Genomic DNA, 57,671 nt, shown 5'->3' on the forward strand with positions numbered 1-57,671 from the left:
ACAGAGCTAGAGCTGGTCGAAGCTGAACGGAAAGAGGCATTGAGCGGTGGTTTAGGAAACGAAGTTAAAGAGCTTTACCAATCTCTTTACTCTACGTCTCGGGAAGGCTCTCATATGGGTCTTTCCATGCCAGAAATTTCTAGGCCAGAAGGTAAACAATTAGAGAAAAATGGTAAGAAAAACTGGGAAAAAGCAGAAGTGAGTAAGATCGTAAAAGCGGTCAGTGAACACATTCTTGGTAAGGGTGTGGAGCATCAACTTGAATATTTAAAATGGGCCATTCTTCAGCTAGAAATTCGAGAGGAGAGCTTGGCGCGGCTTTACTGGGTTAAACAAAAACAATACGTCGAACGAGTAGTGCCAGATCTCTATTCTTCCGAAGAGGTGGTGGCCGCAGAATTTTTGGCTTTACCTTATCAGCGGGAATTGTCTACAGCGTACATAAGGGTGTTTAGTCAGGTCCTCAAGAAATGGAAAAGTATCTGGAAGGATCGTCCCCCAGCGGACTCTGTAGAACTCTACTAGCAATCAATTTGAATTGGGGCCCTCGATAGGGGGGTTCCATAAGATTGTATTATAAATTGTAGCAATTTATATTTCTGGCCCAAAGGCCTTGACACTGTTACTAAATGATCCAGCTAAGGGGTTGGATTCACCAATATCAAAGGGGGCATTGGTGAAAAATAAAAATGAGGGGCATGAGAGCGTCACTGTTTATGCAAACAGTTATGTTTAGGGGTCTAGGCAAAAAATGCCCAGGCCCCTTTTTTTTTACTTCTGTAAGTCACTAACTTCTATCGGGGGATAGCCGCACATTTTGAGTTGAGCCCGTTGGTGCTACCAACAAGAGAGAAGCCAGAGGGGATTGGTTTACCTGCGGCGCGAGGGATCTGGGTGATTTCAAATGTATGGTGCTATTGACAGGGGTTTCTCAATCAGTCGGTGATTTACAGAAGCAAAAAGCTGGTGGTCGAGGGGGGAGCTCAAACTTTGGGCGAAAGGCATCCACTTTTTGTTTGTGAGTCCCGGTTTCAGCCGCCGGGGCTCACGTTATTTTTTACAGTCCCACTTATGTCCAGTCGAGTTTCTCGGGCGACACAAAATCGGATGAAATGCCAGGCTAAATCGAATTGTTACGAACGTATCTCTTTGCGAAATTTTCTAAGGTGGTTAAACCCCGAGAGTGCCTTTGCCGATAAGACTTTGTGAACTTTCTAGGTGTATTCATATTAACATTCCTAGTTTTTTTCAGCCCCTTGGGTTGGGGTGGTGTTTCTTGTCCAAATCCGGCTCCAATGAGAGTTTCATTGGATTCAGAGGCATTGGAAGAACTAATCAGTACATCCATGAAGGCCAATTTAGAAAAAGCCGGCGAGGCGATGAAAAAGGCGCCACCGTGGTGTGAGAAAAAGGGTTCAGACCCAGAGGCCTGTTCTGCCAAACAAATTGCCCAACTCAAGTCAAAATTGCGAAATTTAGAAAGGCAAAAAAAAGAGTACTTCCAGTCGCTAGTGCCTCGGCGCTTTAAGATAGAGGCAGCGGCAAACACCAAAAAGCGAGAATTGAATAAGGCGATCGCAGGCCTTCCACTGAATTCCCCTGAGACCGAGGCGCGGGTAAAAAAAATAAAAACGCAATTGGCTCAAATTGAGATGGCCGAAAAGAAAGATTTGGACAAAATAGATGAAGAAGAAAAAGCAAAGTTAGAGGACCTCTATAAGCAGATGGATCGCATTTCGCTCTGGGGTCGTTGTCCTGTGGCTTTGCCTCAATTTCTGTCAGATCTGAACTCTGCCGATAGTTCACCTCTAGATCCTATTCCGGGAACCACCGGGATCTGTGCTATGGTAGATGAGTTTAAACCGTCACAGGTAAAAACAAAATGTGACCCGGCCTCCGGGCAATGCAATGTAGAGATCCACTTGCAGGATCTTTCTCTTGTTGGGAAGGCGGGTTTTCAGAGCCTTGATAAGTCCCACTGGCTTGAAGCGCCCCTATCTGTAAGCAACAAAAAACCCATAGTTATTAACATGAGCTTCGCCGTGGATAATGACTCTGGAGATCTGAAGGTGGTGCAGGATAGTTTGCGTGTTAACGTTCCTGAAGGGGACGTCACCGTCTCAGTGGAAGATGGAGAGGGCATTAAGGGTACCCATGTGCGAACAGAAAGTTTTCGTGGGTTTGATCAATTCTTGAGTGCCTATCCGCAAATTCCATATAATATTATTCAAAATCATATAGTGCCGAAATTTTTGCTGCCCCATGTACAAGAGGGGGTGGAAGAAGAAATCTCTCAGCTTTCTTCGAAAAGCGAACAGCAAAATATATACCTACCAAGTCTTCAAGAAATCTATGGTCAATCTAGTACACTCTTAGCTGGGGAGAAAACACTCAAAGACCTTAATTCGTTAGAGGCGGCTCTTGACTCTCAAGGTGATCTGGTTCGACTAGAACATTTTCCTTTCACTCAATGGATTCAGGCCAACGAGAGTGTCATCGAGGAGCTGGCGTTATTTCAAAATCCTGATATTCGTCAATGGTGGCCTTTAAAAGCAATTCATCCTCAGGCTCCAGTGGTCAAAGAGCTCTCCTTTGCCGACGATCCATCGGCGTTGGTATTGGTTCAGCGTATGATGGATAAGGTTTCAGAAATTAGAAAAAAAGTGGATGCGCGAATGAATTCGCCTAAAAGCCAGGGACAGCGTGAGTTAAGGGGTTTTAAGGAACGACTTTTGGCCACAAGTCGTCTGCTTGAGGACGTGAAGAAAAAGGTGCGGTTGAATCAGTCTAAAAGGGTGGATGTGGCCAATACGCTGAATCTTTCATTAAAAAAGCTGGGATATTCTCCAGAGAAAAAGGCCTTTCAGGCTGATCTGTCGATGTGCGGAGATTATCCACAAGTTTCGGGTGGAGGTCGTCAACTGCAACCTCTGCCTGAGTCATGCTTTTCATCGTTCAATGCCGCTTTTCAATTTAGGCGACAAGACTTAAATGATTATTTAAAGCATCTGTATGACTCAGGATACTTTCGTTTGTGTGCCGAAGCCAGCGCCGTCGGAGAGTGTGCCAAGTGGAGGACTCTGTCGGCCCCGCCATTTGTGAATATTGAAGATGGACAGGTGGTGATCGTGGCTGACTCTATTGATGGCAAAGAGGCTGTGTTGGGATCAAGGGCAATTGGCGAGATGGTTGCCGGCACCCGATCCGATTTGCGCTTGAGATTACCCGTGATGCGGCAGATGGCGAAAAGTTATTTGGATGAGAATTCGCTTTTGGCATCGTCAAAAAATGGGATTGAGCCACAGTATCTAGTACTTGGTTTTCTTGGGCCCGTTGGCATTGCGGCGGCGGTAGGCGCCAAAGTGGGGAAAGAGGCTCTGCATCAGCAGGGGCTAGAGCAATCAAAAAGAAGTTTGGTTGCTGAAATAAATGATTTGACGACCAATTCGGGGCTTTTGATCAAAGAAATTCATGGCGGCGAGGATGGCAACACAATCACGGTTTATGCAGACACCGCTGGTGATGAGAGTAAAAAATTTGTTGTGAAAAATAATCTGACTGCGGAACAGCAGAAAAAGTGTTTCCCCAAAACACCAGCAAATCTAAAGAATCAACTTAAAGTGGCGCCTTCGACAGGGACTAGATAAGGGTTCCAGGTCCTAAATCGGGTCACGGAGCGTCAGGGGTGGGCGGCTGTGGGAGAGGGGTGGCCCCAACGGCACGAGTGGCCGCATGTCGTCTTCGGATTGCGTCACTTAGATAAGGGTTCCAGGTCCTAAATCGGGTCACGGAGCGTCAGGGGTGGACGGCTGTGGGAGAGGGGTGGCCCCAACGGCACGAGTGGCCGCATGTCGTCTTCGGATTGCGTCACTTACGTGCCGCAACCCCACGAAAAGGAATGTTCGACCTCTGCTGCTCCGTGCAGTAGGCACGGGGCAGCAGAGGTCGAACTCTGGTTCATTGATTTCCTGTTCGGCAACCTCAGTTGCCTCTGCATCAAATCAATGCGCCATGCACATCGTGATGTTGGGGCCACCCCTCTCCCACAGCCGTCCACCCCTGACGCTCCGTGACCCGATTTAGGACCTGGAACCCTGAATGAATTGCGTATGAAGTTGCAGTTGTACTAATGTGTCGCAACATGACGTCGCAAGTTATAAGAAAACCAGATTTTCAGTACGAGAATTTTCATGGCATCGTAACGGTGTCGCCGGAAATGAAGAAATTTATATCCGTGCTGCAGCGTGTAGCCAGAACGGATGCATCAGTACTTTTGCGAGGTGAAACAGGTACGGGAAAAGAGTTGGTGGCATCGGCTATTCACCTGCTCTCTCGTCGGAGTCGAGCTCGCTTTGAGGCGATTAACTGTGCCACCCTCACACCTGATTTGTTGGCCTCGGAGTTATTTGGACACATGAAGGGCGCATTTACTGGCGCCGTAAGGGATAAAAAGGGTCTGTTTTTGATGGCCGATGGAGGCACCTTGTTTTTAGATGAGGTCGCCGAGATGCCCCTTGAGATTCAAGCTCGGTTTTTACGCGTGCTACAGGATAAGACTTTTACGCCGGTGGGGTCAGTAAACCCAATACAAGTGGATGTGAGAGTGATTGCGGCCACCAACAAATCTCTGCGGCGGATGGTGGAACAAGGTCTTTTTCGAGAAGATCTCATGTATCGAATTCGAGTGGTGCCGCTGTTTCTGCCTCGTTTGGTGGATCGAGAGGGCGATGTGGAGGCCCTCACTTGGTATTTTATTGAGCAAGAAAATCAAAAGGGCTTTCGGCAGATCCGCGCACTGGAAAAGCAAGTGATGGAGGCTTTTAAGAGTTATCCTTGGTTTGGAAATGTCAGAGAACTAAAAAATAATATTGAATATGCCTACGCCATTGGCGAGGGTGATGTCCTGCGATTTTCCGAACTCACACCTGAGCTTCGCGGAGAAGAATCGCCGTCGTCAAAACGAGTGGATCAGAAGACGGAAGTTGATATTGAGCGAGAACGAATTTTAAATACGCTCAATGAAGTGGGCGGCCGTAAAGGGCGCGCGGCCGAAAAATTAGGAATGAGTCGTTCAACACTTTGGCGTAAGTTGCGAGAGCACAGAATTATAAGATAATGCAAAACCACTCAGAACGTTAGAGTTCTGAGTGGTTTCAGTAAGTGGAAATAAATTTTATCCACTCACATTCAATGGCATTTTCAGATAAGCAATTCCGTTGGGACCGGGCTCTGGTAGATGGCCGGCATTTATATTTACTTGCACACTTTGAAAAATCAATCGAGGCGCCGACAATTGCTTGTCGCGATCTGTTCGAAACTTAACAAAGTCTTGTTTCGAGCGGCTGACTGGAAGCTGCACATTTTTTTCTTTTTCCTCACCAATGGTCGACTCCCAAGCATAGCCACGGCCACCTGGCGCGTAGTCATGGCCTACAAAAACCCGCGTGCTATCGGGTAGGGTGTAAAGTTTGTTTGTGATAGAGTTGTACAAGTCCTCAGCACTTCCAGCCGGAAAATCACAACGTCCGGTTCCAAAGTCGGGCATAAAGAGAGCATCGCCAGTGAACACAGCGTCTTCAATCACATAAGATGAACAAGCTGGTGTGTGACCCGGAGTAAACAAAGTCTTTATTTTAATGCTTCCAGCCACCAAATCTTTATCTTCAGTCAGGAGTGTATCAAACTGGCTGCCGTCTGTAGCAAAACCATCACCTAAGTTAAAGATGCCCTTGAAAAGATCTTGAACCTTCGTGATGTTGGCACCGATGCCCACCTTTGCCTTTGGAAATCGCTCCTTTAAAAGCTGAGAACCGGAAAGGTGATCTGCGTGCGCGTGTGTTTCTAAAATGTAATGGAGGTTGAGGCCCTTTGATTTTACAAAGTCGGTCACTTCATCCACCGACTTTGTGCTGGTGGCAGAACCATGCGGGTCGTAATCCATTACGGGGTCTATGATTACAGCATCCTTAGTTGCTGGATCAAAGACGACAAATGTGACAGTAAAAGTGTCTTCGTCAAAAAATGATTTGATTTCCATGCTGTTGCCTCCCAATTAAGTGTTTCACTCTACTACATAGCAACCGCAATGCCAGTGTGAAGTATCAACAATTTTGTTCTCATCTCAAATATCTAAAAAGTGTTGCAACATATTTTACAAATGTTTTGCAACACTATTTTTTCAAAAGCGTCTGGTCTGCAAGTCTGAAGGTTAAAAATCCACCTACCATGGCCACGATAAACGTCAAAGTAGATGCCGCCCCTGTGGGTACAGAAACTAATCCAGGCCCCGGGCAAAAACCACCTAATCCCCAGCCCACTCCAAATATGGCGGCTCCTATAACCAGGCGCCAAGTGATGTCACGCCGGCTGGGAATATTAAAACTGGTAGCAAACAGTGGAGAAGACTTTTTTCTCGCCAATCGGTAGACAAAAAAGTGTACACCCACGGCGCCCACCATAACAAAAATTAAGCTTGGGTCCCAGTCGCCGGCGAGATCTAAGAAGGATTGGATTTTATCCGGTCGAGTCATCCCGGCAATCCCAAGGCCCAAAGCAAATAACAAACCCACAGTAAATGAAGTAATCAACACTCTCATCTTAACCCCCTAAGATATGTCGCATGATGTAGACAGTAATAAAGCCAGAGATCATAAAACTTAAAGTGGCAACAATAGACCGAGGAGACATTCGGCTGACGCCACAGATGCCGTGCCCACTGGTGCAACCGTTGCCCATCAGAGTTCCGAAACCAACCAGAAACCCCGCTACGGCTACGGTAGCTAGATTATACGAGTCATCCCAACTGAATGCAGGTTGATAAAAGAGTAAAAGTATAACTCCGCCAGCAATCAGACCCGCCAAGAAGGTCAGGCGCCAGAGATAGTCACCGGATCGAATGGTCTTTAATGTGATGGCACCGTCAAAGATGCCGCTAATGCCGGTCACACGGCCGTTAAATATAAGCATGATGGATACGGCTAACCCAATTAAGCCTCCACCAATTAATGCCTCGATAATTGTCCCCCACTCCATTTTTGTTCTCCTTCTTGTTGTTCTTAGATTTTAACTATTGATTATTGATGTGCGCCAACTGTTGTTTTGAAAATTCAAGAAGCCACTCACAAGATTCTGGTTCGCAGTCTTCCACCAAAGCGAGTAGAGTGCCATTGTTGACGGCAGCAAGGCTTGGTGTGTCTTGAATACCAAATCGACTGCACAGCTCACAATGATCTTGTAAATGCACCACAAGTTTTTTGAAATGAGCCGGAAACGGGGCCTCGGCAAATTTTTGCATGGCCACTTCGCAACTCGTGACATTTGGACGGACGAATAAAAGCAAATAGGTGTTTTTCTTGTCCTTTAAGATATCTGCGTTGCTTTCAGCATCCATAAGTTTAAGTTTTTGGTTTGATGCCTGCCTCATGGTGGTCCTCCTGGCGTTCGAAATTGATAATTCCAAATTTGTGCCGTTTTGAAATGGGTCAGAAACCGCCCTAATTTTGAATTCATCAGTTAATGCGCAGAGTTATTCTCAATTCGTTTCACACACTGTTGCTTCATTCTAAGACGATCTTGGTCCTGGGGCGGCTAATTCGGATGCAGTCCTGCCATAGAATTTTTTTCAATGCAGTAGTTTGAGGTGCCTTTAGAAATGATCTGGATCCTAAAATAGGGGGCAGATTTTTCAAGGATCTAGGGGACAGCTTCAAATTTTAGATAGGCTGAATTTTTGGGGGCCGGGGTGATAGGACAACATCTATTATTAATCATTATAGCTTTGGGGTTGAGCCACGTTGGTGTAGCAACGGCCGGGGTACCGAAGTCGACGGATTTTCAAAGGCATTCAGAAGTCCACGCACCCTTATTAAAAGTGGTTAAGGAACAAGAGTCGGGTTGTTACAAAGTTCTGCAGCGTCAGTCATGGGCTGTGCATGAAGAATTGTCTTGGGTGGATCGGCAACGGGTCACTGAGTTGGCTGAAGGTTTTATATCGGGACAGAGAATTTTCGATTCAGCACTTAAATCCGTTTATGTCCCACGGGGACGAAAAATGCGGCCAGATCATTACATTGTTTTTGATTATCAAGGCGCGCCCTTGGTCAGTTTTTTTCGATTTGAAAAACCGTTGAGTGGCGCACTCGTACCCGTGACTTTTGCCGCCACTTTTGGAATTGGCGTTGTGACTCTAAAAAAGATGGTGCCATCAGCGCTTGAGGTGCATGGTGTATCTCTGGGCAAGGCGTTGCGGCAGGAGAAGCATTTGTGGAACCTTCTTCAAAAAAAGACAATAGGTGTGGCGACTCATTTAGGTCATATTCGGCAGGGCAATAATGTCTATGTGATTAACACTTACGAACCAGGACCCACTTTCAGTGAACTTAGAACTCTTCATGAATCACATAAGATTTCTGACGAGTATTTTGAAAATGCTGTGGCTCTATACGATGAGTTTAATGACAAAATAGCAGATCTAAGAAAGAGCCAAGAGTACAAAGATCTAGTAGTCCAGGACTTGATCTACAATAACTTGAATATCGGGGATGACGATGCCGTCTTTGTGGACGGAGAGTGGAAAGTTATTCAGTTTTAGTGGGGCTAATTGAGGCGGTCTTAATAACCTCAGCCCAAAAAAATCCACGAAACTCACCCAGCTTAAAACCTCTTCCCTTGTCTTCGGGGTATAATTTCGAAAGCTTCTTATCGACGCCCTCACTGAGGTTGCTTCCGTGGCAAGTCAGACAAAGAGGTTTAATATAAATAGGCTGCAAGTAACCATATTCTCCGTTGTTAAGGGCGACCAGTCGCTCGGACGGAAGATCCCCATTTTTTGTTCCAGCATATTGATCTAAGTAGGGTTTCATCCATGGTTTAGGGGCATTGGCACTTTGTCGCAATTTGTGACTGGTTCGCCCAACAATGACCTCTGGTGTACTTGAGTCGGCTGGAATCTTAGGGGCCTCTTGGTGACAGGCAAGGACCGCGGCTTCAGGACCCCCTGATTGTAAGGCTGTCATTAGCGCCTGCATAAATTTCTTTTTAAAAGGTTCTAGGTGTTTGATGGCTGCTTCTCTGGCCTGAGTCTCAGTGAGGCCCGATGAGTTTTTATTCAAAGACTCACAACTTAACGGCAACAAACCTAAAAAAATAACTAAAAACAAATGAATTTTCACGGCAAGACGTCCTTTCAGCGCGAACACAAACCCAGCGAGCTTGATTCTAATAAAGCTCTCACTTTGAATTAAGTGGATGTAACACATCTGTCAACGCCAACACAGAACGAATCTGGATAAACAGATTGTCTGACCCGTGTGGCCTGTAGTACATGGCAGTCATGACGACTCAGTGGACTTTGTTGATTTTCGTTTTAGTTTCGGGGTGTAGCTCTCTCGTCACACGCTCAAATTTTGAAGAAAAATACCTGGGCCCAATGGTTGGCCAAGTGACGCCATCACAGGCCGTGATCTGGGCTCGAGGGGTAAGATCGGGTGCTCTTCGTGTGAGGGTTTTTGATAAAGGGGCTAAAGTCAAAACATCACAAGAACCGGTTTTTATCGGTGAGTCCATAGTGGCTGAAGAGGGCGACTTTGCGGGGCGAGTCCTTGCGGAGGGTTTGTATCCCAGTACAAGTTACGCCGTCGAGGCCCTTTTCACTGACTCTCAAGGAAAAATAGTGAGTCGAGTATTGGATGGTAACTTTAAAACTCCGCCTGAGCCCTCATCGAAGTCCGTCGTCAATTTTGCCTGGAGTGGGGATGTGGCAGGGCAGAATGTTTGTCGAGATCAAAAAGAAGGTTTCCCCATATTTGAGCCCCTCGGCCACGAGTCGTTGGACTTTTTTGTGGGACTCGGTGATATGATCTATGCCGATGGTTTTTGTCGGCAAAAGGGTCGCTATGGCAACCAACAGCACAAAGTTACCTTGGAACCCTCATTTGATCTTTCTAGTTTTTGGAAACATTGGCGATATTTTTATTCTGAACCGAGGGTACAGAGATTTTTTGGTCAGACACCTTACTATGTGACCTACGATGATCATGAAGTGGTTAACGATTATGGCCCAAAAGACAGCATAAGAAAAGATCCGTCCACAGAACAGCCTGTGGATTTAATGGCGATGGGACAAAAGGCCTTTCGTGATTACAATCCAGTTGTGGTGGGCGAGACCGGTACAGGCCATCGTCTTTATCAGAAGTTTTCTTGGGGATCCCACTTGGATCTCTTTGTTTTGGACACAAGAAGTTACCGCGCTAAAAATTCGGATGTGGATTCAGACTCAACACCTAAGTCGATGTTGGGCGTTCATCAGCGCCAATGGCTACTCAACCAACTGAAAAACTCAAAAAGCACTTGGAAGGCCATTATCAGCAGTGTGCCGCTTTCTATTCCCACAGGTTGGCCACCCACAAATGGTCGGGATGGGTGGGCCAACGATGAGAACAACACGGGTTTTGAAAATGAGCTAAAGCGTATTGTTCAAGAAATGTATAAGCAAAAAGTGAAAAACGTAATTTGGCTGACAGCCGATGTGCACTTTGCGCAGGGTGTGAAATATCAACCCATAGCGAAAGACCCCGATTATATTATGTGGGAATGGGTGGCTGGTCCGTTGAATGCTGATTTTTTTCCGAATCTCACATTGGATGCCACGCTGAAACCCGAGCGTCAGCTGTTTTTTGGCCCACAAAAAATGGGAGAAGTTCAGTCTTTCTCAGAGGCGAAGAAGTGGTTTAACTATGGAAAAATCAACATCGCTGAATCCGGGGAGCTTGAAGTCTCCTATGTCAACGCCTTGGGCCAAACGGTATATTCCCAAAAAATCCTCCCTCAACAATAGCATGGTGACTTCCTTTTAGCGTGATGGAATAAGGGGAACTCAAAAAGGGGTCAGGTTTTGATAGAAATTCTCTCACCAGAAGTTGTGGACCAAATAGCGGCTGGAGAAGTGGTCGAGCGCCCCGCTCATTTGGTAAAAGAGTTAGTCGAAAATAGTATCGATGCGGGTGCCACCCAAATTGAAGTGGAATTTGACCAAGGTGGGCGTCAGGTAAAAATAATCGATGATGGGGCCGGAATGGGCCCCTCGGAGCTCCCTCTGGCTCTGGCTCGCCATGCCACGAGCAAAATCAAGTTGTCCTCTGACCTTTGGGATTTGCATTCCTTTGGATTTCGGGGTGAGGCTTTGGCCAGTATTTCGGCGGTATCGAAGGTGCAGATTCGCTCCCGACAAAAAAACTCAAAAACGGCTTCGCGTATCCTGTCAGAATTTGGCCAGGCTTCGGCGGTGGAATCCATTGGTGGTGAACCCGGCACAACTATTCTTGTAGAAGATTTATTTGCCAATGTGCCGGCACGCCTAAAGTTTTTAAAATCAGAAGCGGCCGAGTCCACGCAAATAAAAAATGTGCTTCGGGCCATGGCATTGGCTCATCCCCAGGTGACATTTCGCGTGCGCCACAAAAATAAGCTGTTATTCTTTTGGCCGGCCATGTCCACCCACCTGCAGCGGGCTAAACAAATATTAGAAGTGGATGAGCTTTTTTGGGGTGAGGGTGAATGTAATGGCATCAAGACAAAGGCGGCGATGTCCAGCCCCAATCGTACAGTTAAAAATTCCAGGCAGATTTGGTTATTTGCACAGAACCGTTGGATACAAGACAGAAGTTTGCAAGCGGCTGTCATTGATGCTTATAGAAGCCTATTGATGCACGGGGAGTTTCCCGTGGCGGCCATTTGGGTCAGCTGTGATCCTGAGGATATTGACGTTAACATTCATCCGACGAAGTCTCAGGTGAAATTCTTGCATCCGTCAGATGCCTTTCGATCTGTGAATCGGGCCATTCGGCATACTCTAGAAACGGCTCCGTGGTTAGACGCGGTACTGGCCGCCGACCCCCAGCGCATTTCGTCCTCGTCTGTGTCAGAGAGTAAAGTGGCCTATGAAACGGCGCCGGGGCCTACGACAAATTTCAAATTCAGCGATAGTGAATTTCAAAGGACCCAGTATTCGCAGAAGTCGATGATGGGAACACTTCAGGAGTTGGGATTAAAAGCGTCCCCGCCCAAGTATGAAGTGACACCTTCCCCATCAGTAGAAATTGCCTCAGCGGGCTCTGAAGAGAATTTTGCACTTAATGAGAGTTCTCCCTTCGAAGTGAATGAAAAAAAGGGCTATTGGTCGCAGCTTCAGGTGATTGGTCAGGCGAATCTCACTTATATTGTGGCGCAGACAGATCGAGCCATACTATTTGTCGATCAGCATGCGGCTCACGAAAGAGTGATGTATGAAACCTTAATGCGGGCCTGGAACTCAGGAAACATTGAAGTTCAGGATTATTTATTGCCATTGACCTTTGACCTTGAACCCGAAGAAGTAGAATCCGTAATTAAGCTGCAGCCTGATTTTGAAAAATTGGGTGTGTACATTGATGAAATGGGTCCGCAGACTATCGGTGTAAGAGCCGCCCCCGCTGTGATTAAAGAAAAATCCATTCAAGCGGCTATTGAACTGGTGGCAACAGAGATGGTGGAAAAGGGAGGTAGCTTTGCACTTGAAAAATCCATCAGTGATATCTGTGCGACTTTGGCGTGCCACTCAGTGATTCGAGCGGGGCAAGCCTTGAGTGTGACTGAAATGACCAGTTTGTTGAAGCAAATGGATGAGTTTCCGCTTTCGAGTTTTTGCCCCCACGGGCGTCCCGTCTATGTAGAGTATCCATTTTCTAAACTTGAGAGAGATTTCGGACGCATCGTATGAGCTCTCCCAAACCCGTCGTGTTTATACTTGGTCCCACCGCCACGGGGAAGTCATCTCTTGCTATGTCAGTAGCCAATGCCACAGGTAGTTGTATTTTAAATGCCGACAGTGTTCAAGTTTACGAAACCATTCAAATCGGCGCGGCAAAACCCAGTCAGGAAGAGTTAAAAGAAGTGGACCACTTCTTAGTGGGTCATGTGCATGAGGGTGACAAATACACGGCCGGTCAATTCAGGCAAGAGGCCTTGGAAGTTCTCAAGTTGCAAACCGCCACTCGCCCCGTATTGGTGGTTGGAGGAAGCGGATTTTACGTACAAGCCTTAGAAAAGGGAATGTTTGAGTTACCACCCACAGATCCCGCTATTTCGATGGAGATCGAACGCTCAATCAAAGAGCAGGGCTCGAGGGTCTTGTGGGATGAAATCAAAAAGTGGGATCCTGAAGCCGCGGCTAAAATTGCCCCTGAGGATACTTACCGGGTGAAAAGAGCCCTCGAAGTGCTGCGTGGACAAGATAAAACGCTCACCCAAATTCGGGAGGAGTTTAAAACACAAACCACAAATTTGAACGACATCTATTCGGTGATCAAGGTTGGACTGCGAGTGGATCGCAAGAAGTTGGCGAGACGAGTGAGAGATCGGGTAGAAAAGATGTTGGAAGAGGGTTTACTTCATGAAGTGGAGTCTTTGTTGGCCAAGGGCCTAACCCTGTGGGCGCCCCTTCAAAGCGTAGGTTACAAAGAGTGCGTTGCGGTCCTTCAGGGAGAGCTGCCAGAACAGGATTTGCCAGAAGCCATTGTTACAAGTACCATGCAACTTGCAAAAAAACAGATGACGTGGTTTCGAAAAGACAACGAGATAATTTGGTTTGATAGTGAGCAAGAAATCAATAAGGCTCATCAGTTTTTGTTAGAAAAATTGACTCTCTCCAAGTGAGGTAAGCCGTGCAAAGCATGACTGGATTTGGCGTATCATCCGTTCGCAAGAAAGATCTAGAGCTGTCTGTCAGCGTGAAGACGGTGAATGGACGATTTCGAGATATCAAAATCCATATTCCACGAGACTATGCCAGTTTTGAAGCCGACCTAAAAGCGCTAGTTTCTGAAGAGATCGCCCGGGGTACAGTGGATGTTTATGTTAGCCGTAAATCTGGGGCGGCCTCATCAAAACTTCAAGTGAGTGTGGATGCAAAAATGGCCGAACAGTGGGTGAAGTCTTACCAAAGTTTGGCTCGTCACTTAAAATTACCGTCGGATGTAACACTTAAAACCATTGGCGGATTGCCGGGCGTATTTCAAGTCAGTGAGTCCAATGACATTACTGACCTAGAGAAAAAAGAAGTCCTTCGACTGACGAAATTAGCCGTGGCTGCCTGTGTGAAAGAGAGAAAGCGCGAAGGTGTTTCTTTAAAAAAGGATTTGTTGGGGCTTTTGGGTGAGTTAAAAGAAAAGACCGATGAAATGCAGAGCTGGCAAACCCAAGTTCGCGCCATTCTTTTAGAGCGAATGAAAAAGCGACTTGAGGGAGTTGAAAAGGACTTAGGCCTAGACCCTCAACGGGTTGCCCAAGAAGCGGCCCTTTTGGCAGATAAGGCCGATATTGCAGAAGAATTATCTCGCCTGGATGAACACATTAAACAATGTCGGGCCCTTGTGTCGGGAAGCGAATCGGTGGGTAAAAAATTGGATTTTTACTGCCAAGAGTTGTTACGAGAAGTGAATACTGTGGGGTCCAAATCCCAAGTGTCGCAGTTGACTCAAATCGTGGTTGATGCCAAAGCTATAGTTGAGCGCTTCAGAGAACAGGTTCAAAACGTCGAGTAGAAAATGACCAGCAAGGTAATGCATCCGATGATTTTAGTCGCCGGGCCCAGTGGTGCCGGCAAATCCAGTTTTGTGGATCAGGCGGTCACGGATTTTTCGGAATTGGTGGACATTGTGACAAACACCACTCGCCCCATGCGAGCCGGTGAAAGTCAGGGGCACCCCTATCATTTTGTTTCAAAAGAGATGTTTCGGCAGCGAATTGATGCGGGCCACTTCGTAGAGTGGGCCGAGGTCCATGGCAACCTATATGGTACCCCTAGGGATCAAATGGAAAAGGCCTGGGCGGAGGGAAAAGTGGTCATTATGGATGTGGATGTCCAGGGGGTGCGCACGTTGAGGGAGCACTTTCCTGATTGCACTACAGTGTTCATTCTTCCGCCCGACATTAATGAGCTGCGTCAAAGAGTGAGAAAGCGAGATGGCGGGGCACCTGCCGATCTGGATGTTCGAATGAAAAATGCTGAAATAGAGATGAAAGAAGCCAGCGACTATGATTTTCAGCTGGTGAACGACGACTTTTCCAAGACTTACACCCAGTTCAAAAAAATCGTTGATGGAGTGATAAAGAGTCGATAGTGTGTGCGCCTTGTGTCTTTAAAAGGAGAATCCTGTGGCTAGAGTCACTGTTGAAGATTGTTTAGACAATGTCCATAACCGCTTTGCGCTAGTCCTTTTGGTTTCTAAGCGCGCCAAGCAGCTGTTAAAGGGTCTCCCTCCCACAGTTAAGACCAAAGGCAATAAGTACGTGGTTTCCGCATTGAGAGAAGTGGCCGCCGGAAAAGTGGCCTTTCGACGCCCCGATGAGTCGATCACTCCCGATCAAGAGGTCGAAGCGGATTTAAACCGTTACTAATACGGCCTTTGGGGCCGCGGTCCCGCCTTTAATACACCTTCATGGCGTAATAATTTCCTAGCGTATACCTAAGTTTTACCGGATATTTTGCCGATAATCGGTATTATGGTATTTTTAGGTCAGGTATGGCTAATGTAGGTTTATTGGATCTAGGTATCCGCGAACAATCCCCAGAAACTATAGATGAGCTGCTGGAGCGGGTGGCATCCTACCAGTCCGCCAAAGGCGTTGAACTCGTCAAAAAAGCCTTCGAATTTTCTGAAAAAGCGCATGAGGGACAGATCCGTCGCAGTGGAGAGCCTTACATCACCCATCCCCTTGGTGTGGCGGCCATTTTAACAGACTTGCAACTGGATATGGCCACGGTGGTGACCGGACTTTTGCACGACACCGTAGAAGATACCGACGTCACCTTAGATGATGTGGAAGATCAGTTTGGTCCTGTGGTGCGAGACCTTGTTGATGGGGTGACTAAAATATCGCAGATGCGGTTTCGCCACACCCATGAAAAGCAAGGCGAGAATATTCGCAAAATGATTGTGTCAATGGGCAAGGACGTGCGGGTGATTTTGGTGAAACTTGCAGACCGTCTTCACAATATGCGAACCCTTAACCACATGCCTTATGAAAAACAAGCTCGCATTGCGCAAGAAACCCTCGACATCTATGCCCCTCTGGCCAGCCGGCTGGGGATCAGTCCGATTAAAATAGAACTGGAAGATTTAAGTTTTAGATATTTGTTTCCAGATGCCTATTATGAGCTTGTTCAAAAAGTGAATACAAAAAAGAAAGAGCGAGAAAGATACATCGAGGATGTAAGAACTCTTTTGACCAACGAGATCAGTGATCGTTCTCAATTTACTTTTGAGGTGTACGGTCGGCCGAAGCATTTTTATTCGATCTTTAGAAAAATGCAGGCTCGTAGTGTGGATTATGATCAGATTTATGATGTGCTTGCATTTAGAGTGATCGTTGGAACAGTGGGCGAGTGCTATGAGGTTTTAGGTATTGTCCACTCCCTTTGGAAGCCGATTCCGGGACGCTTTAAAGACTTTATTGCCATGCCGAAAACAAATAACTACCAAAGTTTACACACTACGGTGGTGGGGCCGGGTGCAGAACGCATTGAAATTCAAATTCGAACAGAAGAAATGCACCAAGTGGCCGAGCTGGGTATTGCGGCCCATTGGAAGTACAAGGAAGACACTGTGGGGAGCGGAGCCAGTGTTAATGAAAAGGCGATTTCCCAGTTCAATTGGCTACGCGAGTTGGTTTCTTTGCACCAGCAAACACACAATGCCGATGAGTTTTTAGAAAATGTTAAGTCTGACTTGGCTGAGTCTGATATCTATGTTTTCACCCCCAACGGTGAGGTTAAGGAGTTTCCAGAAGAGGCGACACCCATAGATTTTGCTTACTCGATTCACACAGATCTTGGGCACCGAATTGTGGCCGCAAGAGTGAACGGCCGGTTGGTGTCGTTGCGCTATCGCCTTCAAAATGGCGATACCGTAGAAGTGATCACTTCTAAAAATCAGACGCCGTCAAAGGACTGGTTAAAATACACGGTCACTTCCAAGGCGAAATCAAAAATTCGCGCCCACATTAAAAGTGAACAAAGGCGCCGCGCCGGTGAGTTGGGAAAAGAGTTACTAGAGAAGACTTTCCGCAAGGAAGGGATGTCATTACAAAAGAATCTCGCCGGAGCGTTGTTTGCCGATTTACTTAAAGAGGTGGGATGTAATTCTGAGGGCGATCTGTTTATTCGTGTGGGGTACGGAAAAGTCACTCCTCAAGAAGTCCTAGAAGCCCTGGCTCCCGACTTGCAGCCTAAAAGCAAAGAGCCCACTCAAGAGAGTTTTCTGCAAAAAGCACTGAAAACGGCTGTTAACAAAAAGAAAAAATCCACCTCCATAATTACGGTGGATGGCATGGATGACATGCTTGTGCGATATGCAAAATGCTGTCATCCCATACCAGGGGATTCCATTGTCGGGTTTATTTCAAGAGGTCGCGGAATTACAGTGCATCGGGCTGATTGTGAAAAAGCTTTTGAGATGGACCAGGATAGAACTGTGGATGTGGAGTGGAGCCAAAACCGAGCGGCGGACACAAGCCGAATGGTGAGAGTGCGCGTGGTGAGCCATGATACCAAGGGTTTGTTGAAAAACATGACCGAGGTGTTTTCAACTCGGGGAGTGAATATTCATAATGCACAGGTTAAGACCACGCGTGACCAAAAAGCCATTTGCCTTTTTGATGTGTCAGTTCACGACACCAGCCAACTGAGTGAAGTGATCGCGGCCTTACAAAAGATAAAAGGTGTTTTGGGAGTAACCCGAATCACGCATACCTAGGTTTTCGTTTTCAAAGGTATCCCTTTCCTTTTTGCGTTGCACAGCGCTACTGCGTAGCTGCTGTGCAACGCAAAAAGGAAAGGGATACCTTTGAAAACGAAAAGGAAAGGGATGCCTTTAAAAAAAAAGGGGTATCGTTACCGTTCGGGCTAAAATGCGTAGGCGATTCCTGCACGAATAGCAATATAGTTGGCTTTGACTTTTTCGCTTGAGGGTAACAGTCCATATTCTAGGTGTACCGGAATCGACATTTTCTCTGACATAATCCAGTCGAAGCCAAGGCCACCGCCAAACACGTTGGTATTTCCGATAGAGCTGTCTTTGATGGCCGTTGAGGATTTAGACATGGGCATCAAAAAAGAAAATCCCAAGCCCAGCCAGGGACGGAAGTTTCCATTCATAATCAAATAGCGGCCCCAGAAGTCAAAGGCCAAATAGTCGATGTTGACATTACATTCAGCGCCACCCGTACATCCCGAGTTATTAACGCCGCCGGCAGAAAAGTTTTCTAGGCCAACCATGCCACGAAACCAAAGGTTGTTCATGATCCCGTAGTCAAACAAGACTTTTGCGCCATAACCATTGCCACCCATATCCACAGTGGCGCTTGTGGTCGCTAGCGTGACTTGCATGTCAGTGATGGTGTAACCGCCCATAAATCCGACCAGCATTTTTTTTGTCATCTTTGAATTCGAAGGACCATCAGAGCCCTTAACAACATCTCGTTTTCCGCGAGATGACGAGATCTTCACCTGATAGCCTTTTTTTGCTTGGCTGTTCGACAAGAGTGTTCCCTTGGCAGTTTTGCTCCCGGCCCAAGTGATTTTGGCTTTTCCAACAATTCGACCCTTTTTATTATAGATTGAGACGGTTTGTCCTTTTTTGATCTTTGTGCGCTGCTTTGAGATCTTCACCGCATTTCCTTGCACGGAGGTGATGACGGCGGCCATAGCTTCTGTAGTCAGGGCAAAACTGATGAGCAAAGCGAGAAGAAGAGTGATTGGCCAGCGGCAGAGGTGGTTCTGTAAAGTCATTTTGCGATCCTTGGTGAAGAAGACTCATGATAATTGTTAAAGAAATCATAGCTGAGAGCAAATGCCGATGCAGAAAGGTTTTGTTCAGCAGTTGGATTTTCAAACCAAAACGTGCAGTGGGCTTGCGGCTGCTCCAGGGATGTTGAGGTGAGCAAAAGTTTTCTAGAGTTGTCAGAAAGGACTTGAGAGTAGGCGGCCACTTGCAGGGGAGGTGGCGGGGGTAAAAGCAGTGGTGCTGGTGAAAGGTCGTCAATGCTCACGGCCGATAATGTGCAAAACTCTTGAGCGTCGAAGGTCTCAAGTGAAGTTATATATTGCTGCAGGCAAGTGCGGGTTTCTACGCACGTTCGTCCCTGCGATTGATAAATGGAACAGCTAGAGAGTGTGACCAGCGAAAAGGTGGCTAAAAAAATAAGGAGCATGTTGTTCATGCTCCTTAGTATAAACACAAAAGGTTTTTGATGCGAGTGTTGTCAGACTTCGCCTTAGGCTTTTGTTGGGGTCACTTTTAAAAAGGAATTTCCTCATTGGTATCAAAAGATGGCTCTGGCCCAAAGCCCTGGAACGCATCGGGTTGGGAGTAATCACTGGAACCTCGCGATTGAGTTTCCATAGCTCCACCAAGAAATTGCACCGTGTTGGCTACGATTTCCGTAGTGTAACGTTTTTGTCCTTGTTGATCTTCCCAAGATCTTGTTTGCAATCGTCCTTCCACATAAACCTGGCGACCTTTGCTGAGGTACTTGCCACAAAGTTCGGCCAGCTTTCCCCAAACCACAATGCGGTGCCATTCCGTCCGCTCTTGTCGTTGTCCGTTTCGGTCAGTCCAGTTTTCACTAGTGGCCACACTGAGACGTGCCACTTGGTTATCAGCACTTACAGTTTTGACTTCAGGGTCTGTTCCTAGTCGACCCACGATAATAACTTTATTAACTCCTGCCATGAAAACCCCTCATAGAGTGTGATTGATAGGGTTTATGTATGGCGTAGAATAGGGGTGGTGTCAAAGTCGGGAGCACTGGGGAAGCGAGTGTTCCCGTAACGGAATGCGTTATTCGACCTGCCGGACGGGAGAACCATTCACATCATCTTGAGATGACGACACATAACACTCAATATCAAAAACCGTCAAACTTACCCATGGTAGCCGGGGCACCCACGCGGGTCCCCGAGACTCGAAGGCGGTAGAGAGTGCCCGTGCTCGTTGGTTTTTTAAATTTGTCGATAAACAAAAGCACACTGAAGTTTTTCTCAAGTTCTTTATGAATATTGAGTTCCAAGTTAAAATCATAGGCCCCGGCCGCCGGTCGAACTCCAAGGCCGCCGCGTTGCAGCTGCAGCCCCAAGCGCCCTTGCAGGCGAGCGTTGATCTTATCAGTGGGTGCTCCCAGAATCATATCTTCAACAATAAAGTCACCATCTAACCAGCGCCCTTTGAGTTTCACATCTTTGAACGAAAGGTTAGGAAGGGGAAAGGGGATCGGGCCCATGGGAGAGCCAATTTGCAAGGTCTGGGCCGGTACTTCTAGGGGAGAGATCAATGCGTTGATAGTAAGATCTGGTTGTTCAGAAAATTGGGGGTCAAGCTTGCCGGCAGCAGAAAGTTGACCCTGTCCCCCAAGGCGAACAGGCAGATCCAGTGCCTCAATCAATTGAGCCAATGAAAAGCCTTGGTAAGTGGTATCAATATTTTGCCAGCGCCTACCCTCATCACCAATCTTTCCCCCGAGAGCCACGGATAGTGAAAGGTCTCCCTGCCAGAGGTCTTCCGCTGATAAACTGGCACCTGGCGCAAAACGTAAAAGGCTGAGCCAGTTGGGGGCCACAACCAGAGAGGCCATTTTTAGTTCAGGAAGCGGGGATCGAGCTAAAGACAAGTTCACCTGGCTCAAGCGCATCCCCAGGCCGGGAAAAACACGAAGATTCATATCTTCAAACTCTAGGTAGGCATTGCCGGCCGAACGTTGCGACACCTGTGCGGTAATAAATCCCGACAAATCTCCATAGGGAAATCGAAGTAGAAAAAAGCCAAGTGCAAATAAAAAAAGACTCAAAATTTTTAACTTATGAAATTTAAAGACACTTCCCAACGCCTCAATGACTTTTTTCAATGCTGGCATTACTTTTGTCCTTTTTCTGTTTCTTCAGGTTCCTCAGGCTCAAGGCGATAGTTCGTGAGCCAGTAGGTGACGTTGAAATAGTGGTCATCTTCTTTACTTGGGGCGACGTCTATTCCTGTGAGTTTAAAACTTTGATTAATGGCTTGAAGATCAAACCCAAGCTCTTTGACCTGATCTAAGTTAAGATCTTTAACCATAACCTTAACCCCTTCTTGGGTCAGGGCCTCGGTCTTGGGGGCCAGAGACGTATTTTCAGCAGTGGGATCGAAGTTTTCAATACCGGTGATTTGTTCGGCGGCTAAGCCCACGCGTTCAGCTGCCGAGCGAATTTGAGGCTGCAACAGGGCGAGTGGTTTTCCAAGAAGGGCTATCGACTGCGACGGTTGCGCTTTTGTTTGCAGCAGGTCTTCAATGATTTCCCTCTTATCGGCAAACTCATCGAGGTACTCATCAGATGTGGACATACATTGTATTGGGCTCCAAAGCAGCACAAATACCAAAAAACCCCAGGCCGCCACACGTACACCCAGTTGGCCTGTCATCGGCAGAGTTTCGTAGCGTTCTCGAAAATTATTCCATGCGGGAGACTCGTTGAGTTGATCTTTAAATGTGGCCCAAAGCTCGGCTATTTGGACTTTGAGGTCATCAAAGTTCATTGTTTGTCTCCTATGTTTCGGTCCACGCTAAACTGGAATGCAAACGGGCTGTAACCTGATCTTGCTTTGATTTCTGAGGAGATCGATTTGACCAAGCCTTTTCTAGCTACACTGGTCAGTCCCTGTTCAAAGTCTTTTATCGCTTTTTGTGGTCGGCCCTCGCCCTCAATAATTACGGTTCTATTATTGACGCTAAATTTTTTGATGTTCATTTGAAACACTTCTTTTGCCGGGGCAGCTGCAGACACCATTTCTAGAATGTCTAAAGCTGAATCCATGCCCTGCAAGTTGCGAATAAGATCGGCGTGCTGAGCCGTTTTTTTCTGCTGACGAATAAACTTTTTGATGTTTCTTGGGGTCGCTTTGGTGGGCTTGATGTTTGCGACGACCTTTGCCTGTTCGGCCATCACGTCGTGAGCTTTATCGGCCATGGACTCAGCCCAAAAACTGCGAGTAATAACAAACATCAAAAATAAAACATAGGCCGTGGCCCCCACATAAACCGAGTGCGACCATTTTTCCCACCAGACTTTGAAAGACTGACTTTGTTTTGCAAACTCGCCCTTTCGTAAATTAATGGCCGGGTTTTTCGGGCGCTTTAATCCTTCGGCCGCCAGTCCAATGGCACAGATGGAACCAATTTCATTGTGTGGGTTATTCTGGAAATCGAGGTGCGAATGTTCAGCTAGCCCACCCAATCGATTGCTGGGCACGTCTAAGTCTTGGGTCAGTATGGCGCCAAGATTTTTCAACCGAGAAAGACCCCCAACCAGGGTGACTCGTTGAAATTCAATGTTGTGCTGGGCTCGAAATTCCAGCATGAGCAAGTTGAGTTGGTGAGTGAGCTTTTTGACTTCTATTTTGATCAAGTTTGAGAATTCAACTTGCTCTCGGGTCGCATCTTCCGTGTTGAGCAGCAAAAAGGCCTTGGTCTGCAGCTGTTTTAGGGCCTCGGTGAAATGCATGCTGTATTGCTTTGCAATGGCTAGAGCGATGTCTTTTCCGCCCCAATCCACATGCCGAGCATCGATGAGTCGACCTTCTCTTAAGACCACAGCCGTGGTTGTGGCGTGACCTAAATCAAGAACCAATTCGCCGTTCAAGGTCTGGGGGGCGGGACTTTCTTCGCCCAAGTCGCTATCCACAGGCGTCAGTTTTGTTGAGTCAGTGGGCGGGGCTTCCACCCAGGGCTCAAATAAATTGGCCTCAGCCATGCCCTTAACGCTAACAATATCGGCTTCAATGCCACCATCACGGGCTTGTTGCAGAACGATCTCCACATGATGTTTCGGGCAGGCCACGGCGAGCACATCCGTCATTGCGCCTATATACTTCAGCACGCGGGCATCATAAATGGCATCGTCTACAGATAGAGGAATGTCCTCTTCAAGTTCGAAGGGAAGGCTTTTTAAAATTTTGTGCCGCTCTCTAAAGGGAAACTCAAGGTGACGAAGGCTGACTTGACCTTGTCCCACGGCCACTACAAATCGGGTCGTGCCGGGCTCGTAACGAGCCGCGATCTGTCGAAGAATTTCGATCACTTCAATCTGTCGGTCTTTATTTGGATCTTGGCTCAATGCAAACTCATCAAGCCTACGAATGCGAAAACCCTTGGCATCCTGCGATGCCTCAGCCATTTTTATGCTAAAACTTCCAATGTCGATGCCGACGCTAATCATTTCACCGTCCATCCTTGTACGGGTTCAATTTCACAAAAAAGCCACCGCTTTTTTATGAGTCTAAATTCTATCAGGTTTCTTTCCAATAGACTACTCTAGGACGCCCAGAAGGCATCTTTATTTTCTTAGTGTCTTTGGCTTTTTTATCATCTTCGTTGTCGGTGTCGTCATTTCCAGTGGTGTTTGTATTGGTATTGGTGCCAGTGTTTGAATTGGTCGTGCCCTTTTCTTTTTCTTCTTGTTTGTCCAAAAGCTCAATGAAGCGGTCTTTTGATGTGTCGAAGTCGTATGTGATTACAGAAATCTCTTTGCTGGATTTTTTTGATTGGCCGATGGCGGTGATACGAAAGTTATACTCAGCGTCAAAGAGCAGGGGAACTCCAGCTTCATTAAAGGTTTCTGAATTGACGCCATACCCAGAGATGAAGCCCAAAAAGTCATCTGCATTGGCAAAAAGTCCGCCAAGGTCGGGGTTATTTCGGCGCTCTATAACTCGCTGCACAACCTCATCTGTCATTTGTCGATCCAGGGCCTGTAAGACTTCTTTTGGAGCATAATTGACGTTGATCCCCTTAGTTCCGTAGACAGTGACTCGCGACTCAAGGAGCTTGAAAAAATCATCTTTCATGCCTTTGATTAAATGCAGTTCACTGATGGTCTTAAAGGGTTGGTTGGGGGGGACGGTGTCACCGGAGAGATCATCCTGGTAGTCGTCTTTTTCAGATCCCCCCTCCACTCGTTCTTGATTTTCATCCACCCAATCCACCATGCGATTGACCAGGGATTGAAAGTCTTCGCCAGAATGTTTGTCTTTGAAATCATCGTTGTTTTCAAGTTCACGGGAAAAAATCTGAACAATCTGTTGTTTGGTGCTTTCGGCCAAAGATTTTACGGGAGACGCAAGATCATTTAAGTCAATTTTGCCACCCTCGCTTTCAATGGTGGCTAAATATTGGGCATCAAGTGTGGATTCGGCCACCGTCTTATTGATTTCATCTTTAGACACGGTGGTCATGTTGTCGGGGAGAATGGGAGGCCAGGCAAAAGGCAATTGCCAAATTGGATCCAGTAAAGACTTTTGAGCCCCCAATTGATCACCATAGGTGGCCATCGCCTGTTTGTAGATAAGAATTCGCAAAAGGCTAAGCTCCACTCCTGACTTTGCCGCATAGTAGGCTTTAAGGCGATCCACCCTGTTGGCTGCAGTGATATACTCAACCTGCGTGTCGTAGGTCACTTCGGTGACGACAAAAGTCAAAAGCATGATGGAAAATATGGCCAGCAGCAAAGCCACACCTTTTCGATTTTTTAAGGGACGAGACGCCGTGATGGTTTTATTCGGAGTCATCTGTGCTGTCCTCGGTGGTCGACGTGGAGTCTGAAGTGGGCAATACATTGGGATTATTGGGGAACCTTATGGGCGCCACCACGGTCATTGAGATGGGATTTTCTTTTGTGTCCTTATCTTGAACTTCAATACTGATCTCTACGGCATCGGGAAATTTATTTTTGGTGATGGCATCGCCTCCTTCTCCAGACATCCAGTCATCTCTCCATTCACCCTCGGTACCTGGTCCCAAATAGCGCAATTTAAATTCAGTGACGTCTTCAAGAAGAGCCATTTCGTTTCCACCAGTGGTTAGATCTTCATCTATGACAGCAGATGTTCGTCGCCACAGGCACTTGCTTTGATGGTCTTTGTTTAATCGCCCGCGGCAGTCTTTTAAAAAATAACTCACTTCAGATTGATTGCTGGTCTGTGCGTTGGCTTGTACGCGAGGCAGGCTCAAGCTTGTAAAGTGAAGATTATCGGCTTGCCCCTGAAACTGAGTGTAAATTTTCTGCTCTTTGGGGACAAAGGGTTTGTTTTCTTCAGTGTTTGTCGCTGCAGTGTCTGGTTTATCCACAGATCCTGTGGAGCCATCGCCGCTAGAGCCCTCACCGCTCGTGCTATCGCCACCTGTTGTTGTGCTAGATGTGGATTTGGTTTTTTTCTCTTTTTTTCGTTTTTCTCTTTCTTTTTGAGCTTCGTTATAGAGTTCCACATTGATGTCGCGGTAGTTGAAGGACAGCTTGATATCGTTTCGCAGAACGCTCAGAGCATCACGCAGTTTTGAGTCCCGATCCACGCGACCTTGAATTTTCTTCTTCGATGACAGAGCGGACTGCATGGATTGAGCTAAAAATATAGAAATAAAGGCCAGGATCGTCATGGTGATGATCACTTCAACCAAAGTAAAACCGGCCGCAATTGTGGAGCGATCGGGGCGTGATTTACCCACCGCCGCCTCCCAGTCCAATGCTCTGGTTGTAGTCAACAAAATAGGTGGTGAGAGAATATTCAAGAGATTTCGATGCGGTTTTGACAATCACGACCACCGTTACTTCTTTAACAGATTTTGAAATAAACTCGCTGGTTTGCCTGACCATGGTCAACAACATGTCACTGGCTCCGTTATCAGAAATCAAAGCCTGTGAGATGTCGGGCATTGTGAAATCTTGAGATTCCAAACGCCATGAGTATTGGGGATACTTTTTGCCGAAATCGCCTTTTTCTTCTTCGGGAATTTCCCCAATGGGTTTGCTGCGGTACTGAGCCTCCACTTCAACCATTTTGCGCTCAAGTAAAGTGGCCACATTATTCATTAGTTGGGATTTGCGCAGGCGTAAACTGTTGGTTGACCAGGCTTGTGCCAGCACAAGAATACTGCCGGCGAGGATCACCATAGACATCATCACTTCAATCAGTGTAAATCCTCGGCTCTTCAACGGATCTCCTCTTTTACGAAAAATCAGTCTTGGTCTTGAATGTCCTTGAGAGACACGTCTTTTGCAATCACTTCACCATGACCTGTCAGAGGGTGAATGGCAATAGTCCAATTTAAATCTCCGCCATGCCGAATGTGAATGGCCGCTTCATCGGCTAAACCCTGCGCTAAAAAATTCAAGTAGGCCTTACCTTCGGTGATTTCTCCCTCTTTGCTGGTTATTTCCACTTTAGAAAATATCATACCGTTTGGAAGAGGAATAGGTTTTCGGGTGAGCTGGGGATCCAGACCAAATCCATCTGGATCTTCGGCCTCGTCATCAGCTTTTTTTTTGTTTTTTTCATCCTCTTCGGAGCGAATTAAAACCGGTTGACTGGTGCGCTCTACCCAGTAGGAGTGGGCTTCTTTTGAGTCTGGTCCATCTTGCATATCAATGACCAGACGGTAACTCACATTGAACAATTTAGCGCGGCTATGGAGGTTGCGTGTGAGAGTAGAAAGCTTTCGCACGGTGGAGCGAATTTCTTGATTTCTCTGGCCGCCCAGCCGCGGAATCACAACGGCAGCGAGGGCGGCAATAATCGACAACACAATCAAAATTTCAATTAAGGTGAAACCCCAAGATTGTGAAGATAAGGGTGTGGAGCGTTCACGCTCTTTTTCGGCGAAGGGCCTATTCTTCTGGATAAACGATATCCTCTTCATAGTCTTTTCCGCCAGGTTTTCCTTTTTTGCCGAAACTTGTAATGGTGTACTCACCACCGTCGGACTCATAGACATAGTCATTGCCCCACGGATCTTTTGGGATTTTTCGTGCGTAGGGTTCGGGCCCCCAGCTACTGCAGGTGCTTTCACCACCAGGAGCCAATGCAGCCAAGCCTTCTTCAGTGTTAGGAAAGCGGCCACAGTCAATGTTGTACATATCTAAGGCCTTACCAAACTGACTCATTTGTAATTTAGCCTCATTCACACGGGCTTTGTCGAGACCCCCGATCACCGTCTGCGATAAAATCGCAGCCAATGAGGCCAGAATGACCAACACAATCATAATTTCAACAAGTGTAAAACCAGCGTCTTTTCGCACAGATATCCTCCCTGGTAGAAACAAACTCGAATGTATCTTAACCGGCAAAATCTGACAATTGAAAGATCGGAATCATAATAGAGAAAACGATGACGCCAATAACGCCACCCATCAATATAAGCATCACTGGTTCAAGCAAAGAGGTCAGTCCATCCACTTGCGTTTTTACTTGAAAATCATAGGCCTCACTGACCTGGGTCAGCATGTTTTCTAGTTCACCAGTTTTTTCGCCAATACTGATCATATGAATCACAATGGGGGGGAATTGATTCGATTTTTTTAGAGGTCCAGCAATGGATTCACCCTCACTGATATTGTCGCGCGCCTCATCAATGGCTTCTCCGAGAACCTCATTGTCCACCACATTGCGAACAATTCCCATGGCTGAAAGCATAGGGACGCCACCCACCAGCAGTGTAGAGAGCGTGCGGGTAAAGCGAGAAACCGCAATCATTCGCGCAATCTTTCCCACAACCGGTAGATTTAAAACAATAAGATCCCACTGTTTTGAGCCTGAGGGTGAATTCTTCCAGTTTTTGAAAACCAATCCAAATGCTATAACGGCCACCAACATGATGTGCCAATAATCCACAAAAGCATCACTAATTGAGATCACAACCTTTGTGTACCATGGCAAAACTAGCTCGGGTGAGGCTTCAAATACGGTGACAATCTTAGGAATCACAAAGGTAAAAATACCGATGAGGATGAGTCCGATAAAAACCACCATAATAATGGGGTATAACATGGCCGATGTAATTTTGCTTCGCAGTTCACTCTGAGCTTCTTTAAATTCAGCCAATCTAATGAGAATGATATCAAGAGTGCCTGACATTTCTCCGGCTTCGCACATGGACACAAATATTTTATCAAAAACCTTGGGGTATTTTTGCATGGATCGGTGTAGCGTGGCCCCTTCATTCACCATGTTTTTTATTTCGGCAAGCACATCTGAAAGATACTGGTTTTCCACTTGATCGGCCACAGCCCCCAAGGATTCAACCAGTGGGATATTGGCCTTCAGCAGGGTGGCCAATTGACGAGTCATCATTGAGAGGTCTTTGACGCTGACAGATCCGCCAGGAGATCGCGATCGCCCCTTGGCTTTTTTTGACGCTTTGGTCTTGTCTTTTATGTCGACAACATAGATGCCCTGTTTTTTTAGTTTCAAACGGGCCGTGCGCAGATTCTCACTGTCGATGGTGCCTTTTTTATTTTTTCCAGACTTATCAAGCCCTCGATACACATAGAGAGGCATAATTACGTTACCTGTTACTGATCCATTTGCGTGTTAGTTAAAACCTCTTCAATGGTGGTGATTCCGTTGAGCACCTTTTGCACTCCATGATCACGAAAGGTGGTCATACCGGAGGCTACGGCCACTTTGCGAATGGAGCCTCCGTCTTGGCGCTGCATAATCAAAGTTCGGATGTCATCATTCACCATTAATAATTCTTGGATCAAAGTTCGGCTACTGTAACCTTTTTGGTTGCACTCACTGCACCCAACAGCCCGGTGTATTTTTGCGTTAACCGCTTGCTCTCTTGAGATCCCGAGACTGTCAAGTTCTACATCTGTGGGATCATAGGGCTCTTTACAATGGGGACACAAAACGCGAACAAGGCGCTGGGCCACAACGCCAAGAAGGGAGGTGGCAATCAAAAAAGGCTCGCAGCCCATATCGATCAGTCGCGGAAATACGCCTGCTGAATCATTGGTGTGAATTGTGGATAGCACCAAGTGACCTGTTAAGGAGGCGTTAATAGCAATCTCTGCCGTTTCAAGGTCTCGAATCTCACCGAGCATGATAATATTGGGATCTTGTCGCAAAATGGCGCGAAGTCCGGTCGAAAAGGTGAGCCCGATTTTTGAATTCACTTGAATTTGCCCGATACCTTGAATTCGTTGTTCCACTGGATCTTCCACTGTAATAATATTTCGATCCACAGTGTTGATTCGAGTGAGGCAGGCATAGAGTGTGGTGGATTTACCACTTCCTGTAGGGCCAGTGACGAGCACGATGCCATAGGTTTTTGTGAGCAAATGGCTAATTTTATCTAGGCTGTCGCGGCTAAACCCCAATTGCTCAAGCTCTAAAACCACGTTGGATCGATCTTGTAAGCGAAGCACAAGCCGCTCGCCAAAAGCGGTGGGGACCGAACTTAACCGCACGTCGATGTCTTTTCCCGCTAGCTTGAGAGGAATACGCCCATCTTGCGGTAAGCGTTTTTCGGCAATGTTGAGGTTGCCCATTACTTTAATGCGAGAGGTGATAGCGTTTTGAAGTTTTTTAGGTGGTTTGAAAATGTCAAACAAAATACCATCAATGCGAAAGCGCACCACCATTTCTTTTTCGTAGGGCTCAATATGAATATCTGAGGCCTTTTCTTTCACTGCGCGAAACAAGAGTGTGTTTACAAGCTTGATCACTGGTGCATCATCATCGCCAGCCTCTAAGAGGTCAATGACCGGATCGTCGAGGTCGTACTCTTCGCTTTCAATTTCATCGAGCCCTTCAAGGGCTGCCGTGCTTTTTTCGTAAACCACATTGATCGCGTCGTGCACGGCCTTACTGGTGGAGACCAGAGGATGGATTTTCTTTCCGAATAAAACGCGAAGGTCATCCAATACCTGGTGGTTCAAGGGGTTTGTCACAAGAACGATGACGGTGTCTCCATCGGATTTGTACGGAAGCACCTCATGGCTTTTGGCAAAATTTATGGGAATGTCGCGAACAAGATCTGCGGCAATGTCATTGGCCGGAATTTCTTTAATAAAGTCCAGGTCAAGGCTGCGGCAGAGATCAGCCATGGCTTCATCAGGCGTGCTGTAGGTGCGTTTTGTCAGAGACTCTTCAAGCAATCCCCCGTCGCGTCCTTGGGCTTGCATCAGAGATCGCAACTGCGGCTCGGTGATGCTGGTCCCTTTAAGAATGAGTTTTTCAAATGATGAAGTGGACATACACCACCATCTTAGCTCAATGTTTCAAGAAAACACAAGAAAAGAGGTGGTGCGCGCTCCCACAAAAAGGGGGCGCATCCAATTGGCGCTTAAAAAGTCTCCAGAGCGGGCTCTTCAAGTGGCTCTTCGTCGAGCGTCGTCGGTGAACTGTTAAAGGCTCGGCGGGGAAGGTTGTCAATAGTATGACCATGCGGGTCTCTGCCTTGAAGGTTTTGGCGGATAAAATCAATACGTTCTTTTAACTTCACGTCGATGACATCTGAGCCGTCTTGAGCATTGCGAATGATTTTTGGGGTGATAAACACCACGAGATTACTTTTAGACTTTGAGGTCTCCCGCGACTTAAACAGCCAACCCAAAATCGGTAAATCGCCCAGGATGGGGACCTTGAAAACAGTCTCATCTTCTTTGTCTGTCATTAGGCCACCAAGAACAGCGGTGTCACCACTGTTGACCACAATGGACGTCTCAATGTTTCGTTCATTGGTGATCACCGCTGCTTTTGCAAGCTCGGAGGCTTCCACTTGCTTCTTCGACAGCTGACTCACGCTTTGTTTGATATTAAGGCGAACGGTGTCGGTATCAGGAGAAATAAAAGGCGTGATGTTTAGCTTGATCGTCGCCTTTTTTCGTTCAATGGAGGCCGTGGTTGGCGTGGTTCCGGTACCTAAAGCTTGTGAAACCCCAACGGGCACTTCGTCACCCACTTCAATCAATGCTTCTTGGTTATCAAGGGCCATAATTTGCGGTTCTGAAAGGACATTGGCACCCACGCTTTTCTTTAAGATCTTAATCAGGCCCAGGAGGTTAGGGACTTCAAGTTCTTGGCCTGCAATCTTAACTGTGGTTAGGTTGCCTTTGTCTCCGAGAGAAATAATCGCACCACTGTCGCCGGCTGGATCGATCAGGCTTGCCACATCAGTGGTGCCTCGAAAGCCAATTCGTCCCACGCCGTCAGTTCCCTCGACGAATTTATAGTAATTGATGCCCACGTTCTGACTTTTCTGCGCTTCCATTTCCATGATGATGGCTTTCACGTACACTTGGTCTCGGGGGATATCGATTTTAGCCAGCAGGTTTTTCACCACTTCATAGTCTTGCGGGCTAGCGGAAACAATCAAGCTGTTATTGTCTGGGTCAGCTGTGATCTTCACGTCACCGCCAAAAATTGCTTGAGGTTGTGCCGTGGGCGGCGCTGCAGTGTTTGTTTTTGTTCCCGTGTCAGACTGAGCTTTTGTTGAGTCAGAGGCAATGCCGCTGAGTATTTTAGAGATGCTTTCAGCTTCTCCGTGGCGAATATAGTAAACATACACACCGCCAGAGTCTTCCGGGCGCAGTTTGAAGTCGAGCTTTTTAACGAGGGCCCGAATTTTTTGAATGCCAGCTTCGTTGCCTACAACAATGATTGAGTTCGTGCGCTGATCCGGGATTACATGTGAAAAACTCTCAGCGCCCGATGAAGAGCTTTCGGCCTGATTGGTGCGACTAAATCGCGAAGATGTAAATCGTTGATTCTTTGGCTGTCCCTTGTTGATGATTTCATCAATGAGGTCAGAAATATCTTTGGCCTTGGCATATTTGATGGTGATCACTTCCAGGCGTTCTTCAAAGCCGGGCACGTCCAGTTGGTTTACAATGCCCATGAAGCGCTCAATATTTGAGCCGTAGTCAGTTATAATCAAAGAGTTCGTTAGCGCGTAGTCTTCCATTTCGCCTTCTTTAGAGACGATGTTGCGCAACTTCTTTTTGAGCTCTTCAGCGCTAATGTATTTTAATTTCACAATTCGGGTAATCAACTGGTCCGTTACTGGAAAATACCGGCCAGAGTAGGTTTCAATGCTATCTCGTTTGGCATCTCTTGACGAAATCACTTTAAGAAAATTGCCAGAAGGTACGACGGTATAGCCTGTCATGGCCAGGGCTGATAAAAAGGCTTTGTAGGCCTCGGCCACAGTGATGGGCGTATCAGCAAGAATCGAGATTTTCCCGCGCACCTGCGAGTGGACGATAAAGTTTTTGCCCGTTAGTTTGGCAATCGCCTTCACCACTTCGCGAATTTCAGCATCAGGAAATACAAAGCTTTCAATGAGCTTTGGAAAGTTCTCGTTGGTAATATCTTCGGGCTTCGCATCCGCAAAGGGCATTTTGTCTTCTTTCTGTGGCTCTGTCGAAGATGTGGCCTCGTCCGGCGTGTCTTGCGCTAAGCTTTTGTGCGGGATTACCGTTTGTGCCAACAATAAGGTAGCCATTATGGCGATACAATATTTCATGTTTCCACACTCCTTTGCGGTCCAATGAAGGCAAATTCAAAATCAATTGATGTTATAGCGAAATACTTCTTCACGACCATTTCGTTCCACAACAACTTCAAATTCTGTTTCACTGCGCATCCTGTTGAAAAGCTCCATTCCCTTCATTGGGTTATCCAAGGCTTCGCCATTGACGCTTTTTAAGACGTCTCCGACCTTGAACCCGAGCGCAGAAATGGCGCTGTTATCTTCAATGCGTTTAAACTCCCACCCAACGATTCTACCGTCGGCCCCACGCACGGGGCGGGTGGCCGCTTTTTGTACGAGGTTCGGAAGATCTTGAATGTATTGCTCCACATCTGTTTTTCGCACGGTAAATTCGTACTCACTCACTTTTGCCACCGGACCCGTGCTAGTCGGTTTTGGCGATACATATGAAAGTGTTTGAGCCAGATCATCTGGGATATCGATGAACTCGCGACGCCGACTGTTTAGGTTAATGAACGTCACTTTACGCTTTTCAATGAGAGTGACTCGCGCCATAGAGCCAATTTCATCGCCCACTCTATAGGCGTTGGTCTCATTTTTACTGGTCAGTTCGATGGTGGCCACAGACTTTTCACCCATGTAGTGAACAATGGTTCCTTGGAGTTTTAAGGGTAGGCTTGAAGCTACGGCTGGGGCATCTGTAAGGTCTTCATCTTGTTCTTCTTGCGCCCCTTTTGGTGGAGGAATGACGCCATCTTCGTTAAAAACATTGCGAGAAGTTATGGTGGTGTAATCTGATAACTGTTTTTGACGTTCGCGGGTGGTTTTAATTTGTTTTGTGGGCGGCGCCTGTTCAGGAAGTAAATGGGGACGGGTGTATATCATCCCCAGGTCCGCCATCATGTACCCTATAAAAAGCATTAATAGGTAGATGTAGACGCCCTCAAAGGGCGGCCTTCGGCCCTGAAATCTGTGGGTCATCGAATTAAAAATTTTTAGCAAACTCGCCATACTAAAAAACTATAGCAAAAGGTCATAGTTGGCGGCACGAAAATTTTAAAATAACTAAATAAAATAATAGCTTACCGCTCATTGTCAAATCTGGCCTTAAGTTTTAATGAAGGGTTTTCGACCCAGTCTTTGGGTGGGGATTTCGCCCTGAAATTGCAATTGAAGGACTTTGGTCGTGGCGCGTTGATCAATATTCTGAGATCAGGGTGATGGTGAAAAATATTCAGTTTAGCGATTCCCCATTTGTTTATTCACAGGAAGTGGTGAAACTGGAAGAGATTATTACTCGTCCTTCGGGGGAAGGTAACTGGGTAAGAATCCCAAGGCGAAAAACCTTGGATCACAGCGAAAGCAAAGTCTATCGAAACTGGGGGGTGAGATGACAGACGCGATCGTATTCAACGGAGCAAATACTCTCGATTTCTTTAACGTTCGATCGAACGTGGTGCGAATTCCAGAAGTCATGGCAAGACTCAGTCAAGCCCAAGACTTATGGGATAGAAACAAGAGTGAAAGTTTTAATTTCTATAATTTCATTGTCTCAGAAGACCGCACATTCTTGAGCAGTTTGAAGTTGAAGGCACTGTGTTCGGCGGTGGTTCAAATTGGTCTTTACGATCGATATATCAAAAAATTCGGGCCATCGAGTTTAGTCATAGGTGCCATTAATGGAGATTCAGCACTTCGAACAATCGTTGGCGAACAAAGTTTTGCTGAACTTGTTTTAGGTGAATCGGTGGCCTCGACGGTGGCGTTTGGTCCACGAGCTCATTTGAAGCTGGCTGAAGAGCCGGTGCTTAGTGGCGTGTCACTCACAGAGTATCAGGTGTTTCGGGCCGCAGATGATGAATTGGGTGAAGTGAGTTTTGTCCGCACCGACTACAGTGATATGGAAGTAACAAGGTTAGTAACGAAGCTGGTCACTGATGAGAACGTCAATCGGTTTGTCAGTATTGGTCCTGGGTCTTTACTACTGGATCGCGCCCAGCAAGAGTTGGCATTGTACGACATCCAAATGCTAGAGAGCATTGACCTTGATCCCATGCTCAACTGGTTTTGGTCAGAGGTGAAGCGTCCGGCCTATGTGCAAGAGGATGAGTACGCAGCGGCGGCCCAGTAAAAATTTGAGCTACCGGAGCTTGTTATAAAAAGGGAAGTTCAAAGTCGGGCGGTTCACCAAAAGCGGTTGGCTTTAGAAAACTTGGTGGAGCCACGTTGGGGGGCATTACGCAATAGAGACCGCAACTCGTTTTTGAGGAAATAAACGAGCGCGGTGGAACATTTTGAATATGAGTCTCAAAGTGGGGATACGCAAGCACCTCACTTTTGTTGAGGCGTTTCCAGGCGTTATAAAGCAAAGAGTAAAAAATATCCGGATTATCCGCAAAAAGATGCGTAAGATAGTTGATCGGCAAAGGTGAGCCTGGCATTGGCAGTCGGTGGGCAATTCCCAAAAACGATAGCATTCTCAAAGTATCACTAAACGTGCGGCCTTTTGCATCCAGGTTACCTACGGTGACTCGTTGAACTTTGCGGCTCGACCACGGGGCCACACAACCAATAATGTTGCGTTGACTGTCGCGGGCCACAAGAAAATCTGACGTTTCAAAGCTTTGCCACCGCCTGATTTGTTCATAGATTTCTTCCGGTGAGCGTCCAAAATACATGGGTTGGATTTTTTTTCGACGATGGATGTAGGTGCAGACTTCTGGCAATTCACTGTCTACAGCTGAATTGATTGTAATTCCGGGTAAGGGTTTTGCGGCAAATGGCCAAAGTCCATGCAGACCCACAATGTCGAATCGCCGAAATAAATAATAACGGGGCAATTGTCGCTTGGGTGATCGTGGGCGAATAAAGGCGTTATAGGCCTGTCTCTGGTGGCGTGAAACCACTGAAAACACGTAGTTGCAATTACGGGCATTGAGCTCTTTTTCTAATACTGGTAAAAAATGTTGTGACCACTGAAGAACGGCCCGTCTGGAGTTGGCCACGCGCAAGTCAGTAGCATATCCAATGATTTGGTTTTGCCCATCAAGCACACCCTCTCGAAATACCAGTGTGGCCATACCTAGAATGTTTGTTTCTGTTTTGTCGGTGAGCATCAGGGTGACAAAGTCGTCACTTTGATTTTTATACTGGGTGAAAAAATTTTCCCGACGCTCAAATCGCAACTGCACCGGGCCTGGCCAGATGGTGTGGGAGAAAAACTGCCGCAATCGATCATTGTCGGATTCATTGGCTTGCAGCAGCTTCATATTATTTTTTCCAGGTTCTATCGGTAATGCCTTCAATATGATTGCAGTACCGGGCCAATACAAAAAGCCAATCACTCAATCGGTTTAAGTATTGCAGGGTGAGATCGGCCTCGCCGCCCATCCCAAAAGCTTCAAGTGTGACTCTTTCTGCTCGGCGGCACACTGTGCGCGCCAAATGCAGGGTGGATGCCGTCTTGCCCCCGCCAGGAATGATAAACTCCCTGAGTTCCGGAAGGGCTTCTTGGCAGTGATCAATCGTTTTTTCTAGCCACTCCACATCAGCCGCATCTACGGCCGGCAGTGAAGCTTTGAGACTATCTTTGTCACAAGCTAAATGGCACCCATAGTTAAACAATTGGTTTTGCACCTTCAAAATCCAACTCTCCACCTCATTTTTGTTTTCTGTGGCGGACTGTTGCCAATAACTCAAAGCTAGACCCAGAACGGCATTGAGCTCGTCGACGGTGCCATAAGCGGCAATTCGTAGGTCTGTTTTAGACACCCGTGTGCCGCTGATGAGTCCTGTGGTACCTTGATCGCCTGTGCGCGTATAAACCTTTGCCATTGGTTTGAGTAAAACACAAAATTAATAAACGTAGGACTTTTTTTTAATCAAAGAGGGTAGAAATATGAAACCGTTTTTTATTTCCATTCCCCACTCGGGTGAGAGAGTGCCGCCAGAGGTGACTTGGTTGAGTGGCCTGAGTGAACCTGTGCTGATGCGAGATGTAGATCGTTTTGTGGATAAACTTTACCAGCCGGCCCTGAAATTTGTTTCGGTGCCATCCATTGCGACGGAGTGGCACCGTTATGTGGTGGATTTAAATCGTTTGCCTGAGGATGTGGATGCTGATTCTGTGGAAGGAAGCAAAAATCCTTCGGGGACTTTTACCACAGGCTTGCATTGGGTGAAGACAACAAAGGGGGAAGTTTTAATAGAAAAGCCCATACCTCAAATGTTGCATGAGAAGTTGGTGAGGGATTACTACTGGCCCTTTCATCATCAGGTGGAAAAAAAGTATGCGGAATTTAAGGGGCAAGGTCATGAAAAAATCTACCAGTTGGATGCCCACAGCATGCCATCCATGGGAACTTCAGCCCATCGGGATCCGGGTGAAGTCAGGGCCCAGGTGGTTGTTAGTGATGTGGATGGCCAGAGTTGTGAGAGTCGGTTCAAGGATTTGGTTATTGAGGCATACAAGCAAGCGGGATTTCAGGTGGCCTATAATTGGCCATACAAAGGTGGACGAGTGACCCAAGTTTATGGCAAGCCTGACTTGGGGCAGCATGCGATTCAAGTGGAGCTCAATCGCTCACTCTACATGAACGAAGAGACTAAGCAGCTACTTTCAGAACCTTCTAAGCAGGTGCAACAAAAAATAGAAAAAGCCGTACAATTCATATTTGATGGTTTATGAAGAGTCACCGTTGGCTCAATGAGCGGCATCATATATTTTGGTGAGCGGTTTTGCTGCGTGTCGTTGAAAAAAGCTAGACGGGATAGGGCCGGAGAGCGTGTGATGATTGTGCGAGCCAACGACTTGCACTACCATGGGACTCTCAATGGATTTTTGCAGCGCTAGTAATTTGGCTTTTAGTTGTTGGGGGGTGCTGCTTTTTGTATTGGCAGAACTTTTTTTTTAGCACCCGAGGAATACGAAGAATGAAAATCTTTCTAGGAGTCAGTGAAATAAAATATGCCGTTTGGTTATTCGTTCTTTTTTACCAGGCGGCGGCTTTTTCTCAACAGTCCAGTCAATGGGGCGAATTGACCCATCGGTTTTTGGCCGACAGTCCGGCTTGGGCGGCGGCACAAGCCAAATACAATGCCGAAAAAGAAGAAGCGAAAAAGGCGTTAACCCACTTTATTCCCTCAGTAGAGCTTCAGTTGGGGATGCAAGATAAAGAATACTCAGCGTTGTTTGGGGGCTACTCCAGTTTATTTCCGTCGACCACTTATTCAGCCGCATTTACGGCAAAGCAAACTCTGTTTGCCGGAGGCCGTATATGGAAGGGCTATGAACTCAAGCAGGTGAGTGCGGAATATGAAAAACACAATTTAAAGGTGTCTAAAAACAATTTGGTCTCGGGTTTTTTACGCAAGGTATTTGCTTACCTCAGCGCGCGCGATACGCTGCAGGTGTTGCAGGCTTCGGCAAAAACCCAAAGGCAGTATGTTGAGGTGACAACAAAAAAGCAAAAACGAGGAGCTGCTTTAGATTTCGAATTGAGTCAGGCGCAAGCTGATGAAGTGAGTTACGAAAGTCGATTGATTGAAGCTAAGCGGGGCCTTGAAAGTGCCCTCCGTAATTTGAATTCGGAACTTCCATCAGCCACAAGTGCAGAGCTCGATCTATTAAAATGGCCTAAAGTGCATCAAAGACCACCCGAGACATTGGCCGTGTGGCTGACTCGGGCCACACAAAATCAACCCGATTACCTTGCGGCAAGAACACAACTAGAAATGGCAGAGCTCAACGAATCCATGACTATGGGGGAGCATTGGCCATCAGTTCAAGTATCAGCCTCATTAGGATATGAAAGTGGTCAGACCGACACTCTCTTTGATGAGTCTTCGCAAACCAAAACAGTCACTGTGGGGCTGCAGGTTCCGTTGTTTTCAGGTCTGTCCTCGTTAAATGATCGACGCGCGAGCGGTGAGCGTGTATTTGCAGCAAAAAAAGCCGTGGAGCAAAGTCGAAGAACTTTAGATGTGAACTTGCAAGATGCCTATGATGCTGTCGTGAGGTCTCAAAGTGTGTTGGATAAAGCTAAAGAGGCTGCTCGGTTGTCTACCTTAGCTTACGATCAAGCGTTTGCGAGTTTTCAAACGGGTCGCGTACGCAGTCAAGAGATTGTGGCTTTACAGGGCGCACGTGAGAGGGCCGAGTTGTCTTTTATCAAAGCTCGCGAGGGTCACCATATGGCCTTTGTGAATTGGCAGGTTGTGACGGGTGAAGATTTGGAGTCGAACCTAAAATAAAAGGTTCGTCTTATTTTTGAAAAGGAATTGGCATTTGAAGCAGATAATCAAGAAATACTCCCGTCTCACTTGGTCTGAGCGATTGTTTAAGTTTTTAGCCTCCATTGAGTTGGCAGTCCTTGTGATTCTATCTCTGGGAATCATTTCGGCAGTGGGAACCATATATGAGGCCAACTATGATGCGAAGGTGGCGCAGAAGTTGGTTTATCACAGCCCCTATATGTATTTTGTGTTGGGCCTGCTCTGCATAAACCTCGTCAATGTGATGGTGGACCGTTGGCCATGGAAGCGTCATCACATGGGCTTCGTATTGGCGCACGTTGGGATCATTTTGCTACTTTTGGGCTCGTTGATGACGCGGTATTGGGGTATTGACGGGTCGATGACATTGGAAATGGACGGGGGCACAAACCGTTGGATCACTGTGGATCAAACTGAACTGCGAATTTTTGCCTCATTTGAAAATGGCGAACCCACAACTCTTCATCACCGCGATGTGGATTTTTTATTGCAGTCCCCAAAAGACCATCCGCTTCAGTTTTTATTGGGAAAAGAACCGTTGGTGGTGACTGACTACTACCATTACTCTCTACCGAAAATGCAAGTTGTTGGATCTAGTGATGCCAGCGATGGACCGGCCCTTCGTGTTCAACTGCAAAACGAAAGGGTGAGTTTCAGCGAGTGGATATTTCGTCGAAAATCAAAACCCTACGAAGTGGTTAATTTAGGTCCAGCTAAAATTATTTTAAGCGATGGCAGTTACCAATCCCAAGGCGGGAATGAAATTATTCTTGAACCTGACAGCCAAGGTAAAATCAAATACGCTATTTTTACCGAAAGCCAACCGGGTAAAGTGAATCGTGGCACAGTAGAAGCCGGAACCACAATAGCGACGGGCTGGATGGGTTTGCAGCTTCGGTTTTTAAAATATCTTCCCCAGGCTCGGCAAGATGTTCAATTTGAATATCGAAAAGGCCCGACGCCTTTAACCACCCCTGCTGTGCAGGTGGAATATAAGGGTGAAAAACATTGGATTGGTCAAAATTCTTCGCTTCGATTGTTCTCCGGCAACACGGCCTATTGGGTTTCTTTTGGTCAAAAGCGGCTTCCGCTAGGATTTGGTATTGGGCTTAAAGAGTTTAAGGTGGGTCGTTATCAGGGAACAATGAGGGCCGCATCCTATTCCAGTGATGTCGAAGTGGAAGGCCTCGGTGAACAAGAAATCTCGATGAACAATCCCTTAAAGCACAGGGGTTTTACGTTTTATCAGGCTAGCTTTACTGAAGACGAGCGAGGTCAGCCAACGGCTTCAATTTTGTCAGTGAACAAAGACCCTGGAAGGCCTGTGAAAAATCTGGGTTCGTTTTTGATCGTTTTAGGTTCTATCATTTTATTCTACTTCAAGCGCATGAAGTTGAAAGCTTCAAGTTCTAAGAAGGCAACCCAAGGAGCGGCCTGATGAGATCCCTCATTTCTGCAATCACTATATTTTTTGTTCTTTTTTGCGGCAGTTGGGTGCAGGCCAGTGTGGGGGAGGCGCTAAAATCACTACCCGTTCAAGATGGCGGCCGCTTAAAGCCATTTGATACTTTTGCTAGAGAATCTTTAGAGTTGGTCTTTGGAAAACAAAAATACAAGACGCCCGACGGTGAAAAACATGACGCCAGCGAAATTGTGTTCACTTGGATGTTGGTACCAGAAGAGTGGGAAAAAAACCCCATTGTACATATCCGTCACAGTGGATTGCGAGAAGCTCTTCAGTTAGAAAACAAACGGCTTCATTATTCACCTCAAGAGTTGATGCGCAATGAGCGTGTGGGGTTAGTCATTCAAGAGTTGCGAACCAAACAAGAGACCCGAGAAAAACTCAATCCCTACTTTCAGGCCATTCAAACTCTAGAAAATCAGATCACCATGTTTCATGCTGTTCGTTTGGGAAAGGCCATGCGCGTTTTGCCGGCAAAGGATGGGCAAAATTGGTTGCCCGTGGATGAATTAGATGGCGTGTGGAAGGAGCGTTTTGGCCGAATCACAAAAGCCTTTGTGGGGGCCATATCAGCTCGTCAACATTCAGAAAATTCAGAGGCTGTAGTGGCTGCAGAAAAAGAATTATCTGACCGTGTGCAGGAGTTCATGCAGGCGGCGGCAGATGAGTTCCCTGATAAGTATGCCGACTCTTCGTTGATTCATGCCGAAACCCACTACAATCATTTTCATCCCTTTCGATGGGCATGGGTGGCATATTTAATGGGTGTGATTTTTATGGCCTTCGCTATGGTCTCGCCCAAGCGCCGTTATTATTTTGCGGGGTGGGGATTTTTTGTTCTGGGTCTATTGTTACATACCTATGGTTTTGGTTTGCGTAGCTATATTATAGGGCGGCCTCCGGTGACCAATATGTATGAATCAGTGACTTGGGTGGCTTATGGGGCTGTGGTTTTTGCAATGATTCTGGAGGCCATCTATCGTTTTAGAATCGTGCTACTGTCATCAGGTGTGGTCGCTATTTTGTGTTTGATATTGTCTGATATGGCGCCCGCCGTACTTGATGGGTCAATGGATCCCCTGGAGCCAGTGTTGCGTGATAACTTTTGGTTAACCACTCACGTACTCATCATTACGTTGAGTTATGCGGCCTTTTTCTTGGCGTTTCTTTTGGGCGATTTGCTTTTGGTCTACTATTATATTGATGAATCGCGCTTTAAAGACCGAATCAAGCAAGGTGTATTGGCCATTTATCGGTCCATGCAAATCGGGGTAGTGTTACTCGCTGCCGGAACCATCCTCGGGGGAATCTGGGCTGACTACTCGTGGGGTCGCTTTTGGGGATGGGACCCGAAGGAGACATGGGCGCTGATCGCTCTGCTGGGGTATTTGGCCATCTTGCATGGTCGACTGATCGGTTGGGTTCGTGATTTTGGTCTGGCGGTGTGGTCTATTGTCACGTTCGCCTTGGTGATCATGGCGTGGTACGGCGTGAACTTTGTTCTGGGCGCGGGTTTGCACACCTATGGTTTTGGCGCAGGTGGTGTTGAATATGTGGCTGCGTTTGTCGTAGCCCACATCTTATTTGTAATATTCGTATCGGTAACAAGAAACAGCCGACTAAAATCAAAATCATAGTCATCGGTGTAGAAAGTCTTGAAACTCGCACTCCCCAAAGTCCAAGGGGGCGGGGCCGTTGAGCCATGCTGGCGCTTTCGGCCGCATGTCGTCTTCGGATTGCGTCACCCTTCGGGTGCCGCAACCCGGATACGCCATGCACGACGCGAACGCATGGCTCAACGGCCCCGCCCCCTTGGACTTTGGGGAGTGCGAGTTTCAAGCCCGGTTCATGTTTTTAAAAATAAGTATTTATTGGACTGAATTGCTGCGTAGATTTTAGGCATTCTTTCCGCTTATGACACATCCAAAAATTTTTGATTCAATGGGTGACAAAAAAAAATCTGCCAATTACAACTTATTGATCTTTATAAAGAAACTATAAGCACAAATGAATGGCATCGGCTTTTCAGCATTGTGATGCGGCATTTGAACAACAAAAAGAATAGGTTAGCTATGGCTAAGAAGTTCGTTGGTGCGTTTTTAACAGCTGTCATACTTGGCGGCGTTATATTTCTTGTGTGGTCTTTGGCCACCAATAATATGGTGCTGGGATACAACCAAGGTTATGAGCCCGATCAACCCCTTCCCTTTTCGCATGAAACTCATGCGGGCAAGTTTCAGATCGATTGCAAATATTGCCATGTGGGAGTGACCTCCACGCGGCATGCTCTTGTGCCTAGTTTGAATATTTGTATGAACTGTCACATTGCCGTGAAGCTCGACAGCGAACATGTTCAAAAAATTCAAGCCTCTTATGCGGCAAGCACCCCCATTGAATGGAAAAAGGTTCACCTTTTGCCAGACCACGTGAAGTTTAACCATGCGCCCCACATTCAGGCCGGGAAAGATTGCACCGTGTGTCATGGTGAGGTTGAAAAAATGCCAGTGGTCAAACAAGTGCAGAGTTTGTCCATGGGCTGGTGTGTGAACTGCCACCGTGAAAAAGAAAATAATGCTGCGGTAACTTGTGGAACCTGCCACTACTAATATTAAGGAACAGTAGAGTTATGAAAGACAATTCAATAGAGAGTTCACGGAAATATTGGTTAAGTCTTGATGAGTGGTACAACGACCCAGAAACACAGGCGATGGTGCAAAAAGAATTTTTGTCGACCCCGCTGTCAGAAGATGAGAGTGGTCCTCAAGGTGGCGTGGCCCGTCGCGAGTTTTTGAAATTAATGGGAGCAGGAATTGCCCTTAGTAGTTTTGGTTGTGTGCGAAGGCCCGCCCAAAAGATCGTTCCTTATGCCAAACGACCGAAAGAAATGGTTCCGGGTATTGCTAACTACTATGCTTCGTCCATGGTGGATGGGCATCATGCCTTTGGATTAGTGGTGACCACTCGAGAAGGTCGCCCTATCAAACTAGATGGAAACAAAAATCATCCAGTGAATGCCGGTGGGATGACGGCGCGGGCCCATGCGAAAATTTTAAGTCTATATGATCCAGATCGGATGAATGGCCCCAAGCGAAACCTATTAAATAAGACAAAAACCAACCGTGACACGATCAATGTCACTTGGGAGGATTTGGACAAGGCCGTCGGGGCGCAATTGCAAAAAGGTGGAGTGGCTTTATTGACGGCCAGTGAGTTTTCTCCCTCCACACGAGCTTTGGTTGGCGACTTCGTACGCGCCACAAATGGTCGCCACTTTCAGTGGGATGCCTTGAGTTTTGAGGCTGAGCGAGAGGGGCAAAAGCTTTCCTATGGTGATGATATTTTGCCGCGCCCTCGTTTTGATCGAGCAAAAATGATTGTGGCCATTGATAACGACTTCTTGGGGACTTATCTGTCGCCAGCAGAATTCAACCGGGCATTTGCCAGTGGACGCACGCCTGGTGAAGGCATGAGTCGTCTGGTTGTATTTGAATCACTGCTTTCATTGACGGGTTCCAATGCGGACGAGCGATTTCGAATTAAGCCCTCTCAGCAGGTGACTGTGGTGATGGCGCTTCTTCAACATCTGTTGGTAGTTAAAGGCGTCTCGAGTTTTGCCGGTGACTCGCAGGTGTTGCAGGCGATCTCATCGCACAAGAGTGCCATACAACATCTTGGTGTCGATAAGAAAGTGATTGGCGAAGTGGCTGAAAGTCTTTGGGCTCATAGAGGCGAAAGTCTTGTGGTTGCAGGCGGCCTCCAATCGCAAACAGCTTCAGCTGTTGGTCTTCAAGTGGCTGTGAATCTTTTAAATTCGGTGCTTGAAAATGATGGCCGCACCGTGGATTACAAAAATGCCTATCCAGCATCGGCCGGCTCTCATTCTGATATTAAGAACCTTGTAGATGGCCTTAACGCAAAGACCATAAAGACAGTGATCATTCACGGCGTGAACCCTGGTTACTCCTTGGGCGCGCAGTCGGGTTTTGTTGATGCTTTAAAAAATGCTGAGATGGTTGTTTACACGGGTGACCGCATTGATGAAACAGGAGTTTATGCGGAGTACGTGGCCCCAGATAGTCACACCTTAGAAAAATGGGGTGATCTTGAAGCCAGCACGGGTGTTTATAGCATTCAACAACCCACTATTCAGCCGTTGAATAACACGCGACCCTTTGAAGAGAGTCTTTTAAAATGGAGCGCCAGTGCGGGAGTGGGCAAAGGATCATTGGCCGCTGACAGTTGGTATGATTATTTGCGAAGCTACTGGAAAAATCGTTTATATAGCGCAGTAACTCATGGTTTATCTTTTGAAGATTTTTGGGTCGATCTTTTGCAAAATGGAGTGCGTTCTCACTCAGAAATGAGCGAAAATGGCAGCGCTCGATCCTTTCGACGGGCTAGCTTGTCTGAGGTGAGTTCGTCTCAACCCGGAGCAGAGCTCGAGTTGGTGCTTTACCCGACCGTGGCATTGGGCGACGGCAGTCTTGCCAACGTACCTTGGCTGCAAGAGTTGCCTGATCCTGTCACTCGGATTTGTTGGGACAACTATGTGACCGTGTCTATGAAAACAGCTTCAGAACTCGGCCTGCATGCAGGTCAGGTAGTGCAAGTGCAAACGGCAGGTGGGGCTGTGGAAGCTCCGGTTCACGTGCAGCCGGGACAGGCTGACGGCGTGTTGGGTCTTGCTGTGGGTTACGGTCGGACCGCCGCTGGAGAAGTGGGCAATGGTGTCGGGGCCAATGCATTTCAAGTTGTGGCTTATAAAAATGGCCGGGCTGTGGCCTCCGGGTTGTCGGCAAAACTTTCGCCGGTGGCGGGTCGTAAGCGAGTGGAGCTTGCTAACACTCAAGGTCACCACAGTATGCAGGGTCCATTTGATTCAAAACCTCGAGCCATTGTGAATGAGGCCACCAACGAGCAATATCAACATGACGCCAGTGCGGGAATTCACAAACATAAAATCTTTAGTTTGTGGGATAAGCACGAATACAGTGGCCACAAGTGGGGTATGTCCATTGACCTCACCAAGTGCACAGGTTGTGCCGCTTGTGTGGTGGCGTGCCAATCAGAAAATAATATTCCGGTTGTGGGTAAAAAGTATGTTCTGCAGGGGCGTCAAATGCATTGGATTCGGGTGGATCGCTACTATGTGGGTGAGCCGGAAGATCCAAACTCAGTGTTTATGCCTGTGATGTGCCAGCACTGTGACAACGCTCCTTGCGAGACAGTTTGTCCTGTGGCCGCCACAACTCATGGGTCTGAAGGCACCAACGATATGATTTACAACCGTTGTGTAGGTACAAGGTATTGTGCCAACAACTGCCCGTATAAAGTGCGTCGGTTCAATTGGTTTGATTACACGAATCTGCGATCACCTTTGCATATGGCCCTTAATCCTGAAGTCACCGTTCGCTCTCGAGGGGTGATGGAAAAATGCACATTCTGTACTCACCGAATTATGCAAGCTAAGCAGACGGCTCGAAATGAAAGTCGAAATCTTCGTGATGGCGATGTGCAAGTGGCCTGCGAGCAATCTTGCCCCACTCAGGCCATTGTCTTTGGAGACATGAACGACGAAAACAGTCGGGTCTCAAAAGAGTTTAAGAATGCACGCACTTATTCGTTGCTTGAAGAGTTGAACAACGTGCCTTCTGTTCGCTATCAAACTCACATTAGAAATGCAAAAACACTTAAAGGTGGTCACGGACACCATGAACAGGGTGAACACGCATGATAAAACGAGAGCCGCTTATTTTAGGCAACAAGACTTATAAAGACATCACGGATGACATCAGTCGGCTGACCGAGTCTATGCCAGGGGGTAGGTACTTTGCGGCCCTTCTTGGCGCAAAAAGCTTATTTGCCATTTATATTTTGTCCATGGGCTTTATCGTGGCCAAAGGAATGGGGCTCATGGGTGTGAATGATCCTGTGGGCTGGGGAACGGATATCATCACCTTCGTATTCTGGATTGGTATTGGTCATGCGGGCACACTGATTTCGGCCATTCTTTATCTTTTTCGGCAGAAGTGGCGAACCTCCATTGCAAGGTCCGCTGAGGCGATGACCGTATTTGCCGTTATGGTGGCGGGGACATTTCCCATATTGCACACGGGCCGTCCATGGTTGGGGTATTGGCTACTGCCATACCCAAACCAACGGGGACCGCTTTGGGTGAACTTTCGATCACCGCTTGTTTGGGACGTGTTTGCGGTTTCAACGTATGCCACGGTGTCTATTGTTTTTTGGTACATCGGAATGGTTCCAGACTTAGCGACACTTCGCGACCGGTCTCAGGGTAAATGGCGAAGAGCCATTTATGGAGCGCTTTCATTGGGTTGGAGAGGGACGGCTCGTAACTGGAACCACTACGAAATGGTCTACATGCTACTTGCAGCCTTAGCCACGCCTCTCGTGCTTTCGGTTCACAGTATTGTATCCTTTGACTTTGCTGTTTCGCAGTTGCCGGGTTGGCACACCACGATTTTCCCGCCGTACTTTGTGGCCGGCGCGATTTTCTCTGGGTTTGGCATGGTCGTCACACTTATGGTGATTCTGCGAAAGTTGATTCCAGGTTTTTCTGATTATGTCACCTTGAACCACATGGAAAACATGAACAAGATCATCATGGCTACGGGCATGATGGTGGGTTATGCCTACGGTTCTGAGTTTTTCATTGCTTGGTATTCAGGCGCTCCCTATGAAGGGGCCATATTTCTAAACCGAGCCTTTGGTGCCTACGGTTGGTCATATTGGATCATGGTCACTTGTAACGTGTTCATACCCCAGATTTTTTGGTTCAAATGGGCGCGAAGAAGTATTCCATTGATGTTCGTGGTTTCTATATTTGTAAACATAGGAATGTGGTTTGAACGTTATGTGATTGTGGTCACTTCATTGCATGCGGACTTTTTGCCATCAAGTTGGGGCATGTTTAATTTGACCATCTTTGACCTTGGAGCATTGATCGGAAGCTTTGGAATGTTCTTCTTCTTGTTCTTGATCTATATCCGCACGTTGCCGGCCATATCCATTGCTGAGGTAAAGCCGGTACTTTATGTGGGAAAAGACGGAGGCCACCATGGCTGATCTATTAGCAACAGTTCAGGGATTGCTTCGACCCAAAGCTAAAAAAGGGGTTGCCGGTATTTGGCTGGATGAGCACGCTCTTGAAAAAGCAGCTGCACAGGTTCGAAAAGCCGGATTTAAAAAGTTTGAAGCCATTAGTCCATTTCCCTTGCATGGAATTGATGAAGCCATGGGGATTGGGCGGTCTTTCATTCCCTGGGTGACATTCACCTTTGGATTGTTGGGTTGTACATTTGGCTTGTGGTTTACGTGGTGGACATCAGCGGTGGATTGGCCGTTGATTATTGGCGGCAAGCCCATGTTTTCATTGCCGGCATTTATACCGGTGATCTTTGAGTGCACCATTTTGTTTGCCGCTTTGAGCTCTGTGGGAACCTTGATCGCCGTTTGTGGGCTACCTAAGGTAGATCCGGCCATTATTGATCCTGACTTAACTAGCCATAAGTTTGCATTGTTTGTGCCCGAAGACGATTCAGGATTTGACGTTGAAAAAGTGAAATCCCTGTTAAAAGATTTGGGCGCCGATGAAGTGCGCAGCTCGGAGTTTTAATGATGACAAAAACAAATTGGATAAAAGCCACAGGGACGCTCCTTATTGCGCTGGCTGTACAGGGCTGCAATGGTGGTAAAAATCAAACTAATATTGAGCTAGTGCAGGCCATGATGGACCAGAATTCGCTGAAGGCCCAGGATTGGGATCCAAAGCGTGAAGGTGTGCCGGGGCAGTTGGTTCCGCCAGAAAATACCATTCCCATGAATCACAAGCCTTACAAGTATGCTGGCAATCCGGCGGCCGCCGAGCAAAATCTGAAAAACCCTTTTGCTGGGGACCTTTCGCCAGAAATGATCACCAAAGGTGAGGAGCACTACAGAATTTATTGTGGTGTTTGTCACGGCGCCGGCGGGCGTGGTGACGGACCAGTGGCTGCGGCCATGGTTTTAAAACCACCGCCATTGGTATCTAGTGCTGTTAAGGGTTATAAAGATGGCCTCATTTTTCATTTTATCACCGAGGGAAAAGGTGTGATGGGGTCTTATGCGAACCAAGTTCGTGATGAAGATACCCGGTGGGCTATTGTGAACTACGTTCGTTTTTTAAACAAAAATGCCGAGTGAGCTGAGATTTATTTTTAGGGAGTCATTAAAATGGCAGAAGTGAAAAGTGTACCGCAGCCAGGAAACTATGTGGTCTCTACCAGGATGAAAACAGTGTACTCGGTGCTAATCTTTTTGGGATTAGCGGCCTTTGTTGTGGCCATTATTAATGATCAGGCTCGAGCCTGGCATGCTTATTTAATTGGACTATTTTATTTTGTAAGTTTGGCTTTGGGTGGGTTGTTTTTCACCGCCATTCAACATGTCACTAAAGCCGGTTGGAGCGTGACGGTTCGAAGAATCAGCGAAGCCTTCACGTCATTTATCCCGGTGGGAGCGGTGGCGGCCCTGATCCTGGTGTTTTTTGGCGGCAATCACCTGTACGAATGGTTTCACGCCGATGTGGTGGCGAAGGATCATTTGTTGTCTCATAAGGCCGGGTATTTGAACCCCACATTTTTTGCTGTTCGGGTGGTTTTGTTTTTTGGAATTTGGTGGCTTTTGGCAAAGGTGCTTGTGGGTAACTCAGTGAAACAAGACACCACCGGCGACGAGTCGATCACTCACAAACTTGTGGGCGTTTCTGTGGGTGCGGTGTTGGTATTTGCATTTTCCTATTCATTTTTTAGCGTGGACACGTTGATGAGCCTTGATGCCCATTGGTTCAGTACCATTTTTGGTGTTTATGCCTTTGCCGGCTTATTTCAGTCGACCATGGCGGTGATGATTTTAGTGATCCTTTATTTAAAGGGTAAGGGTTTGCTGCATGGTTTGGTTAACGAAAACCATGTGCATGATCTGGGTAAGTTTCTTTTTGCGTTCACGGTTTTTTGGGCTTACATCGCGTTTAGCCAGTATATGTTGATTTGGTATGCCAATATGCCAGAAGAGACCATTTTTTACGTGCCTCGGTCGCAAGGCTCTTGGGCCATGGTGTCTGTGGCACTGATTCTTTTTAAATTTATTGTGCCATTTTTTGCACTATTACCAAGATGGGCCAAGCGCACTCCCAGCTACTTAGCTGTGGCCAGCGTTTGGATTTTGGTCATGCAGTTTGTCGACATCTATTGGTTGGTATATCCTAGCTACAACGAAGAGCATGCGGTGTTCTCAGTTTATGAAGTTCTGATATTTGCAGGCTTCCTGGGAGCATTTCTGCTCACGCTGACCCGGTTCTTGAGCAGAAACAACCTGGTTCCGGTCAAAGACCCAAGAATCCAAGAAGCTCTCCACCATCACGTGGTTTACCACTAAGGTACCCGGTTCCATTCTGATTTGCACAGCGTTGGGCGGGTACACATTTTCCACAAAAGGAATCCGGATACTCATGACATCTGGTTTGCGTTGTTAAATGCCCAGATCTTATGGTGAGCTCGCCTGTCGAGTGTGCATCGCCCAAGCAGTTGTTCTAAAGTCCCGTTACCCTACAGGCGGTGACACAAATTGTAGGGTTTTGACAAAACTTCAGGCAATTTCAACTGATCATTTTTTTTAGCTCCCCTGTAACATACTGAAAATACTCAAGAATTTCACCGGGAATAGGTGTTGCAGAGTTGTGGCCTGGACCCCATTTGAGTTAACCAATTTGTGAAATTTGGCCTCCAAGTTTTTCATATGGAATCTATAAACCTGGCACCAGATCTCATACAAATGTCGGTACCTGATCGTTTGATTTAAAAACCTTTAAGAGGAGTGAACTCAATGCAAGGAATTAATGTTTTGGCGCTGGGCTATTTGTTGGTGGGTGCATCAATTTTCTTAGGCTGTACCAGACCTATGGAGCCTGTAGATAAAAAGGGCAAATTGGTTATTGAAGCATCTATGAAAATGGAAGCCGAAGAGCTGGCTTTGGCTGGAGAGCAACTTGTTGGACCCTATACGTTCATGTTGGCCGATAAAGTGATTGATATGGCTATAGAAAAAGATCCAACTAACTTGCGAGCCAATTTCTACAAGTCATTTTTAAAGTCATTTATGGCCTATAAAGGGTTATTAGCGCGAGTGAAGCCGATTGTAGACACTCAATTGACTGAACATGAAAGAGCTAACTTTGAAAAATCTGTAAAGGGTATTCCGCAATCACCATTTTTAGAATTTCTTTATGACGGCAAGCCGGACCTTAATACTGAAGCCGACATTCAGGATGTTTTAGCTGACGTTCGTGATGGGTGGAATGATTTTCGAAAGTTCCTTAAAGTAAACGACAATTTTGAACTGACACTAAATCTTAATTATCACGTGTGGAAATCTACTATTGATTCACGGACCTACGATTCATGTAAGGTCATAAATCCTGCCTATGGTGGCACACGAGAAGAGTGGGAGATGTCAGGTCGTGACAACTCATACTTCGAGGTGGAGTGCGATTATACTGATCTGACAATAGCGAAATTAAACGTTGCGGACATTAAGATGTTAGAGCAGGCCGCTGCTGGCATGATTGTTTATCTGACTCCGTTTACTAGTTATGACCTCACGGGACTGGTTAAAATCTCTCAATTGAAAGATTCACGGCCTTATTACAATCCGATGTCGCCTGCAGAGTATCAATCTATGTTGGAAAATAACGCCAAATTCGGAAAACTAATTGAGCGGCAGTCAATGACAATCATCCCACAACTAGGGTCTGATACATTGGCGGCGTTAAAGTGGGCCCGGAATTTTCAAGACAAGCTGTGCCCTAAATCTGATGCGAATCCTACGGGCAAACGAAAACGACATATCTTTGAAGACGGCGTTTGTATTGACAAGCCTACTGAATTCAATCAATTGATTGCCTCTCTAGAGGCCGCACTTCAGGGCCCAATAACGGTTGAAATAGAGGACGAAGGGACTGGCGTTCGTGAATCATTACGCATTGATTACCTTGCCTTGTTCCGCAACCCGGTGTCTGATCTTCGATCAATCGCACCAAGTAAGTACGACAATTGCGGCAATGTCATTGAATATCGAGGCGACAACAGCCTAGGTGGTTTCTATGCAGATGGGTTCAAGCCGCAAATTGATACCTATGGGTGTCGCTAATTATGAACTTCTGCCACTTTGCTTCTAGGTTATTGATTGGACTGGGATTAACAATAGTGTTTTCCCAGTCCGCTTTTTCTGCCAGCTTGCAGCAAGTAGCCTTTTCCATGTGTGCGCCGCAGGCTAACCGCTGTTTAAAGGTTTCTGGAGAGAAGGCCTATCAGGCCACTGAGGGCGCCTTGTTTGTCGTGCGATACCCTCAATTTGAGTGGATAGATAGAAGTACAGGGCAACAGGTTTCAGGACGAGGTATTAAGGCCATTATAGATTATGGATCTGAACAAGTGGTTATAGTGGATCAAATTTCAGGCGGGACCATTTTGGAACAAGTTTTCGATATGAAAAAGTTAAATAGTCGCACACATAGGATTGATTAGCATGAAACGACGAGCTCGAGAGATAACTTTCATATTGGCTCTAGCTGCCTTGTTAGGATGTGAGCGAGTCATTTTGAAGGAGACAATCATCAAGGAACCTCTGGTTGAAGAGCCCAAGGAGTACGAGCTGCAGGGTGGTGTTGATAGTGGCGGTGGCAATGGCGTCAATGGTCGGCCTTTCGAAAGTTATCGCTTGCAGAGTGCCGTAGATTTGGGTGGAGGCGTTGTGGACGAGGTGTATTCCGTTATAAAAGCAGTGGAGGGAGTTCATCCGGCCTTAGCCTCGGACCTAGCATATATATTTGTCAATCGCGATTGGTATTTAATTCCAGTACGACTGGCAAAGATTCCTAGAGCCACGTTGGGCGTCTTAATTGATGTGCCTCAGCAGGACCAGATAGCTTTGCAAAACCTGCAGGAAGTGTGGATTGACTCTCACATTTACGGAGGAATGAATGCTAGTGACCAAGTCGCTTTAGTGTTACACGAGTTAGTTGTTGGAGTGAGGCTCCTTGAATACACAGAGGGTGTAGATCGTTGCCTCGCACAGCTTGGAGGCTACTATTTAAAAAGTCGGGACCAATTTGATTTTTTTCGACCCACGCAAAGCGCTGAGTATGAGTCTCATCGATCCGAGTGCTTCAGAAAGAATCGTATTGATCAGATCTTTGATTCAATCGTGGGTCGAAAACAAAAAGTAGACCTAAAGTCAGATGACTATAAGATGATTCGAAAGCTTTCGGGCTTACTAGTGGATCGTGAAAAGGCATACAGTTTCTCGGAGTTAGATTACTACTATGAGGGCTCGTTGCGACGGCAAGATTCAGAATCTAAACCAGTCGATGCAAAGACAGCGAGTCGTTTCTGAGGGAGACTGAGTCACTTCATTGGTTATTTCTTTGAGTATTCGAGGAATACGTTGCCGAAGCTCTTCGGCCAAATCTTTGGATAAAACCATCGGTGCTGTAAAAAAGATGTCGTCATCATTGACTTGTGAGATGCGATTGATGGATTGCATGCGCCAATTTTGATGGTGCCGTTGGAAGTGCACGGTGTCTCTGGCCGCATGGGTTCGAGTGGGGCCAAGGGCCAAGTTATTGTCATTTAAGGTTAACAACTGGTTTGTAAGCAAAAAGGTGAGTACCTTTTGAACCAATGAAATGGGCAGACCCAGTCGGTTGGCGATGGCGGTGGGATCGTTGAGATCAGGAATGTCGGCGGTTAGTCGCACGGCTGTATAGCACCAGGTGGAATAGAATTCAGATTTTGCTGCTTCTTTGAGTTCAATTTGATTGGGCATGATGTTCGTTAGTTTTTTAGCCTCATTTTGGATGCTTTTGATTTGATCTGAAAAAAATTGTTTGAGCTTAAAGCTGCCGGCCTTTTCCTTTTCTACCAAAAGCATAAAGTAATTAGTTTCATCGCGGTCGAGACCCAGAAATTGAGACAGGTCATAGGCGAGCTCCAGACTCAATTGTTTGTCACCCTTGAAAACTTGACTCACAAGTGTAGTGGACACACCGAGATGTTGTGACAGTCGTCGATACTCGCCGCGGCCTTTATTTGGTAGACTCTCAACAACGCTATTAAAATAAGATTTGTAATCATCAAAATCGAAGAGATTTTGCAGCTTGTTCATATAGAGCCCATAAAAATATCGTCGAAGTACTCATTTTAAAGTTTACACCTTAGGCAATGAAAATATCATCTAAAAGGTAAACGATCTGGGCTTAAGTCAGCGACTTAATAGTAACTAAAAAGTTAAATTATTCGTTAACTTTTTACTTATAAAATCTGTGATTAATCCTCAGGTTTCCGTATTTTCGTTTTCAAATCAAAACCGTTGATTGGAGATAGATATGGAAGTTTGGAAGAGGATCAGCATTATAGTTATAGTCGTTTGTATTTTTTTGCTGGTGGCCGTAAGGGCCGGGGCATTGGGATTCAGTTGCCACTCCAATCTGGCGCCAAAGCCCCGTTTGGATCGTGTGGCTCACTATGTGGTTGAGGGGCGATGGGGCCATAAAAAAAATGGTCACCGAGTTCTTGAGGGCGGGCTTCATTCTAGAGCCTTTCTTGATAGGTGGCTGCAAGAAGATCCCGAGCTCGCGTTGGCATTGAACGATGAAAACAGTTTTTTGGAGCTATCTAGCGGAGTGGTTCAGGTGAAGTTTCCCAAGTGGGCGGTGAGCGAAGCCTCCTGGACACAAACGAAAGGATACAAAACATTTTTTCCGGCATCATGGACTTCGGCCGACATTGAAGAGGCGGTTGAATACATAATCGCTGTAGGCCATAGCAGAAAAGTCGGTAACGATAAATATGAATCTGTAGGCGTATATCGCTCGGTGAGAATAAAAGTGGTGTACACCGATGACTTTTTGATAACAGCATTTCCTGTTGTTGAGCGAAAGACTGCGGGCTTTTGAATTTAGTGTGGGCCTTGATTTCGCCTAGTTTAGAGAAAATTTTTTTGCGCCAAGACCTGGCCGAATTCATAAATTGTTGGGGACTTCGATATCCGATTGGAATTGAATAGCAATTGTCAGGAAAATAAAAACAGACAGGAACTTGCGGCATTGATTCTGGGTTTGCCGGGTATACCTCAAACTCGCAGTGTTTTTATCAGCTGCCCCATTTAGCCGTCAAAGGACCTCTTCTCAGTAACCAGAAATCGCCAACTCCGGTGGGCAGTGCCAACAAAAGTGGCCTTCAAACTGCCGACTCAAGTTGCCGTTTCAATTTAAGACTTCAATAATTTTAGTATGTTACTGTTTGGCCCGAAACCAGCAGTAGACTCAAGTGTGCGTCGCTCGTCGACGTCAGGGCTGCAAGGAATTTTTAAATTTTAATAAATAGTTTTTAACGAACAATCCCCCATATCCCCAATTCACTCCCTAGCCGGTCTCCCCAAGACCGGCTTTTTTTTATTTTACACCGACGTTACGGTGAATTCCCCAAAAGGATACCCCCGTATTTTATGTAATCCTTTTCTGGTGGCTACTTTGCCATGCGCATCATTTCACTAGAGTTTTCATAAAGACAAAAATAGATTTCCTTCTTCGTGTGAGTTCGACACCCTTGGCACCGAACTTGCCTAGTAGACCCATTGACTGGATTGTGGGGCCAAAAGGTTTCCAGCTAGCAAATGAAAAAGGGGGAAATATGAAAAAGTTTGGTTATCAAATGTTGGCTGGCGGCATGGTGGGTTTAGTTGCCAGTGTCGTTTTGGCTCTGCCGAGTGATCAATACCGTGATTACGATTTGGATGCGGCATTGCGAGTGAAGTATGCCGCTGAATCGGATGTCTCTCGTTTACAACAGCGCGAACGAGACTTGGAGTCGCAATTGTCGCGCTCTCAAACTCAGCTTTCATCAAATGAATACCAGATTTCTCGAAATCGAAATCGAATTCAAGATTTGGGTTCTGAGCGACAAGATAAAAGGCAGCTCATAGAACGACTAGAGCGGAGGCAGGATCAACTCAGTCGACGAAGAGCTCAACTGGCCCATGAAGAACGTGATTTGGAACGGCGAATTCGACAAATAGAATCCAGCGTGGCTGTTATAAGTGTAGAGACGTCGCGACCCATTCAGATGGCAGCAGCAGCTTCGCCTCAAAAAAATACTGACGAAGGCAAGCGCAACCGAGACAAGGGTGACCGCGGAGGTAAAGGGGATGACCCTGCTAGAAACGGTGACAAAAATCCTGAACGCGGGGGGCGAGATAACACAAATAGTCCCGGTCGCGGTGGTGAAAATGGACCAGGCCGTGGCAACGGCGCAGGGCCCGATAAAGGCGGAGAGCCTCCCGCTGGCGGTGGTGGTGCGACACCTCCACCCAAAAACAATCCCGAATTGGATCGTCTCAAAGCCGAACTTCGAAAGGTGCGAGGGGAGTTGGCACAAGTCAGCCACCAGTTGAATGAAGTTCAACGTGACATATCGCAGGCCTCACATCGCCTAGAGAGAATTCGATATGAAGTTTCAGATCTTCAAGATCAAAACCAACGTCTTTTAAGAGAAAATCAACAGCTCGAGCGAGATATTGTGGCCTATCGCCAAGATCTTCAGGTTGTGGGTGTGGAGTTAGATGGTGCATTGAGTGAGTTGGCGTCTGCCAACCGAGAGGTGGCCCGCATAGAAAGAAACCTAGATTTAGCTAAAGCGGAAGTGTCACCGGTGGCAAAAAGTCACGGATCAACAGATGGCGCGGCCTCTGGTAAAGAGTACGGCACTATTGCTGGCGATTTGCGAGCCGCAGAAACGGCCGGCTACGAAAATGGAACGGCTGCTGCCAACGACAAGCAAGCTTACGATGAAGGATACAAGCAAGGCGTGGACACGGCCTGGGATGAAATCAAGGCCGCATCCCGTGTGGCAAAGCAAAAAGGCTATAATGATCGGGTTAAATTTTATCGCACATCCAAGCTTGAAGAAATCGTAATTGATGCCTCTGAGGTTTTGTCTTATTCGAATGAATCCTTGCAATCTTCAAGTGCGTCAACAGAAACGGATAAATACTACCGACCACGCCCTGGCAGTTATCCGCACCCGAGAATCAAAGAATTTTACATGAGTGCCTATCACTCGGCATTCAATGCAGAGCGGTCCAGGAGCTACAGCGAGCATGAGCAAAAAGAGTACAGTGACAAATATCCCATGTACAAAAGTGGTTCGGTCACTTCGCCCGAGTATAAAACGGCCTATGCGAACGCCAATCGGGCGGCAAGCTTAAAGAAAGGGAAGCAAGAAGGTTACAACATCACGATTTCAACGAACAAAGACAAAGAAGTGACAAAAGCCTATGGGGAAGGCGTTAGTGAAGTGGACCAGCTCTATCGAAACAATCCTATCTTAGATGATTTTCAGTTTAAACTTGTCGACGGCGATGGAGATGGATTTGTGTTGCCGGGTGAATCCGCGCAGCTCGAACTAAATTTAAAAAACTTTGGCCTCGTTGAAAAAAGGGGATTGAGTGCCTCTATCAAAGGCGAGGGATCGTCAATCACTCCGGGCACTAAGACTTTTAAGTTGCCCGAGTTGCCGGCTCAATCGCAGGTGAAAGTCATTAATCTTGGTAACTACGATGTTCCGTCAAACATGTCAGTGGGGCAGACTTTCTTTGTGAATGCGGGCTTAAAAGAAGGCCAGAAGACATTGTTTGAGAAAAATTTAGAGGGTCAGATTGCCTACCCCATGCAGATGGAACTGGCCAGTAAGCCCGTAGACTTACCCACATCTGAAGCCGGAAGTTTTGTGTTTAGTGTCTACAACAAGAGCCAGGTTACTCAGAGTGCCGTGATTCACATTAAATACGACAGCAGTAAAGTGTCCAATGCGTGGCCCACGTCATTTACTGTGGGTCCAAGGCAAACGCGACAGGTCACTGTGCGAGTGAAGGGCAACTCTCGTCAAGAGTTCAGTTGGACCACCCTCAGCTTTGTCGTTAAGAAAAACGGTTTAACCGCATCGTCGACAGAGTCAGTTAAGATTCAAGTGAACGATGGCAAGTGTTTAGTGGGGCCTGTTTGTGACTACTAAATGGATGGTGTTGGTATTGGCGGCCCTGGTATTTAGGGCCGCCAATGCCTTTTCTTCGCCAATTATAATAGCGATTATGGATGATGAAGTGGGCACAGCCCATCAACGTCAGATTGCAAAAGTCATTGAAGACTCAGTGCAAGACTGCAAGTCTGTAAACATTGTGAACTACCCCATTTTTAAAAACGGAAAGATGACAAAAGTCACAATGACAAATGCCATAAACAAAATACTTTCAGATGGTGTCAACATCGTGAACCTCAGTTGGAACGACAAAATATCTGCGTCACTCAAAGACGTATTGCCTCAATTAAAGGCCCTATCTGAACAGACAACATTAGTGATGGCAGCCGGCGAAAATAAGAAAGACCTAAAGCAACCACTGTCAATAGACCAGACGGTGGCCGGCCTGTTGCCAAAAGCCATCGTGGTGGCCGAGGCCGACGACTTCGGACGCGTGGCGCCCCAATCCAACT

At 46.8% G+C, this 57,671-nt stretch carries 52 protein-coding genes (2 of these 52 running past the window's edge); 29 read left to right on the plus strand and 23 right to left on the minus strand.

The genetic code is table 11. From position 1 onward, the window contains the following. The 3 genes from H6626_00935 to H6626_00945 form a co-directional block, all read left to right on the plus strand. Window positions 1-525, plus strand: partial view of an alpha/beta fold hydrolase gene (locus tag H6626_00935; GenBank protein ID USN47689.1) — the 3' portion only. It extends 2,571 nt beyond the left edge of the window; only the last 525 of its 3,096 coding nucleotides appear in the window; the start codon falls outside the window, past its left edge; the stop codon is at window positions 523-525. 782 nt (window positions 526-1,307) lie between these two features. Continuing rightward, window positions 1,308-3,647, plus strand: coding sequence for a hypothetical protein (locus H6626_00940; GenBank protein USN47690.1), 2,340 nt, complete (start codon window positions 1,308-1,310; stop codon window positions 3,645-3,647). 494 nt (window positions 3,648-4,141) lie between these two features. Further along, window positions 4,142-5,116 carry a sigma-54-dependent Fis family transcriptional regulator gene (locus tag H6626_00945; protein USN47691.1) on the plus strand — a complete coding sequence of 325 codons (975 nt, stop codon included), beginning with the start codon at window positions 4,142-4,144 and terminating at the stop codon, window positions 5,114-5,116. Between the two features lie 57 nt (window positions 5,117-5,173). On the opposite strand, the gene H6626_00950 is transcribed toward H6626_00945, so the two are convergent. The 4 genes from H6626_00950 to H6626_00965 form a co-directional block, all read right to left on the minus strand. Then, a complete protein-coding gene (locus tag H6626_00950) occupies window positions 5,174-6,037 on the minus strand; it encodes an MBL fold metallo-hydrolase (GenBank protein ID USN47692.1) in 864 nt (287 codons plus the stop codon). Window positions 6,038-6,170: 133 nt separating this feature from the next. Beyond that, on the minus strand, window positions 6,171-6,596 hold the full coding sequence (locus tag H6626_00955) for a YeeE/YedE family protein (protein USN47693.1): 426 nt from the start codon (window positions 6,594-6,596) through the stop codon (window positions 6,171-6,173). A 1-nt stretch (window position 6,597) separates the two neighbouring features. After that, on the minus strand, window positions 6,598-7,032 hold the full coding sequence (locus H6626_00960) for a YeeE/YedE family protein (protein USN47694.1): 435 nt from the start codon (window positions 7,030-7,032) through the stop codon (window positions 6,598-6,600). 34 nt (window positions 7,033-7,066) lie between these two features. Then, window positions 7,067-7,423, minus strand: coding sequence for a hypothetical protein (locus tag H6626_00965; GenBank protein ID USN47695.1), 357 nt, complete (start codon window positions 7,421-7,423; stop codon window positions 7,067-7,069). A 318-nt stretch (window positions 7,424-7,741) separates the two neighbouring features. On the opposite strand from H6626_00965, the gene H6626_00970 reads away from it, so the two are divergent. Beyond that, a complete protein-coding gene (locus H6626_00970) occupies window positions 7,742-8,590 on the plus strand; it encodes a hypothetical protein (protein ID USN47696.1) in 849 nt (282 codons plus the stop codon). Here H6626_00970 and H6626_00975 read toward each other — a convergent pair. Beyond that, complete coding sequence (locus H6626_00975; protein USN47697.1) at window positions 8,577-9,170, minus strand: DUF3365 domain-containing protein; 594 nt, start codon at window positions 9,168-9,170, stop codon at window positions 8,577-8,579. The two genes, H6626_00970 and H6626_00975, sit on opposite strands and share 14 nt — an antisense overlap. A gap of 152 nt (window positions 9,171-9,322) precedes the next feature. Here H6626_00975 and H6626_00980 point away from each other — a divergent pair, with 152 nt between their 5' ends. The 7 genes from H6626_00980 to H6626_01010 all read left to right on the plus strand — a co-directional run bounded on the left by H6626_00980 (window position 9,323) and on the right by H6626_01010 (window position 17,789). Further along, a complete protein-coding gene (locus H6626_00980; protein ID USN47698.1) occupies window positions 9,323-10,834 on the plus strand; it encodes an alkaline phosphatase D family protein in 1,512 nt (503 codons plus the stop codon). 57 nt (window positions 10,835-10,891) lie between these two features. After that, a complete protein-coding gene (mutL, locus tag H6626_00985) occupies window positions 10,892-12,754 on the plus strand; it encodes a DNA mismatch repair endonuclease MutL (protein ID USN47699.1) in 1,863 nt (620 codons plus the stop codon). Further along, window positions 12,751-13,689 carry a tRNA (adenosine(37)-N6)-dimethylallyltransferase MiaA gene (gene miaA, locus H6626_00990; GenBank protein ID USN47700.1) on the plus strand — a complete coding sequence of 313 codons (939 nt, stop codon included), beginning with the start codon at window positions 12,751-12,753 and terminating at the stop codon, window positions 13,687-13,689. The genes mutL and miaA overlap by 4 nt, the downstream gene beginning before the upstream one ends. A gap of 8 nt (window positions 13,690-13,697) precedes the next feature. Continuing rightward, entirely contained in the window at window positions 13,698-14,576 is an 879-nt protein-coding gene (locus tag H6626_00995; GenBank protein ID USN47701.1) for a YicC family protein, read from the plus strand. A 3-nt stretch (window positions 14,577-14,579) separates the two neighbouring features. After that, on the plus strand, window positions 14,580-15,155 hold the full coding sequence (gmk, locus tag H6626_01000; GenBank protein USN47702.1) for a guanylate kinase: 576 nt from the start codon (window positions 14,580-14,582) through the stop codon (window positions 15,153-15,155). A gap of 34 nt (window positions 15,156-15,189) precedes the next feature. Beyond that, on the plus strand, window positions 15,190-15,432 hold the full coding sequence (locus H6626_01005; GenBank protein ID USN47703.1) for a DNA-directed RNA polymerase subunit omega: 243 nt from the start codon (window positions 15,190-15,192) through the stop codon (window positions 15,430-15,432). 125 nt (window positions 15,433-15,557) lie between these two features. Beyond that, entirely contained in the window at window positions 15,558-17,789 is a 2,232-nt protein-coding gene (locus H6626_01010; protein ID USN47704.1) for a bifunctional (p)ppGpp synthetase/guanosine-3',5'-bis(diphosphate) 3'-pyrophosphohydrolase, read from the plus strand. Between the two features lie 149 nt (window positions 17,790-17,938). On the opposite strand, the gene H6626_01015 is transcribed toward H6626_01010, so the two are convergent. The 15 genes from H6626_01015 to H6626_01085 all read right to left on the minus strand — a co-directional run bounded on the left by H6626_01015 (window position 17,939) and on the right by H6626_01085 (window position 33,339). Beyond that, entirely contained in the window at window positions 17,939-18,823 is an 885-nt protein-coding gene (locus tag H6626_01015) for a hypothetical protein (GenBank protein ID USN47705.1), read from the minus strand. Further along, the gene (locus H6626_01020) at window positions 18,820-19,245 is read right to left on the minus strand and encodes a hypothetical protein (protein ID USN47706.1); all 426 of its coding nucleotides are present in this window, start codon (window positions 19,243-19,245) and stop codon (window positions 18,820-18,822) included. The genes H6626_01015 and H6626_01020 overlap by 4 nt, the downstream gene beginning before the upstream one ends. Window positions 19,246-19,331: 86 nt before the next feature. Then, window positions 19,332-19,766: a single-stranded DNA-binding protein gene (locus H6626_01025; GenBank protein ID USN47707.1), complete on the minus strand. Its 435-nt coding sequence runs from the start codon at window positions 19,764-19,766 to the stop codon at window positions 19,332-19,334. Window positions 19,767-19,941: 175 nt separating this feature from the next. After that, window positions 19,942-20,943 (minus strand): type II secretion system protein GspN, encoded by a 1,002-nt coding sequence (gene gspN / locus H6626_01030; protein USN47708.1) that lies wholly within the window; start codon window positions 20,941-20,943, stop codon window positions 19,942-19,944. After that, window positions 20,943-21,599, minus strand: a complete 657-nt coding sequence (locus H6626_01035; protein USN47709.1) for a hypothetical protein — start codon at window positions 21,597-21,599, stop codon at window positions 20,943-20,945. Before H6626_01035 ends, gspN begins: the two co-directional genes overlap by 1 nt. Then, a complete protein-coding gene (gene pilM / locus H6626_01040) occupies window positions 21,596-23,278 on the minus strand; it encodes a pilus assembly protein PilM (protein ID USN47710.1) in 1,683 nt (560 codons plus the stop codon). The genes H6626_01035 and pilM overlap by 4 nt, the downstream gene beginning before the upstream one ends. 70 nt (window positions 23,279-23,348) lie before the next feature. Then, window positions 23,349-24,626 carry a general secretion pathway protein GspK gene (locus tag H6626_01045; GenBank protein USN47711.1) on the minus strand — a complete coding sequence of 426 codons (1,278 nt, stop codon included), beginning with the start codon at window positions 24,624-24,626 and terminating at the stop codon, window positions 23,349-23,351. Further along, window positions 24,613-25,560, minus strand: coding sequence for a prepilin-type N-terminal cleavage/methylation domain-containing protein (locus H6626_01050; protein ID USN47712.1), 948 nt, complete (start codon window positions 25,558-25,560; stop codon window positions 24,613-24,615). The genes H6626_01045 and H6626_01050 overlap by 14 nt, the downstream gene beginning before the upstream one ends. Further along, the gene (locus H6626_01055; GenBank protein USN47713.1) at window positions 25,553-26,047 is read right to left on the minus strand and encodes a type II secretion system protein; all 495 of its coding nucleotides are present in this window, start codon (window positions 26,045-26,047) and stop codon (window positions 25,553-25,555) included. The genes H6626_01050 and H6626_01055 overlap by 8 nt, the downstream gene beginning before the upstream one ends. A 23-nt stretch (window positions 26,048-26,070) precedes the next feature. Continuing rightward, window positions 26,071-26,751 carry a type II secretion system protein gene (locus tag H6626_01060; GenBank protein ID USN47714.1) on the minus strand — a complete coding sequence of 227 codons (681 nt, stop codon included), beginning with the start codon at window positions 26,749-26,751 and terminating at the stop codon, window positions 26,071-26,073. After that, a complete protein-coding gene (gene gspG / locus H6626_01065; GenBank protein ID USN48916.1) occupies window positions 26,720-27,136 on the minus strand; it encodes a type II secretion system major pseudopilin GspG in 417 nt (138 codons plus the stop codon). The genes H6626_01060 and gspG overlap by 32 nt, the downstream gene beginning before the upstream one ends. 31 nt (window positions 27,137-27,167) lie before the next feature. After that, a complete protein-coding gene (gspF, locus tag H6626_01070) occupies window positions 27,168-28,388 on the minus strand; it encodes a type II secretion system inner membrane protein GspF (protein USN47715.1) in 1,221 nt (406 codons plus the stop codon). A gap of 14 nt (window positions 28,389-28,402) precedes the next feature. Beyond that, complete coding sequence (gspE, locus tag H6626_01075) at window positions 28,403-30,091, minus strand: type II secretion system ATPase GspE (GenBank protein USN47716.1); 1,689 nt, start codon at window positions 30,089-30,091, stop codon at window positions 28,403-28,405. Window positions 30,092-30,180: 89 nt separating this feature from the next. Next, the gene (gene gspD / locus H6626_01080) at window positions 30,181-32,361 is read right to left on the minus strand and encodes a type II secretion system secretin GspD (GenBank protein ID USN47717.1); all 2,181 of its coding nucleotides are present in this window, start codon (window positions 32,359-32,361) and stop codon (window positions 30,181-30,183) included. A gap of 42 nt (window positions 32,362-32,403) precedes the next feature. Further along, window positions 32,404-33,339: a hypothetical protein gene (locus H6626_01085; GenBank protein USN47718.1), complete on the minus strand. Its 936-nt coding sequence runs from the start codon at window positions 33,337-33,339 to the stop codon at window positions 32,404-32,406. 379 nt (window positions 33,340-33,718) lie between these two features. On the opposite strand from H6626_01085, the gene H6626_01090 reads away from it, so the two are divergent. Then, a complete protein-coding gene (locus tag H6626_01090) occupies window positions 33,719-34,459 on the plus strand; it encodes a hypothetical protein (protein ID USN47719.1) in 741 nt (246 codons plus the stop codon). A 22-nt stretch (window positions 34,460-34,481) separates the two neighbouring features. On the opposite strand, the gene H6626_01095 is transcribed toward H6626_01090, so the two are convergent. Together H6626_01095 and H6626_01100 are read right to left on the minus strand one after the other, a co-directional pair. Beyond that, window positions 34,482-35,597: a hypothetical protein gene (locus H6626_01095; protein ID USN47720.1), complete on the minus strand. Its 1,116-nt coding sequence runs from the start codon at window positions 35,595-35,597 to the stop codon at window positions 34,482-34,484. A 1-nt stretch (window position 35,598) separates the two neighbouring features. Continuing rightward, window positions 35,599-36,162, minus strand: coding sequence for a cob(I)yrinic acid a,c-diamide adenosyltransferase (locus H6626_01100; protein ID USN47721.1), 564 nt, complete (start codon window positions 36,160-36,162; stop codon window positions 35,599-35,601). A 79-nt stretch (window positions 36,163-36,241) separates the two neighbouring features. On the opposite strand from H6626_01100, the gene H6626_01105 reads away from it, so the two are divergent. From H6626_01105 to H6626_01170, 14 genes are all read left to right on the plus strand, one after another. Further along, a complete protein-coding gene (locus H6626_01105; GenBank protein ID USN48917.1) occupies window positions 36,242-37,015 on the plus strand; it encodes an N-formylglutamate amidohydrolase in 774 nt (257 codons plus the stop codon). Between the two features lie 18 nt (window positions 37,016-37,033). Then, on the plus strand, window positions 37,034-37,180 hold the full coding sequence (locus tag H6626_01110) for a hypothetical protein (GenBank protein USN47722.1): 147 nt from the start codon (window positions 37,034-37,036) through the stop codon (window positions 37,178-37,180). Window positions 37,181-37,260: 80 nt separating this feature from the next. Further along, window positions 37,261-38,580 carry a TolC family protein gene (locus tag H6626_01115; protein ID USN47723.1) on the plus strand — a complete coding sequence of 440 codons (1,320 nt, stop codon included), beginning with the start codon at window positions 37,261-37,263 and terminating at the stop codon, window positions 38,578-38,580. 34 nt (window positions 38,581-38,614) lie between these two features. After that, window positions 38,615-40,039: a cytochrome c biogenesis protein ResB gene (locus tag H6626_01120; GenBank protein ID USN47724.1), complete on the plus strand. Its 1,425-nt coding sequence runs from the start codon at window positions 38,615-38,617 to the stop codon at window positions 40,037-40,039. Next, a complete protein-coding gene (ccsA, locus tag H6626_01125) occupies window positions 40,039-41,703 on the plus strand; it encodes a cytochrome c biogenesis protein CcsA (GenBank protein ID USN47725.1) in 1,665 nt (554 codons plus the stop codon). The genes H6626_01120 and ccsA overlap by 1 nt, the downstream gene beginning before the upstream one ends. A gap of 435 nt (window positions 41,704-42,138) precedes the next feature. Continuing rightward, a complete protein-coding gene (locus H6626_01130; GenBank protein ID USN47726.1) occupies window positions 42,139-42,672 on the plus strand; it encodes a cytochrome c3 family protein in 534 nt (177 codons plus the stop codon). Window positions 42,673-42,692: 20 nt separating this feature from the next. Then, window positions 42,693-45,800: a TAT-variant-translocated molybdopterin oxidoreductase gene (locus H6626_01135; protein ID USN47727.1), complete on the plus strand. Its 3,108-nt coding sequence runs from the start codon at window positions 42,693-42,695 to the stop codon at window positions 45,798-45,800. After that, window positions 45,797-47,155, plus strand: a complete 1,359-nt coding sequence (gene nrfD, locus H6626_01140; protein ID USN47728.1) for a polysulfide reductase NrfD — start codon at window positions 45,797-45,799, stop codon at window positions 47,153-47,155. The genes H6626_01135 and nrfD overlap by 4 nt, the downstream gene beginning before the upstream one ends. Beyond that, window positions 47,148-47,705, plus strand: a complete 558-nt coding sequence (locus H6626_01145; protein USN47729.1) for a DUF3341 domain-containing protein — start codon at window positions 47,148-47,150, stop codon at window positions 47,703-47,705. Before nrfD ends, H6626_01145 begins: the two co-directional genes overlap by 8 nt. After that, window positions 47,705-48,271, plus strand: a complete 567-nt coding sequence (locus tag H6626_01150) for a cytochrome c (protein ID USN47730.1) — start codon at window positions 47,705-47,707, stop codon at window positions 48,269-48,271. The genes H6626_01145 and H6626_01150 overlap by 1 nt, the downstream gene beginning before the upstream one ends. 30 nt (window positions 48,272-48,301) lie before the next feature. Continuing rightward, a complete protein-coding gene (locus H6626_01155; protein ID USN47731.1) occupies window positions 48,302-49,504 on the plus strand; it encodes a molybdopterin oxidoreductase in 1,203 nt (400 codons plus the stop codon). Between the two features lie 447 nt (window positions 49,505-49,951). Beyond that, window positions 49,952-51,274 (plus strand): hypothetical protein, encoded by a 1,323-nt coding sequence (locus H6626_01160; GenBank protein ID USN47732.1) that lies wholly within the window; start codon window positions 49,952-49,954, stop codon window positions 51,272-51,274. 56 nt (window positions 51,275-51,330) lie between these two features. Then, the gene (locus tag H6626_01165; GenBank protein USN47733.1) at window positions 51,331-51,651 is read left to right on the plus strand and encodes a hypothetical protein; all 321 of its coding nucleotides are present in this window, start codon (window positions 51,331-51,333) and stop codon (window positions 51,649-51,651) included. Between the two features lies 1 nt (window position 51,652). After that, a complete protein-coding gene (locus H6626_01170; GenBank protein USN47734.1) occupies window positions 51,653-52,519 on the plus strand; it encodes a hypothetical protein in 867 nt (288 codons plus the stop codon). Here the strand turns inward: H6626_01170 and H6626_01175 are convergent. After that, complete coding sequence (locus H6626_01175; protein ID USN47735.1) at window positions 52,475-53,290, minus strand: TIGR02147 family protein; 816 nt, start codon at window positions 53,288-53,290, stop codon at window positions 52,475-52,477. The genes H6626_01170 and H6626_01175 overlap by 45 nt on opposite strands. A gap of 220 nt (window positions 53,291-53,510) precedes the next feature. On the opposite strand from H6626_01175, the gene H6626_01180 reads away from it, so the two are divergent. The 3 genes from H6626_01180 to H6626_01190 all read left to right on the plus strand — a co-directional run. After that, window positions 53,511-54,080: an EndoU domain-containing protein gene (locus tag H6626_01180; protein USN47736.1), complete on the plus strand. Its 570-nt coding sequence runs from the start codon at window positions 53,511-53,513 to the stop codon at window positions 54,078-54,080. A 736-nt stretch (window positions 54,081-54,816) separates the two neighbouring features. Further along, window positions 54,817-57,195: a hypothetical protein gene (locus H6626_01185; protein USN47737.1), complete on the plus strand. Its 2,379-nt coding sequence runs from the start codon at window positions 54,817-54,819 to the stop codon at window positions 57,193-57,195. After that, window positions 57,185-57,671 carry the 5' portion of a S8 family serine peptidase gene (locus tag H6626_01190; GenBank protein ID USN47738.1) on the plus strand. 122 nt of this gene lie beyond the right edge of the window, so 487 of the gene's 609 nt are visible here — the first part of the coding sequence; the start codon lies at window positions 57,185-57,187; its stop codon lies off the right edge, out of view. Before H6626_01185 ends, H6626_01190 begins: the two co-directional genes overlap by 11 nt.

It is taken from the genome of Pseudobdellovibrionaceae bacterium (assembly GCA_023898385.1).
GTDB lineage: Bacteria > Bdellovibrionota > Bdellovibrionia > Bdellovibrionales > UBA1609.

Excerpts from the sequence above, each read along its gene's own strand:
- H6626_00945 (USN47691.1), top strand. The coding sequence starts at position 4,142 with ATGACGTCGCAAGTTATAAGAAAACCAGATTTTCAGTACGAGAATTTT.
- H6626_00950 (USN47692.1), bottom strand. The coding sequence starts at position 6,037 with ATGGAAATCAAATCATTTTTTGACGAAGACACTTTTACTGTCACATTT.
- H6626_00955 (USN47693.1), bottom strand. The coding sequence starts at position 6,596 with ATGAGAGTGTTGATTACTTCATTTACTGTGGGTTTGTTATTTGCTTTG.
- H6626_00960 (USN47694.1), bottom strand. The coding sequence starts at position 7,032 with ATGGAGTGGGGGACAATTATCGAGGCATTAATTGGTGGAGGCTTAATT.
- H6626_00965 (USN47695.1), bottom strand. The coding sequence starts at position 7,423 with ATGAGGCAGGCATCAAACCAAAAACTTAAACTTATGGATGCTGAAAGC.
- H6626_00980 (USN47698.1), top strand. The coding sequence starts at position 9,323 with ATGGCAGTCATGACGACTCAGTGGACTTTGTTGATTTTCGTTTTAGTT.
- miaA (USN47700.1), top strand. The coding sequence starts at position 12,751 with ATGAGCTCTCCCAAACCCGTCGTGTTTATACTTGGTCCCACCGCCACG.
- gmk (USN47702.1), top strand. The coding sequence starts at position 14,580 with ATGACCAGCAAGGTAATGCATCCGATGATTTTAGTCGCCGGGCCCAGT.
- H6626_01010 (USN47704.1), top strand. The coding sequence starts at position 15,558 with ATGGCTAATGTAGGTTTATTGGATCTAGGTATCCGCGAACAATCCCCA.
- H6626_01015 (USN47705.1), bottom strand. The coding sequence starts at position 18,823 with ATGACTTTACAGAACCACCTCTGCCGCTGGCCAATCACTCTTCTTCTC.
- H6626_01020 (USN47706.1), bottom strand. The coding sequence starts at position 19,245 with ATGCTCCTTATTTTTTTAGCCACCTTTTCGCTGGTCACACTCTCTAGC.
- H6626_01025 (USN47707.1), bottom strand. The coding sequence starts at position 19,766 with ATGGCAGGAGTTAATAAAGTTATTATCGTGGGTCGACTAGGAACAGAC.
- gspN (USN47708.1), bottom strand. The coding sequence starts at position 20,943 with ATGCCAGCATTGAAAAAAGTCATTGAGGCGTTGGGAAGTGTCTTTAAA.
- H6626_01035 (USN47709.1), bottom strand. The coding sequence starts at position 21,599 with ATGAACTTTGATGACCTCAAAGTCCAAATAGCCGAGCTTTGGGCCACA.
- pilM (USN47710.1), bottom strand. The coding sequence starts at position 23,278 with ATGATTAGCGTCGGCATCGACATTGGAAGTTTTAGCATAAAAATGGCT.
- H6626_01045 (USN47711.1), bottom strand. The coding sequence starts at position 24,626 with ATGACTCCGAATAAAACCATCACGGCGTCTCGTCCCTTAAAAAATCGA.
- H6626_01060 (USN47714.1), bottom strand. The coding sequence starts at position 26,751 with ATGAAGAGGATATCGTTTATCCAGAAGAATAGGCCCTTCGCCGAAAAA.
- gspF (USN47715.1), bottom strand. The coding sequence starts at position 28,388 with ATGCCTCTCTATGTGTATCGAGGGCTTGATAAGTCTGGAAAAAATAAA.
- gspE (USN47716.1), bottom strand. The coding sequence starts at position 30,091 with ATGTCCACTTCATCATTTGAAAAACTCATTCTTAAAGGGACCAGCATC.
- gspD (USN47717.1), bottom strand. The coding sequence starts at position 32,361 with ATGAAATATTGTATCGCCATAATGGCTACCTTATTGTTGGCACAAACG.
- H6626_01085 (USN47718.1), bottom strand. The coding sequence starts at position 33,339 with ATGGCGAGTTTGCTAAAAATTTTTAATTCGATGACCCACAGATTTCAG.
- H6626_01090 (USN47719.1), top strand. The coding sequence starts at position 33,719 with ATGACAGACGCGATCGTATTCAACGGAGCAAATACTCTCGATTTCTTT.
- H6626_01095 (USN47720.1), bottom strand. The coding sequence starts at position 35,597 with ATGAAGCTGCTGCAAGCCAATGAATCCGACAATGATCGATTGCGGCAG.
- H6626_01100 (USN47721.1), bottom strand. The coding sequence starts at position 36,162 with ATGGCAAAGGTTTATACGCGCACAGGCGATCAAGGTACCACAGGACTC.
- H6626_01110 (USN47722.1), top strand. The coding sequence starts at position 37,034 with ATGAGCGGCATCATATATTTTGGTGAGCGGTTTTGCTGCGTGTCGTTG.
- H6626_01115 (USN47723.1), top strand. The coding sequence starts at position 37,261 with ATGAAAATCTTTCTAGGAGTCAGTGAAATAAAATATGCCGTTTGGTTA.
- ccsA (USN47725.1), top strand. The coding sequence starts at position 40,039 with ATGAGATCCCTCATTTCTGCAATCACTATATTTTTTGTTCTTTTTTGC.
- H6626_01130 (USN47726.1), top strand. The coding sequence starts at position 42,139 with ATGGCTAAGAAGTTCGTTGGTGCGTTTTTAACAGCTGTCATACTTGGC.
- H6626_01135 (USN47727.1), top strand. The coding sequence starts at position 42,693 with ATGAAAGACAATTCAATAGAGAGTTCACGGAAATATTGGTTAAGTCTT.
- nrfD (USN47728.1), top strand. The coding sequence starts at position 45,797 with ATGATAAAACGAGAGCCGCTTATTTTAGGCAACAAGACTTATAAAGAC.
- H6626_01145 (USN47729.1), top strand. The coding sequence starts at position 47,148 with ATGGCTGATCTATTAGCAACAGTTCAGGGATTGCTTCGACCCAAAGCT.
- H6626_01150 (USN47730.1), top strand. The coding sequence starts at position 47,705 with ATGATGACAAAAACAAATTGGATAAAAGCCACAGGGACGCTCCTTATT.
- H6626_01155 (USN47731.1), top strand. The coding sequence starts at position 48,302 with ATGGCAGAAGTGAAAAGTGTACCGCAGCCAGGAAACTATGTGGTCTCT.
- H6626_01160 (USN47732.1), top strand. The coding sequence starts at position 49,952 with ATGCAAGGAATTAATGTTTTGGCGCTGGGCTATTTGTTGGTGGGTGCA.
- H6626_01170 (USN47734.1), top strand. The coding sequence starts at position 51,653 with ATGAAACGACGAGCTCGAGAGATAACTTTCATATTGGCTCTAGCTGCC.
- H6626_01175 (USN47735.1), bottom strand. The coding sequence starts at position 53,290 with ATGAACAAGCTGCAAAATCTCTTCGATTTTGATGATTACAAATCTTAT.
- H6626_01180 (USN47736.1), top strand. The coding sequence starts at position 53,511 with ATGGAAGTTTGGAAGAGGATCAGCATTATAGTTATAGTCGTTTGTATT.
- H6626_01185 (USN47737.1), top strand. The coding sequence starts at position 54,817 with ATGAAAAAGTTTGGTTATCAAATGTTGGCTGGCGGCATGGTGGGTTTA.